Raw genomic sequence first — 56,168 nt, 5'->3', positions numbered from 1 at the left:
GCAGACGTTCAACATCCTGAAGGAACTGCGCGACCGCGGCGTCTCGATCCTGATGATCGAGCAGAACGCACGCTCGGCACTGGAGATTTCCGATTTCGGCATCGTGCTCGAACTCGGCCAGACCCGCTTGATGGACAAGGCCGACCGTGTGCTCAACGATCCGCGCATCGGACAGTTGTTCCTCGGCGGCGCCATGACGGAGACCGCGGCATGACCAAGCGTTCGATCGCCACCGTCTCGCTATCAGGCGCACTGGATGAGAAACTCCGCGCCATCGCTGCTGCCGGCTTCGACGAGGTCGAGATCTTCGAAGCGGATCTTCTGTCCTTCAATGGAAGCCCCAAGGACGTCGGCCAGATGTGCCGCGACCTCGGCCTGACCATCTGCGCTTTCCAGCCCTTCCGCGACTTCGAGGGCATGCCGGAGCCGCAGCGTAGCCGCAACTTCGCGCGCGCGGCGCGCAAGTTCGACCTGATGAAAGAATTGCAGACGGATCTGATGCTGATCTGCAGCAACATCTCGCCGGCCTCGCTTGGCGGTATCGACCGAGCCGCAGCGGATTTTCGCGAGCTTGGGGACCTCGCCGCGCAGCATGGCATGCGTGTCGGCTTCGAGGCACTCGCATGGGGCGCTCATGTCAACGACTATCGCGATGCCTGGGAGATCGTGCGCCGCGCCAATCACCCGTCGATCGGCGTGATCCTCGATAGCTTCCATGCGCTGGCCCCGGCATTTCCCGTCAGCGCCATCGCATCCATACCGGCGGACAAGATCTTTCTGGTGCAGCTCGCCGACGCGCCGAAGCTGGGCCTCGATGTCCTGTCCTGGAGCCGGCATTTCCGCTGCTTCCCCGGCCAGGGCGACCTGCCTGTGGCCAAGTTCATGGAAGCCGTGCAAGCCACCGGCTATAGCGGCGCGTGGTCGCTTGAGATTTTCAACGACCAGTTCCGCGCAGGCTCCGCCGTTCGAACGGCCACTGACGGGTTGCGTTCACTGATCCTGTTGCAGGATCAACTGGCAAAGACACCGGCCGACGCCCTGCAGCCAAAGACATCGACCCGCGGCGTCGGCTTCATCGAATTCGCCGTCAACGAGACCAAGGCGACTGACCTCGCAACGCTGCTCAGCCAACTTGGCTTTCACAAGACTGGCGCCCATCGCAGCAAGGACGTCGAGCGCTGGTCGCAGGGCGCCATCGAACTCGTGATCAATTCTGAGCCGGACGGTTTCGCGCATTCGCATTACGTGACGCATGGCCCCGGCGTGTGCGCCATCGCACTTGACGTCGGCAATACCAAGCAGGCCATGGCGCGCGCGGAAGCGTTGCAGGCGCGGACGTTCTATCAGCCAGTCGGACCGGGCGAGCTGGAAATCCCGGCGATCCACGGCGTCGGCGGCAGTCTTCTCTATTTCCTGGAAGCGGCCGGCAAGAACTGGGACGTAGATTTCGAGCCGCTCAAGAGCGATGCCGATACAGATCATCTTTCCGTCGTCGATCACATCTCGCAATCGATGCCCTATGACGAGATGCTGTCATGGCTTCTGTTTTACACCGGCATTCTCGACCTGCAGCGCCTGCCGCAGATGGAAATTCCGGACCCGGTCGGCCTCGTGCAAAGCCAGGCGCTGATATCAGCCAATCAGTCGCTGCGCATCATCTTGAACGGATCATCCGCAACGCGCACGCTGTCGAACCGCTTCATCTCGGAGTTCTTCGGTTCCGGCGTGCAACATATCGCGTTCTTGTGCGACAATATCTTTGCTGCTGTGGCCGATATGCGCAAACGCGGCGCCAAATTCCTGCGCATTCCCGACAATTATTACGATGACGTGGAAGCCAAATATGGGCTCGATGCCGAGCTGATGGCTGCGCTGCGCGACAACCAGATCCTGTATGATCGCGAAGGCGACGGCGAATTCTTCCAGATCTACACGCCGAGCTTCGATGAGCGTTTCTTCTTCGAGATTGTCGAGCGCCGCAACTATCAAGGATTTGGTGCGCCCAATGCAGGCATCCGGCTCGCCGCGCAAACGCGTGACGCGCGGCCTGTGTCCGTGCCGCGCGCCTGACGAACTCGTTAAGACTTACTTCGGCCGAACGCTTTGATCGCCGCCGGGACTGCCGGGCGGCGGAATCACCGGCGTATTGCTGCTATCCGAATTCGGCGCCGGCGTCCGCATCGCGGAATCGACATTGCTCGGCGGGCAAAGAACACCATCTGATTTCGCAAGTTTATCGCCCAGCGGTTCCGGGCTCTGGCCCGTTGTCGTACCGCTGGGAGCAATCGTCCCCTGTGGGGTTGTTTGTGTCGGCGCACAATTGGCACTTGCACGCTCGGCCGATGGCGGCGCGGTCTGTGCGGGAGGCGTGGCAGGCGTCGGCGGCGCCTGCGCGAAGGCGGCGCTGGAACCGGCGATGACAAGACCTGCGATGACGAACGACTGTTTGATCTGCATCCGGAGCAAACCGCGGGCGCGAACGGAGGTTCCGGTCCCGCGCTGCAACAGTCAGGATTTAATGTAGCGGATCAGCGAAAAATGCCCCATCGGGGGCATCGGCCGGCGCTCGGCCAGCGTGATCCCGCCATGGACCGTTGCCCAGTCCACCAGCCGCTTCCACGGAAATTCCGGTCGCCAGCCGAGCCGGCGGGCCAGCGGCGCAAAGGCCAGTTCGAAAATCTTGCGCGGACCGCTTTCGGCGCCGATGTGATTGACGAGAATGAGCTCGCCACCTGGTTTCAACACGCGGACGAAATCGTCCAGCGTCGCTTCCGGATCGGGTACGGCGGTGATGACGTATTGCGCCACGACGGCATCGAAATGATTGTCGGGGAATGCGAGGTTCTTCGCATCCATGACCGCCAGCGTTTCAACATTGGTGAGGTTGTGGGTGCGGACGCGCTCATGCGCCTTGCGCAGCATTGGCTCGGAAATATCGACGCCGCAAATCTTCGTGGTGCGGGCGTAATCGACCAGCGACAGTCCGGTGCCGACACCAACATCCAAGATGCGGCCGCCGATGCGATCGGCCTCGATGATTGTCGATTGCCGACCGCTATCGAACACCTTGCCAAAAACGAGATCGTAAATCGGCGCCCAGCGCCCGTAAGCCTTCGCGACCCCTGCGCGGTCGATATCGCCAGCCATGCCCCTACCCTGAACTCTTACACACGCATCGCTGCGACGGCGGGGACATTAGCATCGCGGGGGAGGTGCTGACAGGGCTTTTCGCCGCAGCGCTCTTGATGAAGCCGCCGCCGAGCACGCGGGCCTGACCGTCCGGCGCGTCGTAGAACACACAGGCCTGGCCGGGCGACACGCCCTCTTCGCCGCCGACCAGTTCGATCTCGTAGCTGCCATTCACAGCACGCAGCCAGGCCGGCTGCGGTCCACGGGTCGAGCGCACCTTGACGAACAGTTCAAGACCACTGCCCACGGCGCTTTCCAGCCTCCCGCCGCCGATCCAGTTGACGTCGCGCAGCACAATGCGGTGCATCCGCAAGGCCTCGCGCGGGCCGACCACCACGCGCCGGGTGATGGCGTCGAGCTTGATCACATAGAGCGGCGCGCTCGCTGCAATACCGAGGCCGCGGCGCTGGCCGATGGTGAAATGGATAATGCCGTCGTGGCGGCCGATGACATGGCCATCCATATCAACGATCTCGCCCGGCTCGAGCGCATTCGGCTTCAGACGCTCGATCACGTCGGTGTAGCGGCCGGACGGCACGAAGCAGATGTCCTGGCTGTCCTGCTTGTCGGCGACCGACAGATCGAACTGGCGGGCCAGTTCGCGGGTCTGCGGCTTGCTCATGTCACCAAGTGGAAAGCGGAGATAATCGAGTTGTTCTTGCGTGGTGGCGAACAGGAAGTAGCTCTGGTCGCGATCGGCATCGGCGGCGCGGACCATGGCGCGCGAGCCATCAGCAAGGCGGCGTGAGGCCACGTAATGTCCGGTCGCCAATGCCTGCGCGCCGAGATCGCGCGCGGTCGCCAGCAGATCACGGAACTTGACCGAACGATTGCATTCGATGCACGGCACCGGCGTTTCGCCGGAAGCATAGCTCGCGGCGAAATTGTCGATGACGGACTCGCGGAACCGGCTTTCGTAATCCAGTACGTAATGCGGAATCCCGATTCTGCTCGGCCACGTCGCGGGCATCGTGGATGTCACGGCCGGCGCAGCAAGCGCCCTTGCGGTGGGTGGCGGCGCCGTGATCGTAGAGTTGTAGCGTAATACCGACGACGTCGTAGCCCTGCGACTTCAACAGCGCAGCCGTCGCCGAGGAGTCGACGCCGCCGGACATGGCGACCACGACCCTGGTGTCCTGCGGACGGCCTTCGAGATCGAGACTGTTGAGCATGGTTTCGGTCACTGATGCGACCGCGCTGGCTACAAACCGTCGCGATCAGGAAAACGGAGCCAAATCCCGGAACTTAAGGTCGGTCCGACAATGGTTGGGATATGGCACTTTAATATAGGCCGCCTTGCGCTCAATCAATCACGGCGCCTCGCCAGAAACGGCAATTCTTGCCGCCGGGCAGAAAAGATAATGCCGCGACGGCCCCCAAGCAGGCTCCCTCCAAATCGCAACATACTGATTTATATGAATATTTTTCTTGAACGAGACGTGGCCCGGTCCTTGCTGAAAGGAGGATAGAACTCTTCTGGAAAGGCCACCCGTGGTTAGCGTTACGCAGGATATCGCCTCAACCGTCTCGTTTCAGGGCACGCGTTCGACCTCGTCGCGCGACGATCAGCGGTCGGATGCCGACAGCTTCGGCTCGCTGGTCGACAACACTGCCGTAGTGGCCGATCGCGCCGCAGCCGCCCAGCCTGATCTGCCAGCACCGGCACGGCGCGACGACACGCGCTCCTCGAGCAATGACCGAACACGGCAGTCCGATGATCGCGCCGACAACGCGGCCGCGAATCCGCGCGACCGCGACACCCAGGCAGCCGATGCCGCGCAGGACTCCCGCAAGGCGACGAAGAGCGACCCGAGCGACACGAAGGCCGATTCCAAGGCCGACGCGAAAACGGGCGACAAGACCGACACCAAGGACGCCTCGTCCAAGGATACCGACAAGAGCGCAACGACCGACACCGACGCAACGGCCTCAACCGAGAAGCCCGTCGCGATCTCCGCCGTCGCCGTCGCAATTCCGGTGCCTGCGGCCACGACAGATGTTGCAGTAGCTCCGACAGCGCCCGAAACCACCGGCGTTGCACAGCCTCTCGCCATCGCTGCAGCCGTTTTGAAAGCCCAGACGGCAGTGACCGAAGCTGCGACGGCTGACGCCGAAGCGGCACCTGCAACGACGCCCCCGGAAGCCGAAGCGAATTTCGCGGCACTTATCGCATCCGCGACGCCCGCGGGCGGCAAAGCCGGCGCAAAGAAGACCGGCGCAGCCGATGCCACAACGGCATCAACGGCCGAGGCTAAATCAGAAGACAAGACCAAGACCACCGAGACGACGTCCGCGCAGCCAGCCGACGCGGCCGCAGCGTCGACCGTCGGCAAGGATACCAAGCCGGGCGACAAACCCGTAGATGGCTTGGCAACTGACGCGACCGCCGTTGCACCGGAAGCTGCAAAGCCTGCGGCTGGCGCTGGCCATGAGCGTCGCACCGAACACGTCGCTCAGGCTGCAGTAACGGATGTGACCGCGCCGACCACCAATAGCTTGCAGCAGCAGCCATTGCAGACCGCACCGACACCAATTGCAGCTGCGACCCCGCAATTGACCGCCACGGTCGCCACCAACGCGCCGGTGCCTTTGAATGGCGTCGCCGTCGAGATCGCGCAGAACGCCAAATCGGGCAAGAGCAGCTTCGACATCCGGCTCGACCCTGCCGAACTTGGCCGTATCGATGTCCGGCTCGAAGTCGACAAGCATGGCAATGTCACCTCGCACCTCACCGTCGAGAAGCCGGAAACCCTGACCATGCTGCGCCAGGATGCACCGCAACTGCAGCGCGCGCTCGAACAGGCCGGCCTCAAGACCAACGACAGCGGATTACAATTCAGCCTGCGCGATCAATCGCAAGGCCAGCAACAGAACAGTGGCGAGAATTCGGGCCGCAACGCCCAGCGCCTGGTGATCCACGAAGACGAGTCCGTGCCTGCGATCGCTGCGGGCCGCAGTTATGGCCGCATGCTGGGATCCAGCAGCGGCGTCGACATCAGTATTTGAGGAGCGAACCATGGCAGTTGACGCAACGACTCCACCCCCAGTCGTATCCGGTACCACACCGGTATCGAACTCGAGCAGCAGCTCTGGCTCGACGACCACCGGCATTGCCGATAATTTCCAGACGTTCCTGACGCTGCTGACGACGCAGCTGCAGAACCAGAACCCGCTCGATCCGCTCGATACCAACCAGTTCACGCAGCAGCTCGTGCAGTTCGCGGGCGTCGAACAGCAGCTCAAGTCGAACGATCAGTTGAAAGCCCTGGTCGATCTTGGCAAAGCTACGGAAGCGACGCAGGCGCTCATCTATGTCGGCAACAACGTCGCTGTCGATGGCAGCACGGCGCAATTCAAGACGTCGGCGACATGGAATCTGCTCGCCGACAAGGACTCTACAGCCACCGTCAACATTACGAATTCAGCTGGTAACGTTGTCTACACCGGCAAGTATACGTTGCAGTCGGGCAACGGCACTTTCGTATGGGACGGCAAAGGCAATGACGGCGTTCAGTATCCCGAAGGGGCCTATACGCTGACTGCAACGGGCAAGGACGACAACGGCCGTGATGTTGCTATCTCCACGGAAGTCCAGGGCGTTGTCGATTCCGTCGATCTGTCAGCGAGCCCCGCTCTGCTCTCGATCAACGGCAGCAACTATACCGTCGACAAAATCAAGCGCGTGGTGCGTCCGACGACAACGCCGACGACTCCAACCACACCGACAACCTGACGCTGCGCCGCATCATCTCCTCGGGACGATTATTTCGAACCAAATCCAGTTCTATTCGCATTGGAGTTGTAGGCTTAGGCAAATTTTAAGTCGCTGGGCGTAGATTGTTGAAGTGAGTTCAGTGGTTGAGAGTTTGTGAGTACGCCATGACAGAACCCCATCGCCCGAGGGTCAAATACGTCATCGGGCCTGACGGCAGTCCGTTAACAATTGCGGATCTGCCCGCGCCCGGAACTAAACGGTGGGTCATCCGCCGCAAAGCCGAAGTTGTGGCCGCCGTCCGCGGTGGCCTTCTGTCCCTGGAGGAAGCCTGCAGCCGTTATACGCTGACAGTCGACGAATTCCTCTCCTGGCAGTTCTCGATCGACCAGCACGGTCTGGCAGGACTGCGGACCACCCGCATCCAGCAGTATCGTCAGTAAACGGATCGTTAATATCTCCAATTCGATGAAAACCGGCTCCCTCATGGGAAGCCGGTTTTCGTCATTTGGCCATATTTTTGCCACCCGTTAACCGCCGTTAACCATATCGAAACCATACCCCGGCAAAATTTGCCCAGTCGGTCTTTGAGGCCGAATCTCAGGGGCTGGTTCGTGCAGAGTCTTCTAAGTTTCCTTAAAGGTCTCGGCGCGGCGCGCCTGATGGCGATGGTTGCGGTCACGGCCGCGCTCATCGGCTTCTTTGCTTTCGTCATCATGCGGGTCACCACGCCGCAGATGACCACCCTGTTCACGGATCTGAGCGTCGAGGACTCCTCCGCAATCATCAAGGATCTGGAACGTCAGGCTATCCCCTATGAGCTGAAGAACGACGGTGCCGCCATCATGGTGCCGAAGGACAAGGTGACCCGCCTGCGCATGAAGCTGGCCGAAGGCGGCCTGCCCAAGGGCGGCGGCGTCGGCTACGAGATCTTCGACAAGTCGGACGCTCTCGGAACAACAAGCTTTGTCCAAAATATCAACCACTTACGCGCTCTCGAAGGCGAATTGGCGCGAACGATCCGGGCGATCGATCGGGTGCAGTTCGCCCGCGTCCACCTCGTCCTGCCGGAACGCCCCCTATTCTCCCGCGAAGCGCCTGAGCCTTCGGCCTCGATCGTGGTCCGCGTCCGCGGCGCCCTCGACCCGCAGCAAGTCCGGGCGATCCGCCATGTCGTCGCCTCGGCCGTCAACGGCCTGAAGCCGGCCCGGGTTTCGATCGTCGACGAAGCCGGACAGCTGCTCGCCGACGGCGCCGCTGACGCGACCATGGAAGGCGCGACCGGTGACGAACGCCGCGCCGGGTTCGAAAAGCGGATGCGGAGCCAGGTCGAAGCGATCGTTTCCTCGGTGGTGGGCGCAGGCCGGGCCCGGGTCCAGCTCACAGCCGACTTCGACTACAACAAGGTCACGCAAACCTCCGACAAATTCGACCCCGAAGGCCGGGTATTGCGCTCCAGCCAGAGCCGCGAAGAATCCTCCGCGGTCGGCGAGCGGGATGGCCAAGTCACCGTCAACAACGAACTGCCAGGCAATCAGGCGGCCGGCAACACGGGGACGGCGAAGGATCAAAGCAAGAAGTCGGAAGAAACCAACAATTACGAAATCTCCCGCGTCACCAAGACCGAAGTTACCGAAGCGGGCCGTGTCAATCGCATCTCGGTCGCGGTACTGGTCGACGGCAGCTACAGCAAAAACGAGAAGGGCGAGCAGGTCTACGCCCAACGCCCCAAGGAAGAACTCGATCGCATCGCAGCGCTGGTCCGTTCGGCCATTGGCTTCGACCAGAAGCGCGGCGATCAGGTCGAGGTCGTCAACCTGAAATTCGCCGAGGGCCCAACTGTCGTCCCGACGCCGGAGCCGACCGGTCTGCTCGGCATGATGCAATTCACCAAGGATGACGTGATGCACGTCATCGAACTCGCGGTCATGATGCTGCTCGGCCTGGTCGTGATGTTCATGGTCATCCGCCCGCTGGTCCGCCGCGTCCTCGCCTCTGAGCCCGTGCCGGCGCTCCCTGCAGCCAACGCTCTCGTTCTTCCCGACGGTGTCGCCCTCAGCGCAGATGGACAGACCGTCATTCCCGCCGGCGGCCCCAACATGATCGACGTCGCCACCATCCAGGGTCAGGTCCACGCACAATCTGTGCATCGCGTAGGCGAACTGGCCGATCGTAACCCCAACGAAACCGCAGCCATCGTTCGCGCATGGCTGCAGGAACCGGCGTGATCTGAATGGCATCCGTTCCGCAAACCACCGGCGACAACAGCAGCGACATCGCCAGCGTCGTAGCATCGCTCGCGCAGCGCCAGGGTGGCCGTGCGCCAGCGAAGCCGCTGAGCGGCCCGAAGCGCGCAGCCATCCTGATGCTGGCGCTGGGTGAGCAATATGGTGGCAAGGTGTGGGCGCAGCTCGACGACGACGAAGTGCGCGAGCTCTCACTTCACATGTCCTCGCTCGGCACCATCGAGCCGGAGACGGTCGAAGATCTGCTGCTCGAATTCGTATCGCGGATGTCCGCCTCGGGCGCCCTGATGGGCACTTTCGATGCCACTGAGCGTCTGCTGACCCAGTATCTACCGTCCGAGCGCGTCAGCGGTATCATGGAAGAAATCCGCGGCCCTGCCGGCCGCAACATGTGGGAAAAACTCTCCAACGTGCAGGAAGAGGTTCTCGCGAACTACCTGAAGAACGAATATCCGCAGACCGTCGCTGTGGTGCTGTCGAAGCTGAAGCCGGAGCATGCAGCACGCGTGCTCGGCATCCTCCCCGAGGATCTCGCGCTCGACGTCATCAACCGCATGCTCAAGATGGAAGCGGTCCAGAAAGAAGTCATCGAGCGTGTGGAACAGACGCTGCGCGTCGAGTTCATGTCGAACCTCTCGCAGACCCGTCGCCGCGACGCGCACGAAGTCATGGCGGAAATCTTCAATAACTTCGACCGCCAGACCGAAACGCGATTCATCACCTCGCTGGAAGAAGACAATCGCGAGGCGGCCGAGCGCATCAAGGCGCTGATGTTTACCTTCGACGACCTCATCAAGCTCGATGCCGGATCGGCACAGACCCTGATGCGCAGCATCGATAAGGACAAGCTGGGAATCGCACTGAAGAGCGCCAACGAGGAAGTGCGCGCGTTCTTCATGGGCAACATGTCGTCCCGCGCCGCCAAGATGCTGACCGACGATATGGCCGCGCTCGGCCCGGTCCGTCTGCGCGATGTCGACGAGGCACAGGCACTGCTGGTGAATTTGGCCAAGGATCTCGCCGCCAAGGGCGAAATCGTGCTGACCAAGAACCGCGCCGACGACGAGCTGGTGTATTGATGGCCGCCCCCGCAAAATTTCTGTTCGATATGGACTTCGCAGCGCCCGACAAGACGCGCGCGCCCGCGATCACGCCCGCCGAGATCGCGGAGAAGGTTGCCAACGCCGAGGCCCAGGCCTATCGCGCAGGCTTCGATGCGGCCCAGCGGGAGGCGAAGGCCGAAAGCGACCGTCGCGCCGCATTGGCGCTGGAACAGATCGGCGTTGCGATCTCCTCGATCTCGTCGCGCTTCGGGGCCATCGAAGAAAAGATGGAAACCGAAGCTGTCGATGTTGCGGTGTCGGTGGCACGCAAACTCTGCAGTGAATTGATCGCCGTCGAGCCGCTCACGGAAGTCATGGCTCTGGTCCACGACTGTTTCAAGAATCTGGTTTCGACGCCGCATCTCGTGGTGCGCATCAACGACCAGCTCTACGACGAAGCACGCGAGCGCATCGAGAAACAGGCCAAACAAAGCGGCTTCGCCGGTCGCCTCGTCATCCTCGCCGAGCCGGATATCGAGAACGGCGACTGCAAAATCGAATGGGCGGATGGCGGCGTCGTGCTCGAACGCGCAACCATCGACGCCAAGATCAACGAACTCGTCGGACGCTACATGGCGTCGCGCAATCAGGCCTGACAGGGCTGTGAGGACTAGAATATGAGCGATCCCCAGGTTCCGCTTCCCGATCTCAATGCCACCGATCCCGGCGCAATGGGGGACGTCGGCTATGCTGACGAAGAACAGGTCACGCGTATTGCCGCCGATCTCGAAGCGGTCTTCGACGTTCCGGTTCAAGTATCTGCCGTGCTCGGCCGCTCCAAGATGGGTGTGGGCGAATTGCTGAAGCTCGGGCCCGGCACCGTGCTCGAACTTGACCGCCGCGTTGGCGAAGCGATCGACATCTACGTGAACAACCGCCTGGTGGCGCGCGGCGAAGTCGTCCTCGTCGAAGAAAAACTCGGCGTCACCATGACTGAAATCATCAAGGCTGAACGCAGCTAATTCGGGACAAACGGCGCCTCAAGGGCGCGACCAGGATATAACAGGAGATCACCATGCGGCTTCTCATCGTTGGTACCCTCAAGGGCCAACTCACCACCGCCACCAAGATCGCCATGGATAACGGCGCCTCCGTGGTTCATGCCGAAGGCCACGATCAGGCGATGGGCGTGTTGCGCGGCGGCAAGGGCGCGGATCTCCTGCTGGTGGATGTCGCCCTCGACATCCGCGACCTCGTGATGCGGCTGGAAGCCGAACACATCCATGTGCCGATCGTCGCCTGCGGCATCACCACCGATGCCCGCGCCGCGGTAGCCGCGATCCATGCCGGCGCCAAAGAATACATCCCGCTGCCGCCGGATCCGGAACTGATCGCCGCCGTTCTCGCCGCTGTCGCCAATGACAGCCGCGACCTGATCTATCGCGACGAGATGATGGGCAAGGTGGTCAAGCTAGCGCAGCAGATCGCCGGCTCCGATGCGTCAGTGATGATCACGGGCGAATCCGGCACCGGCAAGGAAGTGCTGGCGCGCTACGTCCACACCCGCTCCAACCGCGCCAAGAAGCCGTTCATCAGCATCAACTGCGCTGCAATCCCCGAGCATCTCCTGGAGTCCGAACTGTTCGGCCACGAGAAGGGCGCCTTCACCGGCGCAATCGCACGCCGCATCGGCAAATTCGAGGAAGCCACCGGCGGCACACTCTTGTTGGACGAAATCTCGGAAATGGACGTACGGCTGCAGTCGAAGCTGCTGCGCGCCATTCAGGAGCGCGTCATCGACCGCGTCGGCGGCACCAAGCCGGTGCCGGTGGACATTCGCATCATCGCAACCTCGAACCGCAATCTCTCCGACGCCGTGCGCGAAGGCACGTTCCGCGAAGATCTTCTGTTCCGCCTGAACGTCGTGAACCTGAAGATCCCGCCGCTGCGCGATCGCCCGGCCGACATTCTTGAGCTGGCGCAACATTTCGCCAAGAAGTATGCCGACGCCAATGGCGTGCCGGTGCGTCCGATCTCCGCCGAAGCACGGCGCGTGCTCACCGCCAATCGCTGGCAGGGCAACGTCCGTGAACTCGAAAACACGATCCACCGTTCGGTGCTGATGGCCAACGGCGACGAGATTGGCGCGGATGCCATCCTGACCCCGGATGGTGATCGTCTCGACCTCGCCAAGACCCCGCCGGCCGTCGCGCACGCCACCATGGCGGCAGAAACCGTGACCCGCGCACTGGTCGGCCGTACCGTAGCCGATGTCGAGCGCGATCTGATCCTGGAGACGCTGAAGCACTGCCTCGGCAACCGCACCCATGCGGCCAATATTCTTGGCATCTCGATCCGCACGCTGCGCAACAAGCTCAACGAATATGCCGATGGTGGTCTGCCGATCACACCGGCCGGAGCAGGCGCCGGCGACTATCGTGCGGCCATGGGCGCGATGTAATTACGCAAAGAACGACAACGACGCGCCCTGCGAATAGCTCGGCGCGTCCTGCTTCCGAAAAATCTTGATCGGATCGCCCGGCGTCAGCTCCTGCCGGGTGAACATCGCATAGGCGTAGAGCGCGAGATAACCGATCGAAATCGCGCCGATCACATAGACGATCCCAATGCCGATCCGCTTCATGCGACCGCACCCCGCCGCACGAGATGGCGGAGCCACAGCCAGATCATCGGGACGACCACGAGTTCGCCGATCAGACTGATCAGGAGTCCCACGGTCGGAAAGCCATGACTGAGCAGGGCCAATAGACGCGCGGCAGCGCCGAATACGAGGATGAAGGTCACGATCGAAATCCGCTCAAAGCGCTTTTCGATCTGCGGGATCGCCGACCAGTAGATCAGCCCGACCGCCACCAGCACGCCCTTGATGAAGCGCACATAGCCTTCCATGGTCACGCCGAGCCTGACGCCCGACAGGCTGGTGCCGAACAGCACGCCGGTCAGGCCGAACAGGATGGCCACGAGGCCGACGATCGCCAGTGCGATCTGAAGCAGTCTGCGTTCCAAAATGGGCTCCCTAGGCTCAAGCAGCCTAATAACTGCGTCATGGAACGACAATGAGCAACCGGCCACGTTGGCGCACGCGACTTGGGGTCTCCGGCTTGCGTCAGACGCCTGAATGGTTAGCTTTCCCCGCTGAGTCGCGGCAAAATGGCCGTGCACCGCTTTCCAGAGACGCAATGTCGACCTTTACCCCGCATCAGGATGCCGCGCTGAAAGCCGTCGACGACTGGCTGAAGGCAAAGCCAGGCCGCAACGGCACACCGCAGGTGTTCCGGCTGTTCGGCTTTGCCGGTACCGGCAAGACGACATTGGCGCGGCACGTCGCCGACAATGTCGATGGCGAGGTGAAATTCGCGGCCTTTACCGGCAAGGCCGCGCTGGTGATGCGCAACAAGGGCTGCGACGGCGCATCCACGATTCACTCGCTGATCTATCGCGCCCGCGAGAGCGGCGAGGAGCAGCCGAATTTCGAACTGTGGGACGACGCGCCGGCGTCGAAGGCCAAGCTGATCGTTATTGACGAATGCTCCATGGTGGACGCCGAACTCGGCCGCGATCTCCTGTCCTTCGACTGCCCTTTGCTGGTGCTGGGCGACCCCGCGCAGTTGCCGCCGATCCAGGGCGGTGGCTTCTTCACCGAGACCGAGCCCGACGTGATGCTGACCGAAGTGCATCGTCAGGCCGAACACGATCCGATCGTGCGCATGTCGATGGACGTGCGCGAGGGACGCTCGCTGCAGCCCGGGCAATACGGCCTGAGCGAAATCGTGTCGCGCAAGGCACTCGATCCGGACCGCGTGATGGCCGCCGATCAGGTACTGGTCGGCCGCAACAATACGCGGCGCGCCTACAATATGCGTGTGCGGCAGAAACTTGGCATTGAGGACCTGTTGCCGGTGGCCAATGACAAGCTGGTCTGCCTGCGCAACAACCGCAAAAAGGTGCTGTTCAACGGCGGTCTGTGGCGGGTGAAGGCGCGCGCCGCCTCGAAATCGCAGATCATCACCATGCGAATTTCCCCGGATGAGGATTTTGGCGGCAAGGTCACCAAGGTCTCGGTACGCGCAGACTGTTTCTCCGGCGGTGTTGAGACGCTGCCATGGGAACAGCGCAAGCCTTACGACGAATTCGACTACGGCTACGTGCTGACCGTGCACAAGAGCCAGGGCTCGCAGTGGGATGATGTCGTCCTGTTCGACGAGAGCTTTGCATTTCAGGAGAGCCGCGCCCGCTGGCTCTACACGGGCATCACCCGCGCCGCAAAGCGCTTGAGCATCGTGGTTTAACGCGCGTATTTTGCAATCAATCGCATGCGCTGATCTGACGCGTCTCGGCTCACCAGGCCTCGTGGAACACGATGCCCGCCCGAACGTTTCGGCCTCTTACGCATAATAAGGAGCTCGATATGCATCCCGCAAAAATCCTGACGATGGCCACGATGATCGGTGCGAGTGCGCTGGCGTTTTCGGCGCCGGCAACATCAGCGCCACTGGTTAGTCAGCCCAGCCTCGCCAGTGCCGTACCGTCGGCCACCGAGAACGTGCAGTATTATCGCCGCTACGGTTATGGCCCACGCTACGGCTACGGTCCTGGCTACTATCGCCGCGGACCCAGCGCTGGCGCCGTCGTCGGCGGCCTCGCAGCGGGCGCCATCATCGGCGGCGCGATTGCTGCCAGCCAGGCCAACGCGGCGGCCCAGCAGAACGCAGCCTATTGCTCGCAGCGCTATCGCTCCTACGATCCCGCGTCAGGCACTTATCTGAACAACGATGGCAACCGTTATCCTTGCCCATAGGCGGACAGCGCCGTCCCCAAACAAAAGCCGCGAGACTCACGTCCCGCGGCTTTTTCGTGCCTTTGTCAGATCCTCACGAATTCGTGTGCGGCATCGCGTAACAACCGGCACCCTCTTCCGTATCTCGGATGTGCCCACCGGAAATGCCGATTGCGAACCGCGGGCTCCGGTCTAGACTGCCGATATCCGGCCATCGATCATCCAAGAGGACCTGCTATGCGCCGCTCCCTGTTCAGCCGCCTCTCGCTCTGCGCCTTTGCCGGCGCATTGGCGATTTCGACCGCCCTCGTGGCTCCTACTTTTGCCGCGGAAGAGGCTGTCATCATTCCCGCACCCGCAGCGGATACGCCGGCCGCGACCGGCATTCAGACTGCGGTGATTGCGGGTGGGTGCTTCTGGGGCGTCCAGGGCGTATTCCAGCACACTGCGGGCGTCGTTAACGCTGTATCCGGCTATGCTGGCGGCTCCAAGAGCTCGGCCAACTACACCGCGGTGAGCACCGGCTCGACCGGACACGCCGAAGCGGTCGAGATCAAATACGACCCGGCGAAAATCAGCTACGGCAAGATCCTGCAGATCTATTTCTCGGTGGCGCATGACCCGACCCAGCTGAATCGCCAGGGCCCGGATTCGGGCACGCAATATCGGTCGGAAATTTTCGCGACGACGCCGGAGCAGAAGAAAGTGGCGGAAGCCTATATCGCTCAGCTCAATGCCGCGAAGGTCTACAAGAAGCCGATCGTCACCAAGCTCGGCATGCTCGAAGCCTTCTATCCGGCGGAGGCTTATCATCAGGACTACCTGACGCTGCACCCGAACCAGCCCTATATTGCCTATAACGATATTCCGAAGGTCGAGAACCTGAAGAAGATCTTTGCCCAGAACTATATCGAAAAGCCGACGCTGGTGAGCGCGTCGAAGGTCACAAATTGACCTGAGCGCTCGCAGCCACGGCCGATCGGGAAGGAGAAAGAATGACCGATACCAACACGACACCCGGCAAGGTCGAAAAGAGCGAAGCCGAATGGCGCCGCGAACTGACCCCGATGCAGTATGCGGTACTGCGCGAAAAGGCGACGGAGCGTCCGTTCACCGGCGAGTACGAACATGACCATACGCCGGGCACCTTCGTCTGCGCCGGCTGCGGCCAGACGCTGTTCGAGTCCGACGCCAAGTTCGATTCCGGCTGCGGCTGGCCGAGCTTCACGCAGCCCTCACGAGAAAGTCATATCGACGAAGAACGCGATGTGACCCACGGCATGATCCGCACGGAAGTACTGTGCTCCAAGTGCAATGGTCATCTCGGACATGTGTTCGACGACGGCCCCGGACCCACGGGATTGCGATACTGCATCAACTCTGCGGCCTTGAAACTTCAGCCTAAATAAATACGTATCCCGTATCGAACTGTTTCCATGCCCCGTGCGACTCATCGAAGTCTCGCGGGGCATTTCTGTCCAATACTTGTCCGTAGGCGGCTTCGCCCATTGCCTGTTACTTGAACATGCCTCAGCGGCATGCACGTTCGCGAAGAAGAATAAGAAAGTACCAAGATGTCTACCCGTTCAAATCGTTTGTTGCTCGGCATTGCCCTTGCGGGTCTCATTCTCGAAAGCTTGGTGTCCCACCCCGCACTAGCAACCGACAAGGTGTCGCTGTTCAAGGTGATCACGGCCAAGGACGAGATCATCATCGGCATTAACGATGATCAGCTCTCCACTTTCGAAGCCAAGAACGCCGGCGGCGTCGCCAAGCATCTGGTCCAAAAGGGTACGCTGACGGCCTGGCAATACGCCGTGCGCAAGGCTGAGGCGGGGGCGCTGGAGCAGGCGCCTTTGCGGCAGGTGGGCCTTATGTCGACTGAGGCGCTGCGGGTCGAGCCCTATACGACCCCCCTGAAAATCGTGCCGCTGCCGGATGTGACCGGACAATAGGCAAATATTGCGCTGCGCGCGCCGCTGCCCATGCCTTGGGCGCGCGCTAAGCTCTTTAAATCACAAAGCTATTACGGCAATACCGTCCGCGCACTGCGATTCATCATGCTGTATCGCAGGTGTCGCAATCGGCCAAAACGTGCTTATATTGGGGTCTGTCCTGAAATGATGTTCCGCGCGCCGCCGGATCGGCTGCATTGCGAATGAAGCGTCGTTTCGTTGCGTATTCAGATGAGGTCCCCGACCATGGCAGCTTTCAGCTACAACACCGCAGCCGAACTCTTCCCCGCCGCGATCCGCAAGAAAAAACGTGCCGGTTTCGCCTATCGTCGTTTCGATACGGCCGCCGCCGCTGTCCAGTTCGCGATCGAGGAGCTGCCGGCTGACTCGCTGAACGGCGCCTATCTGCAGGTCGAGGAAGCCCGTTTCGACCAGAGCGGCATTCGCTCGCTCTATGAGAGCCAGGACTTCCCGCTCGAGCGCCGCGTGCGCGCTGAAGAGCCTGCGACCGACGACGCCGACGCAGCTTGAGCTTTACGAATTGAGACGATTGCAGCCCGGACTCTGAACTAGAGTCTGGGCTGTTTTTCGAGCCACTTGCGCAGCATTCTGACGTTGCGGACATTGGCCCGGAACATCACGTCGAACGCATCGCCGATAAACGGCACGATGCCGACAGCACCGTCCACCGCAACATTGCCCAGCATGCGCGCCGTCAGATGCCATGGCGCACCGAGCGCCCGTGCCTCGCGCACCACCCATAGCGAGATCGCCGTGGTGATGATGTCGCCCACGATCGGAATCAAACCGATCAGACCATCGATGCCATAGCGGATCTTGGTGCCGGGTACGATGAAGGCGACGTCGAGCAGTTTCGCCAGCGCATCCAGCCGCGCCAGCCGTTGCTCGCGCGTGAGATTGGCAAACGGATTGGCGCCCGCTCCGAAGTCGAACCGAAAGCCCTGCACATCCGGCCGAACTTGCTCGGGCCGAACCTCAAAACCATCCTGATCGATGATCGGACCATGCGTGGACGCCGCTTTGCGCGGGCCCCTCGCGTCGTAAGTGGTTGATTGACCTGTGCTCATCATGGTCGTGACATGGGGGCCGCACACACAATCTGCAAGCGGCATCGCGTCGCGCCCTGCCCGGTGCGATCGCTGAGGTTCCTGGACGATCAGGCCAGCTTGCGGGCGCGGTCGATGGCTTCGTCCATGTTGAGATCCGGCACCATCGAAGGCGCTTCGAGATCGCATAGGGCGAAGCGGTTCTTGCCGTCGTTCTTGGCGGCATAGAGCGCCTGGTCCGCAGCCGCGATCAGCCGCTCCGGATACTGCCCGACCTGCGGATGCCACTGCGCAACGCCGATGGACGCCGCAATCGGAATCTCGCCGGGCGCACAGGCCGCGGCGTCGATGCGGCACACATCGAGAATACGGCGCGCGATGCCTGCCGCTTCATGCAGCGTCGTCGCCGGCAGGATAATGCTGAACTCATCGCCGCCGGAACGCGCGAGCAGATCGCCGGGGCGGAGTTTGCTCTGGGTCATCAGCGTGAAGTGACGCAGGCAATCGTCGCCGGCCGCGTGGCCGTGGCCGTCATTGATCTCCTTGAAGCCATCGAGATCGATCGCCAGCAGCGCGAACGGCTTTTGCGTGCGGCGCGCCAGCGCGCATTCCTCGGTGATGCGCTGCACCAGATGGCGGCGATTGGCGACACCGGTGAGATCGTCGACCAGCGCGAGTTCGGCGACTTCGCCGCGCAGGCGGTCGATGGCCATCAGCAGGAATCCGAAATTCCATGACATCGCGAGGAACACCAGCACCAGCACCATCATGGCCTGGACATTGTTGAAATTGGCGAAGGTCATGCCGCCGCCGATATTCGCCAGAGCGGCCGCCGAGCGAACCGCATGCACCACGACGAGCGCGATGGCGAGCCAGCCGGCGAGACGCGCGCCGGCATTGCCGCCGCCATCCTTGCGCGACAACAGCAGCGGCACGGTCATGGCAACGGTGATCGACTGGCCACCGGAATAGATCAGCACGCGCACGGCCATATTGTCGTGCCACAGCGTGAACAGCAGCAGTCCGGCCATGCTGGCGCCGACGATCGCCACTTGCGGGCGCCATCCTGCCGGGCGGCCATAGAACTGGTGCATGCCGATGGTGGCGAGACTGGTGGCAAATAGCAAAAGACCACCGCCCAGCACGATGGGGATCAGCGGATCGACATCGGTGCCGCGCAGCACCGAGACGGCGGTGCCAAATGCTGCGGTGAGCGCGGCTGCGGTCCAGTAACGCGCCGCGTGCAAATTGGGATAGCTGGTGGCCACATAGGCCCAGACCACGCCGAGGGCCAGAAAATTGACGGTGAACACCGTGAACAGCGTGCCGACATTCAACATCGGCGGCACCCGCCACGTTGTGCGCTGCGCCCCTGCGCGCTGCTGTCGATCCCCGTCATCGCTCTCACCACTCGTTCCCAGCAGGTGGTAAAATGCGTCGGCGACGCTTAACGGAATCTGACTCGCGGCGGATAATCCCCAGTGTGGTTTTGAAAGAGTGAAAGGGAATGAGTTAATCCGACTTTCACCATCGGGGTTCTCCAAGTTCGCCCAGCGGGCGCACGGCCTGACGAAAGCTTAATGCCGCGCGCGCCTCACTCAGCTCCTTCGGCTATCGCTCCCTGACCTATCGGCCGGCCGCGAGGCGATCGGCGAAATAGCCGATGGTCTTGCGATAGATCGTGGCCCTGTTCCACTCGCGCATCGCCTCGAAATTCGCCGTGCCCTCGCCGTAAGGCTGGCCGCCCCTGAAGCCCGCGGTCTTCAGGAGGTTCGCGGTCGAGGCCAGCACGTCCGGCACCGAATGCCTGAGATCCACATGGCCGTTGCCGTCGAAATCGACGCCGTATTTGATGTAGCTCGACGGCAGAAATTGCGTCTGGCCGAGCTCGCCGGCATAGGCGCCGATCAGGTCGCGCTGCGGCAGGTCGCCGCGCTGCAGGATCTTCAGCGCTGCGATCAGCTCGCCCTGAAACAGCTCGGTGCGGCGGCAGTCATGCGCCATGGTGGAGAGCGTGCGGATCACCGGCATCTTGCCGATGTCACCCTTGCCGAAATCCGACTCAAGGCCCCAGATCGCCACCACGATTTCAGGCGGCACGCCGAAGCGCTGCTCGATGCGCGACAGCAGCGAGGCGTGGCGCTGCATCATCTGCAGGCCCATGGAGATGCGGCCCTGGCCGACGCGGGTCGAGACATATTGCTCGAAACTCTTGTTGAAGGTGCCACGCTGGCGGCGATCGAACGACAGCACCGCGGGGTCCTGCGTCACGCCCGCAAAGGCCTGCGCAATCACGCCCTGCGACACGCCGGCGGCGGCTGCCTCCTGCGACATCTGCGCAATGAAGCTCTGGAAATCGCCGCCGCATTTGGCGGCCTGCGAGGACGTGGCCGTCAGCGCAACCGAGGCAAAGGACACAGCGGCAATGGCAATGGCGGAGATACGATTGATCATGAAAAACCTGCTGGGTTGGCGATACCGGAGTGTGGCATGACCGGTGTGTCCGAACAACGGCGCCTCTCTTCTCCCTCCCTCAAGCGGCGAAGCCGCGCAGTGGGGAGGGTGGCTGGCCGAAGGCCAGACGGGTGGGGTGATGCAATAAGCTCGGAGTGTGCGGAGGCACCCCACCCCGGCCTCCACTTCGAACGAAGCTTCGCTTCGTCCTCGTTCGGCCGACCCTCCCCACTGCGCAGCTTCGCTGCTTGAGGGAGGGATATCGCGCCCGCCTGCGCGCCATTGCTGAGGTGAATGTCAAACAGCCACCGCTCTTCAGACATGCGTCATCGCCCCCATTGTTTGCGGCGCGGGGGCGCCGTCGTGTTTCGCATTCCCACCCTCCTGAAAGAGGGCGTGCGGAACGCCGGGTGCCCGTTGCACCCTTGGGCCTGATGCCATGCGGTCTTCCGCAAGTAAGAGTGCATCAGGACTTTCGGACGCGCTGGGCGAAGTGCCCGGCGTTCCGCCTGCGGTGTTTTTTCAGCCTGCTTGCGCGTTGCCATGGCGAACGATCCGATCACCAAAATTACAGTCCCAAGGCGAATGGGACAGGGTGCCTCAAGCGAGTAAGCCGGACGCGTTTTGACTTGGTCGTCCGTCACACTGTCCAGGGGTCTTTCCATCCCAAGGCCGGCCGTCTCCTTGCCAGTGGCAGTGCTGGCGCAGATCCGTCCTGCCCGAAGACAGACGTCACCCATGAACCGCGTGACGCCGCATCTCCGGCGTCCACCGCATCCTGCCCCGCGAACGTGACGATCGCGATCGCCCCTCTCGGTGGGGCAGGACGGATCGGATAATAATCCTTATTTCTGAAACGTCAAGAACAAATCGTGAACTTTTGGACGCGAGCTGGGCGGCGCGTTCCGCCGGTAACCCCTGCCCGCTTTTGCCCACAGATGCATGCACGCTTTGCGCGATGAGGCTTTGACTTCGGCCGCGCCATCGCCCACTTAACCGCCATGGCCAAGAAACCCGGTACCAATCCCAAAGGCGAATTCGCCTTCTTCAACGTCTTCTATGAAGACGGCTCGCAGCGCTCCAACCGCCGCGTGCCCTCCGAATTGCTGGGCGGCCTCGACGGCGATGAGCCGGCCAAAGCCGCCATCGCCGAGCAGGACCGCGAGATCGCCGAGAAGTCCGGCCGTCCGGCGCTGGAGATCAAGAGCGTCGAGCGCGTGGGCGCGAAGAAGAAGTAGCGACTACCGCAGTACGACAACCTTCACTCCGCTTCGATTTGAGTTATAGGTCGTGGCAATCGGGCGGAGAGTTGCTGTCCCAAATAATTGCAAGCGAAAGCCACTTCGTTGAATTCAGCTAAGTTGAAGCTCAACCTCTCGCCCAAAGGTATGGAGCGTGACCGTGTTTGCAGCTTTGCGAACACGTCGACCTCGCTTCGATCATCTTGAGAGTCGATCGCTTCGCCGATCACTATTTCGACCTCCGTTGAACCGCGAAGATAAAACACTTTCATTCGCGGGGTTTGGAGCTCAAACGACGACGCTCCTTTTGTTTCAACATTAGTGATCACACCGGCTCGATGTTCCAAGCAATTGCGCGCGGCTTGTAGTGATTTGTATGAGTCCGCAAAATCAAGTTTTGGGACCAAACATTCATTTACATCTTCCATCAACTTCCAAAAGGGCAATCCGGCCGCTTTCCGCTGAAACGGCTTCAGAAAAACCGATAGTGTCTCGCTGGACCTAACCGTATGAGCTTTGGTTAGAAGAGCGACCAGCAAGTGCGCTTCTTCAAGTGCGTGGCGTACAGCACGCAGCAATTCCTGAAAAGCTTTGGCGAGAATCCAGCTTTCGTGAATCTGTCGCCTCTGATCAGCATTTAAGTTTGGCGTATTGAAGCGATAAAATGTTGCATCGGAGGGTGGGGGTTGGCTTAAATCGAATGTCTTAAGTGCCTCGAAGTGCAGACCAACAACTTCTGTACTCTGAACCACAGCGGCCCCAATAATCTGAGCCATTCTGTTTTGATTTATTTCGAGATTAATCTTTGGCTTTTGATCCGACATCACGCGTCCATCATCAACAAGACCATTCACACGAAACGATTCGTCGGCGGGATAGAGGCAGCAAGCGTAGAGCGGTTAGCAGCGGGCTGCGCTTCGCTAACCACCCTACAGCCCTATAGAACTCCTCAGAGATGGTATCAAAAAATCTAGTCAACGCTTCCTGTTGAGTTTCAGAACTCTAAACGGTCGCGCAAGAATGTTTGCTATTCGACTGATGTTCCAAGCGCCAACCCTAGCGAGCTTACTCAACCCACCCTCCAATGCTTCCCCGACAACCACGTAGTACGTCGGCCCAGATTGTTGCGCAAATAGCCTTATGGACGCGACCAAATAGTCCTTCCTATTAGCTCGCTGGTATCCTATCCGCAGTTCGTGAAGAGCAGTAGATGGCAACGCAATATCCGGTTCGCCTCCAATGTGATTGAAGACGCTCGCATCGCCTGAAACTATCATTTCCTGTAGCAGGGGTTTGAAGCTTCTCAATCCAACCTCGGCAACAGCGAAAGAATGCCCTATTTTCCCAAGCATCCTAAAAAGCATGTGAGTGTCCCAAACAGGCGAAGAAAAAGATGAGATTCCATACTTTCCCTTCAATGCAGCCTGATCGTAATTGAGCACGACCACCGAAAATCCACTCGTCATCTGATTTCCTCCCTGGCCTCCGGCAAATATGCCGGGAGGCCCGTAGACAGGCATATTGAAGATGACAGGATAGTCTTCGACAGGCATCTGAATGATATGGTCAGTGCCATTCTTCTGAACAGTGAGCGGCAAAGTGCTAGGTCGAGAACTTTTTCGTTTACCGCGAATCTGCAAGTGTAACCGTAGCGACTTCAACGTACGAAGCAGGACATCCCCTTCCACGAGACGTCCCGTAATATCTTCACAAGACTGGCAACTCGCTTCCGGCAGCTCAAGCTTTCCGCCCAATCCTTCTGCAATAACATGTTCCGCACCTAGCGGTCGCGAGCGCAACTCTGGTTTGTTAGAATAGATAGCAGTCCCACAATATATGCATTCACCAACCGAATCATATTTGGGAAGACCAGCTTCGGGCACAATTGAGACTTCTTGAAATACTCTTAGAGACCGCCCCGATACCCATTGCAAAAATGACGAGCCAAACGAGCGGAGCAGACTACCAAGCCGACGAAAGCACATTGTCGCCAAGCCTTGGAAATCTGCAGCAGCGTCTTTCAGAGCATCGACTAGCAGCTTACGCAGGCTATTCTTAGGGCCAGATCGATAGAATGCTTCGATAAACGCTCGTGCAAGACTTCTGAATTTGGATTGATCTATTGCAAATGCAAGCGAGGCGTCTCCCGCATTCACGACAAGAGCTAAGCGCCCTCTGACCTTCGTAGTCCCGACACCAAAATTGGTAGCATTTACTGGGTAGGGAGCGACGTTTCGGGCAGCCTCAGGAGATTTTGCAGCCAACTGAAAGGCGCCAGCCGCTGCCCCCAAGAGCCCACCTACAATTTCTGTTACTTGTGCAGGCGACAAAGTGCCGGAGCCAACTTCCAAATCGCCGTTCAAGAACTTGAATGAGATGTTTCCATCCTCAAGAGGCTCGACACTAAAGCCATCGACATGTCGGGATATATTCATCAGTAGCCGCCAATATCAGTTCTCAATTGCCGTCCAAATATCACCTATCCGCACTTCACAGTCGGAGAGATAATTCTAATGGTGACTTCCTGATCTCATCCGTTGCGCACGCAGCAAGCGTAGGGCGGATTAGTGCAGCGTAATCCACCACCTGACATGCGGCGGGTTATGCCTTCGGCTACCCCACCCTACGCCGCCCTCACCCCGCCCCGCCCGCCATCTGCCTGTTCGTCATCACCTGCGCCGCGATGATAATCCACGGGAGCACCAGCTCCGGCACGAGATAGGTGATCCACAATGCATGCGGTTCGGGCAGGCCGACCTTCGCAATCGACAGCACGCGGCCGAGGCCGCCGACGAACACCGTCGCCGCCATCAGGAAGACCAGCGTGTTGTGTTCGCGAATGGTCGATGCCGCCCACAGGCCCATGACGCCCGACATCAGATAGATGCCGCCCATGAAGCGATGCACATTGTCGAGCCGCGGCGCGGTCTCGGGCTGGCCCAGATACATCTGCAGCGAGCCGCCGAAGATGGCGATGGCGCCCACCAGAAACAGGCAGACCTGGACAACGCGCTGACTGAGCAGCATCGGTTCGGCGGGCATGGCAATGTCCCCTTTTGAAAATGTGCAACGGCAATGCCCGACGCTAGCGCGCGGCCAGGAACAATCATAGGGTGTGCCGGAGCGATCCTGTGGAGCGGCGGCGTTTGCCGCTGGCGAAGGCCGAGGACGTATCAAAGCTGCCGGTGATCGCCGGCTGCCTGAGCTGAGTGAATGCATGGACGCGCCAAAGCTTCCGGGACAGCGGATCTTCGACCTCTATCTCCTCGCCGACAAATGGACCGCCACCTTCAATGAGGACGGCCGCGGCGTCAGCCTGACGGACGATTCCGTTGCCTGGATATCGGGGCACAGAGCGGAAATGGCTGCTCTCACAGGCGTCGTCAGCGTTCGCCTGCAATTCGTAGCAGACAATGAAGATTTCGGATCGTTCCGGAAATGCAGGATCGAGTTCGGCGACGGCCGACGGCTCACCGTCACGGATTGGACGCGCACCAGACGCGGCGAAGCGGCACCGGGCTATCGCGCATTTGTACACGATCTACACAACCGGCTCGTCGCTCATGGCTCTCCGTCGGTCCGTTACCTGACCGGAAAGGCACCGCGGGAGGCCCGGATCGAGCGCGTGGTGATCGGCGCGTTGCTGCTGTTCGGTGCGCTCATTACGCTGCTCTCCGATCCCACCCCGAAAAACGCATTCGGCCTTCTGCTCATCGTGCTAGCTGCAGTCGCCTTTCTGTCGGCCATGCGCATAGACATGTCCAAGGCGGACGAATACGACCCGACGGAGCTGCCCGAAGCGCTGATCGTACCGGATGAAGGGCGGCTTGCGAGAACGCGCTAGCGGGGTATGGGCGCGACAATGAGGCGGCGGCGTTTGTGGCGCGCCCTCTCCGCGCTCCCGCGCACAGCGAGCGCGATTCGAAGGGTGGTGATCGAGGCTGCGTTAGAGACGGCCCCTCACCCGACCGGCTTCGCCGGTCGACCTCTCCCCGCATGGCGGGGAGAGGTTAGGAGCGCGCACAATGAAAAAGGCGAACCTTACGGTCCGCCTTTTTATTCGGTCACGCCGCTCGTCGTGGAGAAGTATGTCAGGCCCCTCGTCACGCCAGCCTGAGCGTGAGCTGCTGCTCGCGGCCGGCGTGGCGCTGGACGAAGTCGTCGAGCGACGAGGTGACGTCCTCGTAATTGCGGTCGGCGCGGCGGCGGATCTCGCGGGCGACGTCTTCCGACACGTCGTCGGCCCAGCGCTCGGCGGTGTTGAAGGCGATCACGCGCTGCGGATCGTTGTACTGGCCGGACATCAGATCGGCGATGACGGTTTCGAGATCGGTCGCCGCGACATCGGCCTCGCGCCAGGCGCAGCCGGCGCGGTCGAAACAATCCAGCACGAGATAGACGGTCTGCTCGCCGGCATCCGGCACCAGCGACGGGGTCCAGGCGCGCGTCATCCCGCCCTCCTGCCCTTGGTCACCCCTTTGGCCACCGGCCGCGCCGCCTTCTTCGCCGGTGCGGGCTCCTTCTTGCCGGTGATCGGCAGCAGCATTTCCTTTTGGCCGGTGGCGCGCTTCGGCGGCTTCTTCGCCTTCGGCTTCGGCGCGGCGCCGCCGCCCTTGAGGCTCTGCTGCAAAGCGGTCATCAGGTCGACCACATTGGTGCCGGGCCGCGCCTTGCCATGCGGCTTGATGGCGACGCCGCTGCGCTTCTGGTTGACGAGATCGACCAGCGCGGACTCGTAGCGATCCTCGAATTTGCCGGGCTCGAATTCGGCGGCCTTCTGCTCCACGATGTGCCGCGCCAGATCGAGCATGTCCTTGGTGACCTTGACGTCCTGGATGTCGTCGAAATACTCGGCCTCGTCGCGCACCTCATAGGGATAGCGCAGCAGCGTGCCCATCAGCCCGTTCTTCAGCGGCTCCAGCGCGATGATGTGCTCGCGATTGGTGAGCACGAGCCGGCCGATGGCCACCTTGCCCATGTCGCGGATGGTCTCGCGGATCACCGCATAGGCGTCATGGCCGATCTTGCCGTCGGGCACGAGATAATAGGGACGGATGGCGTAGCGCGGGTCGATATCGGCCTTCGGCACGAATTCGTCGATCTCGATGGTCCGGGTGGAGTCCAGCGCGATGTTGTCGAGTTCGTCTTTCGACACCTCGACATAGGTATCGGTATCGACCTTGAAGCCCTTCATGATGTCGTCCGCCGCCACCTCCTCGCCGGTATCCGCATCGACCTTGAGATATTTGATGCGATGGCCGGTGTTGCGGTTGATCTGGTTGAAGCTGATCTTCTCGGAATCCGACGTGGCGGGAAACAGCGCGACCGGACAGCTCACGAGGGACAGGCGCAAAAAGCCCTTCCAATTGGCACGCGGGGCCATGGCAATACTCCAACTCACACGACGCGACACAATCCCGACTCAAGCGGGACCCGCCCGATTTGTTCCCGGCGCCGGAACCATGCGGGCGAAGGACACGCGTGACACAAAGCCTCTTGACGAAAAGAACAAATCATGAACATGTTTGCTGCCACATACCTTGGCAACGAGCGCGTGAATACACGGCACGCACACACGAAAATGCCCGGCGCGAGGCCGGGCATCATCAGAAGGAGCGATCGACAGCGACCGTTAGTTATCCAGGAACGAGCGCAGCTTGCGCGACCGCGACGGGTGCTTCAGCTTGCGCAGCGCCTTGGCTTCGATCTGACGAATACGTTCGCGGGTCACCGAGAACTGCTGGCCGACTTCTTCCAGCGTGTGGTCGGTGTTCATGCCGATGCCGAAGCGCATGCGCAGCACGCGCTCTTCGCGCGGGGTGAGCGAGGCCAGCACGCGCGTGGTGGTTTCGCGCAGGTTGGACTGGATCGCCGCGTCGATGGGCAGGATCGCGTTCTTGTCCTCGATGAAATCGCCGAGATGCGAGTCTTCCTCGTCACCCACCGGGGTTTCGAGCGAGAGCGGCTCCTTGGCAATCTTGAGAACTTTTCGAACTTTCTCCAGCGGCATACCCAGCTTCTCAGCCAGTTCCTCAGGAGTAGGTTCGCGGCCGATCTCGTTGAGCATCTGGCGCGAGGTGCGCACGATCTTGTTGATCGTCTCGATCATGTGCACGGGAATGCGGATGGTACGGGCCTGATCGGCGATCGAACGCGTGATCGCCTGCCGGATCCACCAGGTCGCATAGGTCGAGAACTTGTAGCCGCGGCGATATTCGAACTTATCGACGGCCTTCATCAGACCGATATTGCCTTCCTGGATCAGATCCAGGAACTGCAGGCCGCGGTTCGTATACTTCTTGGCGATCGAGATCACGAGACGGAGGTTGGCTTCCACCATCTCCTTCTTGGCCTGGCGGGCTTCGCGCTCGCCCTTCTGCACGCCGTGCACGATCTTGCGGAATTCGCCGATCTCAAGGCCGGTGAGGGCCGCGAGCTGCTGGATTTCGCCGCGCAGTTCCTTGATGCGGTCCTTCTCGATGGCGACGAAGTTCTTCCAGCCCTTGGCCGAGAGTTTCGAGACGCGGTTGAGCCAGCGCGGATCGAGCTCCGAGCCCTGATAGTTGCGCAGGAAGTCCTCGCGCGCGACGCCGTGGCTGTCGCCTAGACGCAGCAGGCGGCCCTCGAACGAGACGAGGCGCTTGTTGATGTCGTAGAGCTGCTCGACGAGTGAATCGATACGCGCCTGGTTGAGGCGCAGCGACTTCACCTCGACGATGATCTCGTCCTTGAGCTTCTTGTACTTGCGCTCCTGCGACGGCGACAGCGAGGGGCCCTGCGAGGCGCTCTCGAGCTGGTTCGCTATGTCCTGTTCCTGCAGCTTGCGCAGCTTCTTGTAGCTGTCGGCGATCTTGTCGAAGGTCTCGACCACCTTCGGCTTCAGCTCGGCCTCGATGGCGGCGAGCGACATCTGGTTCTCGAACTCGTCGTCGTCCATGTCGCCGTCGGCAGCGCCTTCCGACGTGCTTTCGCCGGCGGGAGCCGCAGCAGGCGCCGAACGCGGCGGAGCCGGACGGAACGGGGTGGCGGACGGCGGCGCTGCAGGCGGCGCAGCCACGGCTTCGGCGCCTTCGGCCACAGCTTCGCCATCGCCGGTGGGCGGTGCGATCAGCGCCGGGTTCATGTTGTTCTTGGCGTCGGGGCCAGCGTAAGTCGCTTCGAGATCGATGATGTCGCGAAGGAAGATCTTTCCTTCGTTGAGTTCATCGCGCCAAATGATGATGGCCTGGAAGGTCAGCGGGCTTTCGCAGAGGCCTGCGATCATCGCCTCGCGGCCGGCCTCGATGCGCTTCGCGATCGCGATTTCGCCTTCACGCGACAGCAGTTCGACGGTGCCCATCTCGCGCAGATACATGCGGACGGGATCGTCGGTGCGCTCGCCGGGCTCCGACTTCTTGACTTCGGTGACGGCCTTCTGCGTGACTTCGACGAGTTCGTTATCGGTATCGTCGTCCTCGTCCTTGCTCTCTTCCTCGCCGTCGCTGTCTTCGTTTTCGGAAACGTTGATGCCCATGTCGGAGAGCATCGACATGATGTCTTCGATCTGTTCAGGAGAGGTGGTATCAGAGGGCAAGACGTCGTTGAGCTGATCGAAGGTCACGAAGCCGCGCTTCTTGGCCTGCTTGATCATCTTCTTGACGGCAGCGTCGGACAGGTCGAGCAAAGGTGACGGCGCGTCTGCGGAGTCCTTCTCCGGCGTGTCAGCTGCCTTGTCGTCTTTTTCCTTGTCCTTGGTCTGCAGCGTCTTTGCCTTGGTGGCCATTCAATGCTCCTGAAACGCGCTCACGCCGGGGGCGTCACCGCCCCGCTATCAATCCAGGGGCGCAAGCGCCCCGATCCAATCATCGTCACCACTTGACGCACAAAGGGCGGCGCATATCCATCGCCACCCCCGACGTCGTCTTCGCGGTTTTCACTACTTAAGCCCCAGACCCTTAACGTGGAGAGCCTTAAGCCCGGATTAACCCTGTTTTTGCAGCCAAACCATGGGTTTGGCGAGTCTTTTCGCGGTTTGCCCGGGCACCATCCGCAGCAAAGTTGCCTTACGAACTGCGCTGGAACCGCCCCGAGGATTCTCCGAATCCCTCGATCAGCGCCTCGATCCCGTCGACCTCAGCCAACCGGGCCTTCACATCGCGCAACCAGCCGTAGTTCGTTTCGCTCGCTTCTGCGCCCAGAGCAAGCTCCGCGTCTTTAAGCTCCCTAAGTAATGAGTGCCACTGGCGATGCAAGGCAACGAGCTGCGTCCAGGTGGAAAGAACATCCTCGCGGGCCGCGCCAGGCCGCGCCGCCCACACCGCCTGAGTGGTAACTGCCTGCTCAACGTGTTGTAATTGCTCGGAATATCCGGCTTTAACCAGATCTGAACGCATTTGTTCACTTTGCTCGGCCTCATCGCCGTGATGATGCTCATGGGCAAAGGCCGCGATGATCGCGGCACGCAGCCGGTGCATCTCGGGATGGGCGAGTTCCAGCGCGGCCACCTCTTCCAGCCGGTCATGCAGCAGCCAGGGGTGGTTGATCAGCGACTGCACGATCAGCGCCTCGCGCCGGGAGATGGCGCTGCGCTGGCCGCGCATGATCGACGAGGTCGCAAGCTGTGGACTGACCACCTGATAGGGCCCGCGCTGGATGGTCTGGGGTCCGGCATTGGCCCCAAACCGCCCGCCGCTACTGATTCGCCCCGCCGGACCGGGGGTGAACGGGCGCGGAGAACGGGCAAAACCGCCGCCTCCGCCGCCCTGCTGGAAGCCGCTGCGGCCGCCGTTGTTACCGCCGTAGTTACCGCCGTAGTTTTTTGGGCCGGTGCCGAAGGCGCGCTGCAGCCGCTCGGTCATGTCCTGGCGGTAGTATTTCTTCACGACATCGTCGCGGATGCCGTTCGACAATTCGTTGATGCGCGCCTCCAGCGCGGCACGGCGCTCCGGCGTCGCGAAGGTGCCGCCGGCGATCTCGCGCGCCCAGATCAGATCCGACAGCGTGCCCGCCGCCGCCATCACGTCCTCGATGGCCGCGCGGCCGCCGGAGCGCGCGAGGTCATCGGGGTCCTGCCCCTCGGGCAGCAGCGCAAAGCGCAAACTCTTGCCGGGCTTGAGATGCGGCAGCGCCAGCTCCGCCGCGCGCCATGCCGCCTTCTGGCCGGCCTTGTCGCCGTCGAAACATAGGATCGGCTCGTCAGCCATCTTCCACAGCAGTTGAAGCTGGTTCTCGGTGAGTGCCGTGCCGAGCGGCGCCACCGCGCCGGGGAAGCCGACGCCGACCATGGCGATGACATCGACATAGCCTTCGACCACCACCAAGGCTGCGCCGTCATGCGCGGCCTTCCGCGCCATCGGCAGGTTGTAGAGATTGTCGCCCTTGTGAAACAACGGCGTTTCCGGCGAGTTCAGATATTTCGCCGGCGCATCCTTCTTCAGCGCACGGCCGCCAAAGGCGATGATGCGCCCGCGCACGTCGGAAATCGGAAACATCACGCGGTCGCGGAAGCGATCATAGGGCACGGGGATGTCTTCGCCGCCGATCAGCAATCCCGCCTCGACCATGTCGGGTACGGGCACGCCGGCGGCGCCGAGATATTCCTTCAGCGCGAAGCGGTCTTCGGATGCAAAGCCCATGTGGAACTGGAGCTGCACCGCAGGCGTGATGCCGCGATCGGCGAGATAGCCGCGCGCACGGGCGCCTTCGCGCCCCACCAGCGTCTCCGCAAAAAACTTTGCGGCGAGATCCATGACGTCATAGAGCGTCTTGCGGCGCTGCTCATGGCGCGCAGCGTCCGGCGTCGCCGCCGGCAGCGCCACACCCGCCATCTGCGCCAGCCGCTCGACCGCTTCGACGAAACTGGCGCCGTCGGTCTCCATCACGAAATTGATGATGTCGCCGTGCTTGCCTGACGAGAAGTCGTGGTAAAACCCCTTCTCGTCATTGACGAAAAACGACGGCGACTTTTCCTGCTGGAACGGCGACAGCCCCTTCCACTCCCGCCCCGCCTTCTTCAACTTGACGCGCTTGCTCACGACTTCCGAAACCGGAAGCCGGGCGCGCAGATCGTCGAGGAATTGGGTCGTGAAGCGCATGGGGCCGTTATCGTGCGATCAGGTTAGGTAAGTGTTGCGGGCTCGGATGTGAGCCTTTTGGGCCTTGGCCCATGAGCCTTGGCCCAGCCGACCATGGATATAGGTTTTCCGGGAGCAGATTTGAACTGGCCGTTATTGATACCGCTATTCACAGGGCCGGACCGGATTGGGTGCCCACACTCCGACCTCATCCTGAGGAGCGCGCTCTTGCGCGCGTCTCGAAGGATGGCGGGCCATTCGCTGGAGACGCACCCCACATTCATGGTTCGAGACGGCACAAGAGCGCCTCCTCACCATGAGGACGGAGTTTTTGATGAGATACCCCGCCATTCCAATTGGAATGGCTGAGGTTCGCTCGCGGCTGTCGCCGCGCACGCCCCGGAATGACGTAGGTGTGGCAAGCTTGTTTCAATTTGCTTGAACTCGCCCCGGTTCCACGATCACATATCCCATGTTCACGACATTCCGCGGCGGAAATACCGGTGCATGGCAGGTGATCTCGATCTCGCCCGTCACAGGCGAGACGCTCAAACCCGTTGCGGCGCTGTCCATCACCCATGCCGACGCCATCTCGCTGCCGCTGCTGCCTTCGCAGACATCCTGGCGCCTCGCCGGCGTCGCCAGTCATGTCCGCTATGTCGAGCGGACCGAGAAGATCGCGCTGGTCGCCGTGCAGGCCGGGCTCGGCCGAGCTGAGGCAACCCATGGCGCACTGATCCCGATCAGGAAGAACGCCGCCTGGTGGGACATGACCCAGAACGAGCGCCGCCGCATCTTCGAGGACAAATCCCGCCACATCGCCGACAGCCTGAAATACCTGCCCGCCATCGCGCGGCAGCTCTACCATTCGCGCGATCTCGGCGAGCCCTTCGACTTCCTCACCTGGTTCGAATATGCGCCGGAACACGCGCAGGAATTCGAGGATCTCGTCGGCGGCCTGCGCGAGACGGAAGAGTGGAGCTATGTGGAACGCGAGGTGGATGTGCGGGTTGTGAAGGTGGCTTGACCAACCGCATATACAATCGTATATACGACGATAATCTAACTCTTACGTAGCAAACTCCCCATTCAGCACCCTATAGATGCTGATCTAAGTCGGGACTTTGCGATGATAGAGAACCTCGCGCATGTGTTCGTCGGCATTTCCGAGTTCGGCTGGAATCCGGCCAAGCGCGAAAGCAATCTGATCGATCACAAGATCGACTTTGCTGACGTTCGACAGATCTTTGATGGCTACATTTTCGTCCGGAGATCGGATCGTCATGGCGAAATCAGGTACCAAATCTTCGGCTATCTCGAAGGGCGAGAAGTCGCCGTCGCGTGCACGATCCGCGGCACATTCTGCCACATCATCTCGGCGCGCCGCGCGCGAAAAGACGAGCGAAGAAAATAATACGATCGTCTCTAGATACGAACCTATTCGAGGCAGGACCGATTGGGCCGCACTCGACGCACTGACCGACGAACAGATCGAAGAAGCGGTTCGCAATGATCCCGACGCCGTGCCTCTCGATATCGACTGGTCGGATGGCGTCGTCGTCATGCCCGCCAGGAAGAAGGCCATCTCCATCCGCATCGACGAGGACGTGCTGGATTTCTTCAAGAGCGAGGGCGATGGATATCAGGGCCGGATGAATGCGGTGCTGCGGTCTTACATGCTGCAGAAGGCCAAGCCGAAGACCAAGAAACGGACATAGTTCTCCCGTCGTTCCCCGCCGCTCCATAGGAGCGGCTGAGGGCGGGACCGGCGCCGAACATCCAACCTGCATGGCTCCCATTCAAGACGCCGCACTTCTGGCATGGCATCACATGCGCCATATCTCTCCCACCGCCCCGCCCGCCTGAAAGCCTGCATGTCCCATCCTGCCGAACATCCCGCCCGCGACTCCGGTCCCGGCGGCTGGCTGATTTTTTCCTTTGCCGTCGCCTGCGGCGTCACCGTCGCCAATATCTATTACGCGCAGCCGCTGGTGGGACCGATCAGCGAGAGCTTCGGGCTCGACCTGTCGTCGGCCGGCATCATGCTCACCATGGTGATGTTCGGCTATGTGCTGGGGCTGCTGTTCCTGGTGCCGCTCGGCGATCTTGTCGAGAACAAACGGCTGATCCTGATCACGCTGGGCAGCCTGATCGTGAGCTTGCTGATCGCCGCAGCCGCCCCCACTGCAGCGATCTTCATCGCCTCGACCTTGCTGCTCGGCGTCGCCGCCGTCGGCACGCAGATGATCCTGCCGGTGGTGGCGCATCTGGCGCCGGAGCAACGGCGCGGGCAGATCGTCGGCACCGTGATGAGCGGGCTCTTGTTCGGCATCCTGCTGTCGCGGCCACTGGCCACCATGGTGGCCGGCTCATTCGGCTGGCGCGCCGTGTTCGTGATGTCCGCGGTGCTGATGTGCGGCGTATTCGTGTTGATGGTGATCGCGCTGCCGCGCCGGCAACCGAAGCATGAGTTGACCTATGCGACGCTGATCCACTCGCTGTGGGACCTGATGTTGACCACGCGCGTGCTACAGCAACGCTCGGCCTATCAATGCCTGCTTTACGGCTCGTTCAGCCTGTTCTGGACGGCGATGCCGCTGGTGCTGGACCAGCCGCCGTTCTCGTTCGGCCATATCGCAATGTCCGCGTTCCTGCTGTCCGGCGCCGGCGGCGCATTGGTGGCGCCGCTTGCGGGACGCCTCGCCGATCGCGGCCGCGGCGATCTCGTGACCGTCACGGCCATGTTGCTCGTGCTGGTGAGCTTCGTGCTGACCTGGATCGGCGGCCACACCGGCGGCGCGACGGCCGTGACGCTGTTCGTGATCGCGGGCATCCTGATCGATGCCGGCACACAGGGCAATGTCGTGGCCGGACAGCGCGCCATCTACGCCCTCGCCGGGCATATCCGCAGCCGGCTCAACGCGCTGTTTCTCGCTTGCGCCTTCTTCGGCGGCGCGATCGGTTCGGGCTTCAGCGGATTTGCGGTGGCATCAGGCGGCACGTCGATGATCGCACTGATCGGCATCGGGGCATCGCTGATTGCGCTGGCGCTGTTCGGGCTGGAAGTCGCCAGCCGACGCAAGGCTGGTTAAGGCGCCAGGAAACGACCGGACATGATGCGCTTCGTCTCATCGACCGGCTTGTTGTAGATATAGGTCCAGGCTTCGCTCACGCTGCCATCAGCGAGCGTCACCTGTATCCGCTCGCGCAGATACAGTGTCGGCTGCGGATGGCCGGGGCCAACGCTCTCATAGTCATCGAACGCGGCCATCAGCTCGTCAACATTCCGTAGCCGAAACAGCTCGCCGAAAACGACGTCATTGGCATCGTCGGAATGCAGCAGGCCGGGATAATGCGCAATCATATAAAGCCTGCCACGGCAGGATGCCTCGCCGAGGAAATCCGCACCGGACGACAGCAGTTTCGACATCGGATGATCGAAACCACGCATCAGCGTGCCGTAGACGAAAACGCGATCGGGCATGACTTGAGTCAGACTTTCTCGGCCAGCGCCGCGGCGACATCGTCGCCGGCGGAGACAACATTAATGCTCACATCCATGCCGAGAAACGCATCGGCCGAGCCCATATAAGTGCCGTGCAGTGGCACCGCCTGGCGCGGATCGCGCGCGACCGCGACGCGAATGAGATCCTTGCTGCCGATGATGCCATTGGTCGGATCGAATTCGATCCAGCCCGCGGCCGGCAGATAGACCTGCACCCAGGCATGGGTGGAGCCGCCGCCCACATAATTGTGCTCGCGGTCGCCATGGATGAACAGATAGCCCGACACGAAACGCGCGGCGATGCCGAGCCGGCGCAGCGCCTCGATCATGAACAGCGCGAAATCGCGGCAGGTGCCGGATTTGGTCTGCAGCGTATCGAGCGGATGCTGGGTGCCGTGTTCATAGCGCTTGCGATAGGCGAACTGCTTGCGGATGCCGAGCGTCATGCCGGTCAGAATATTGACGGTCGGCGTGCGACCCTGCGGGTCGAGAAATCCGCGCGCCCATGCCGCCAGTTCACCATCGGGATCGCCATATTGCGGCCGGATGAATTCCTGCAGATCGGGCAGTTCCTCGGCGTCATACAGGAACGGATAGAAATAGGCCTTGTCGTCCGCCGTGAGCGCGAACTCATCCGACGGCAGATGTTCGATGGTCGCGGTGGATATGAAAGTGAGTTTGCGCGCGTGCTCGTCGAAGGTAGCGATCGCCACCGAATTGCCGAACACGTCATGGATCCAGCGCAGCGACAGCGGCTCCGGCGTGATCTCGAGCTTGCCGTTGAGCATGCGCAGATCATGGCCGTCGCGCGGCCGCAGCATGATCCGGTGTTCGCCGAACGCGACGGGATGCGCGTAGCGATATTCGGTCTTGTGATGAATCGTGAGCAAGGGCATCAATGGTTCGTTCATGCGTGATTTGTCCCGTGTAATTTATACGGAAGAAGTTTTTACGGAAGGCCCGGAAATCACGGGTCGGGATGCCGCATCGTTAGGCAATATCGGGGAAAAGCGTTGGACAGAGCCTTGGATAGCGATCAAGACACACTCCTACGTCTCGGCCCCGGAGAGGTTCCTCCGGTTCTGGAGATCAATACCGCCGGTACATCCCCTTTTCTGTTCACCTGCGATCACTACGGCCGGCTGATTCCCGAGATGCTGGGCGATCTTGGCCTCCCCGAGAGCGAGCTCGTCCGCCACATCGCCTGGGATGTCGGCATCGCTGGCGTCGCCGAGCAGATGGCTCGGGCGCTGGGTGCGCATCTCGTGGCGCAGCGCTATTCGCGGCTCGTCATCGACTGCAACCGCCCGCCGGACGCCGTGAGCGCGATTCCGCTGATCAGCGAAGCGACCACCGTGCCCGGCAATGACGGTCTCACGCAGGACGCCAAGGCGCGCCGGCGCGAGCTGATCTTCGATCCGTATCACCACCGCATCGACGAGGTGATCGATGCACGGCAGGCGAGCGGCCAGCCGACAGTGCTGGTGTCGCTGCACAGTTTCACGCCTGTCTATGCCGGCATTCCCCGCCCCTGGCATATCGGCACGCTCTATCAGCACGACAGCAAACTGCCGCCATTGCTGCTGCATCATCTGCGCGCCGAGGCCGATCTGGTGGTGGGTGACAACGAACCCTATGCTGTGTCGGATGCGACCGACTACACGATCCCCGTGCATGGCGAGAAACGCGGGTTGATGAATACCGGCATCGAGATCCGGCAGGACCTGATCACCGACCCCAGCGGCCAGACCGAATGGGCGGAGCGGCTGACGCGCATCTTCAGCGAGATCGATGCGACGCTGATCACGCCGCGCGCGTCGCATCTCTAGGCCCTGATGCCGGCGTAGCTGCCCAATGCATATGCGCGGCATGCGGTGCCTAGCCGTGCGTCCCGATGAAATAGGCCACCACCACAAATCCCGACGCGACCGCCCACAGAAAATAGGCCGCGCGACCACCGGGGCTCAGCGTCGAGTCAGACGGGTTGTCCGGATTGACGAAGACCTTCACGGCGTCACCGTTCTTGTAGTCCATCCCGAACAGCCGCAACTGCCATTGCGGTGGGTTCGGGTTGCTCGTGCTCAAGCTCCCAGCGGACCCGATGTATGCGACGTGCTTGAAACGGTAATTGTATTGCACGTTCCGGGTCTGCATCACCGGCCCGCTGCGACCGGTGTCGCTGTCCCGACTCACATAGGTTTCGGGCGCGCCCAGCTTGACGATGCCGGGCACCACGGGCCACTTCTTGGCCAGGGACCCCTGCCGGTGTAGCGCCAACCCAAACAAGGCAACGAGGAAGCCGAACCCGCAAAGCGCCGTCACAATCGGCGATCGTTTCGGATCGACAAGATGGTCGGCGATGAATTCGTTGATGCGGGCGCCGCCAAAGATGCCGCCGACCACAATCACCAGCACGATGACGGCGGCGATGCCAAGGCAACCGCCGATGCCCTTCGGCATCTCGCGATCGAGTACAGCATCGCGCGGATGCCGCGGGTTGTAGTAGACCATCACCGCGGTGCCGACCGGATAGCGCGCGATAGTTTCCGCGACTTCGAAATTGCCGCGGTCCTCGCCGATGCTGACGCGGTTGTTGGTGAGCTTCTGTCCGCTCACGGTGTATTCGTAGACGATATTCGCAAAATTGCGCTTTTCGGTGCGTTTGCGATCTTCCCGCGTATCGTCGAGCACCTTGACGTCTCGCACTTCGGAGGTCGAGACGATCACCTTGCCGAAGGTCGATGGCCAGTCACTGGCAGCGCGGACCTGTAGATATTTATAGCCGGCGGCAACCAGAATCAGGCCGAACGGCGCGAGTAGCATGGCATAGACGAACCAGGGAATGTCGGGCACGGCGAAACCTCATGGCACGGCGCGGCGCGCCCCGAGGTTTGACGTGACGATGCGGGATAAGGTTCAGCGCGACAAAAGATTCAGCGGGCGCGTGTCAGTGCCAGCCAGACTCCGCCGCCGATCATGAAGCCGCCGGAGATGCGCGACAGCAGCCGCGTCCGCCGCGCCGAGAAGAACTGTCGCGCACGGCCCGCGGCCACCGCATAGACAATATCGGTGAGCGCGGCCGTCACCATGAAGGTTGCACCGAGGATTCCGACCTGCAGGATGTGGTTCTTCTCCATGTCGACGAATTGCGGAATGAAGGCGCCGAAGAACACCAGCACTTTCGGGTTGCTCAGCAGCACCATCATGCCCTGCAGGAAGAAGCCGCCACGCGGCGGTGCCGGCGGCGTATCCGCATCGATGCCCTCCACCGGCGCGCGGACCATCTTGATGCCGAGCCACACCAGATAGGCAGCGCCGGCAAAGCGCACCCAGTCGAACCAATAGCCCATGGTGGCCATCAGCGTTGCAAGCCCAAGCGCAACGATGCCGATCACCACGGCAAGCCCTGCCTGCGTGCCCGCAATGCTGATCATCGCCGCGCGCGTGCCGTAACGCAGCCCGTTGGCGATCACCAGCGTGACGTTCGGGCCGGGCAGCAGCGCAAGCGCGATGCAGGCAGCGACAAAGGCGAGATAGACTTGCAGCGACATAGGCACGCTCCTATTCCGATTTTATCTACGTCATGGCCGGGCTTGTCCCGGCCATCCACGCCTTCACTGTAGGCTAAGACGTGGATGCCCGGCACAAGGCCGGGCATGACGACGGTGTGTTGTCTTAACACTAGCACTCGTATTGCTCGCAGCAAAACACACTTGCCCGGCAGGGCGCCATCTGGTTGCCTGTCACTGCACGCATGGAGCAACGGCCATGATCGATATCAACAGGTTCCAGCCCGCGATCGTCTACACGATCTATATCGCCGCCACGCCCGAAAAAGTGTGGCAGGCGCTGACCTCGGCGGAGTTCAGCCGGCAGTATTTCTCCGGCTTCGCGGTGCAGCTCGAGGGAAACGTCGGCGGCGCGTTCAAGGTGCTCGCGCCGGATGGATCGCTGCATGTTTCGGGCGAGGTGATCGAACACGATCCGCCGCGCAAGCTCACCATCACATGGGATGTGAACTGGCCCGGACTTGTCGAAGCGCTCGGCTCGACACTCGTCACCTATGATCTCGTGCCGTCGGCCGAGACGGTGAAGCTGACGATGACGCAGGCGCATGACCGCACGTTGAGTGACGACATTCTCTCGGGCGGACGCGCAGGCTGGCCGGCGATCCTGTCCAGCCTGAAGAGTTTGCTGGAAACCGGCAAGGTCCCCGCGATCCAGATGGAGCCGCCGCTGAAGCTGCTGGCGGCGCTGAAGGAGATGGGAATCAAGGTGCCGGGGATGTGAGGCGAGGTGCCGGCCGTGCGCTCACTCTCCCCGCATTTGCGGGGAGAGGGGTGGGGTGAGGGGCAAGGGCACGTCGATGCAGCAGTTTTCTTCCATCGGGTCGGAGCGATCCGGTAGTTTCTCGATTGTTGTGAATGCGTGCCCTGCCCCTCACCCGCCGCGAAGACGCGGCGACCTCTCCCCGCAAAGGGCGGGGAGAGGTGAAGAACTACCCCAGCGCACGCAATTCCCGCCTGAGCACCTTGCCGGTCGCAGTCATCGGCAGGCTCTCCGCAAATTGCACGTGACGCGGATATTCATGCGCCGCGAGTTGCGACTTGACGAAATCCTGCAGCTCGCGTGCCAATGCATCGCTGGGCGCGAATCCTGGACGCAGCACGATCCAGGCCTTGATAGCTTCGGTGCGAATCGGATCGGGAATACCGACCACCGCCGACAGCGCCACCGCCGGATGCTTCAGTAGCGTATGCTCGATCTCCGATGGCCCGATGCGATAGCCGGCTGATGTGATCACGTCGTCTTCGCGTGACACATACCAGAAGTAACCGTCGTCATCCTGAATGCCGAGATCTCCGGTCAGCAGAAACTCACCGGCGAATTTCTTTGCGGTGCCTTCAGGGTTCTGCCAGTAGCCGAGCATGGTGCAGGGATTGGGCTGTCTGATCCCAACAATGCCGCGCTCGCCGCGCGGCAGCTCCTCGCCCTGCTCGTTGACGATACGCACATCGAAACCCGGCGTCGGCTTGCCCATGGAGCCCGGGCGGATCGGAAACAGATCGGCATTGTTGCCGACGACGAGATTGCATTCGGTCTGGCCGTAGATCTCATGCGCGTCGATACCGAACGTATTGCGCACCCAGTCGAGCAATTCCGAACCGAGCGACTCGCCGCCGGTGAGCATGCTGCGCAGCTTCACGCCATCATGTTTGACATTTGCCTGCCGCATCAGCTTCAGCGCCGTCGGCGGCAGGAACACGTTGCGTATCTTGTGGTCGGCCATCAGCTGCATCGCTGCCGCTGGTTCGAATTTCCTGGCGCGATAACCGACGATCGGCACGCCGTGATACCAGGCCGGAAACAGCGCATCGAACAGCCCGCCGATCCACGCCCAGTCGGCCGGCGTCCAGTAGACATCGCCCGGCTTCGGAAAGAAGCCGTGCACCATCTCCACATTGGGCAGATGGCCGAGCAGCACGCGATGGGCATGCAGCGCGCCCTTGGGATTTCCCGTGGTGCCCGAGGTGTAGATGATGATCGCGGGATCGTCGCAAGAGGTATCGACCGTCGTGAAGTCTTCGGACGCGCCCTCGATCGCCGACCAGAACGGTTTGGCACCGGCATGCGGTGCACTGTCCGTGACGTAGATATCCTGTAAATGAGGCAGCCGCTCGCGGATTTTCGACAGCTTGTCCCAGCCACTCGCGTCGGTGACGATGGCCTTGGCCCCGGAATTGGCAAGGCGGAATTCCAACGCGTCCTCGCCGAACAGCGTGAACAGCGGCACCGACACCAGCCCGGACCGGAACGCCGCGAGATGCGCCACCGGCAATTCCACCGATTGCGACAAAAACACCGCAATGCGGTCGCCGCGCTGCAGGCCATCCGCCTTCAGCACATTGGCGAAGCTGCGCGAGAAAGCCTGCATCTCGTCGAAGGAGAAACGATGCGTGCCGCGGTCCTCGTCCACATAGATCAGCGCCAGCCGCCCGCTACCGTCGGCATGACGGTCGCAGGCCACCGTCGCGATGTTGAATCGCTCCGGCACGTCCCAGCGGAAATTGCGGGCGAGCGTCTCATAATCCGTGGTTTCGACCAGCATGGCAGGCGGCTCCCTGCGGCCTTGCTTGCTTCTTCTCGTTATACCAGGGGAGAAGTCTGAACGGCCGCGGCCCCATTCTTAAACGAGGAGTCCCGTCCGCCAAAGTGCCTTGAAATTCCCGGCCCGGCATGGTCTCAAGCACCCTATTCGGAACCCGGCGCTATCAGCGCCTTCGCAAGCTCAATCCGGCAGAAATTCCCCATGGCACGCAGGTTTTCGGCCGCTTACCAGTCGGAGCCAGTATCCAGCCTGGCGCTGTGGGCGCGGCGCCTCGCGGTTTTCGCCGCCATTGCAGCCCTCACCTCGATCATCATCGTCCGCTTCGGGTTCCTCGAAGTAAAACCGGCACTGATGACCTTCTTCGGCGCGTTGGGATTCGCCGGCCTCTCGATCCTGGTAGCGCTCGCCGGCTTTGCCGCGATCTGGCAGAACGGCTCGCGGGGCATGAGTGTGATCATGGTGGCGCTGATGCTCGACGTCGTGATCCTGGCGTATCCCGGCTACCTTGCGTACCAGTATCGCAAGCTGCCGAAGATCCACGACATCACCACCGACCCCGTCGACCCGCCGCGCTTCGAGGCGCTGGCGCGGCTGCGGACCGGCGACGGCACCAATTCAGCCGTCTATTCCGGCCTCTACTCCGCGGAGCAGCAGCGCACGGCCTATCCGGATATCGAGCCGGTGGAGCTGGAGGTGCCCGTGCAACGCGCCTATGACGTGACGCGCGCTTTGGTCGAAAAGCGCAAGTGGATCGTCATCGACGAGCGTCCGCCGCAGCCGCCGCGCCGCATTGGCCGTATCGAGGCGGTGGCGCGCACCCCTATCATGGGTTTTCGCGAGGACGTCTCGATCCGCTTCACACCCGACGGCGAAGGCTCACGCGTCGATATCCGCTCGTCGTCGCGCTATTTCGAAGGCGACCTCGGCAGCAACGCCGCGCGCATCACCAAGCTGATCGATGACATCAACACCGCCGTCGACAGCGCGCCGGCGCCGAAGAAGGCAGCGACGCCGGCGAAGGCTGCGGCAAAGGGTGTGAAGAAGTAGACTTCGATATGCCGGCCTCTCGCTCCCTCTCCCCGCGCAGAGCGGGGAGAGGGTCGGGGTGAGGGGCGGAGCGCGGGCGCTCATCTCGGTTAGCAACAGAGGGTCGGCGCGATCCGATAGCCTGCAACTGCAGCGATCGAAGTGCCGTGCCCCTCACCCGCCGCGAAGACGCGGCGACCTCTCCCCGCGCAGAGCGGGGAGAGGTTAGATTGCAGCGACGCAGTTATCCCCGCGCACGTTTTTCCACGTTCGCGATCCGCTCGGGCACGCCGAACTCCTGCCGGCAGACATCAGCGAGGACCGCGATCCCTTCGCGGATTTCCTGATGGGTCGGGCTGGCGAAGCAGATGCGAATGTGGCTGTGCGCATAGGCCTTGTCGACAGACCATTCCGGGCCGGGATTGATCGACACGCCGGCCTTGAGCGCCGCCTGGTAGAGCTTCATGGCATCGACATTGGCGGGCAGTTTCACCCACAGAAAGATGCCGCCTTTGGGTTCGTCGAATTCCGCCGCCGTGCCGAACTGCTCGTTGAGCGCATCCATCAGCGTCTCCAGCTTGGCGCGCAGTCCGCGCGTCGCCTTTGGCACATGCGTGGCGAAATGCGGCACGCAATATTCGGCGAGGACCATCTGCTCCAGTGCGCCGGACCCGGCATCGGTCTTCAACGCCAGCATGCGTGACATGATCTCCCAGGGCGCGACGATGTAGCCGACGCGGAGGGCAGGCGCGATCGACTTGGAGAACGAGCCGATATGGATCACGCTGCCGGTCTTATCCATCGCGTGAATCGCCGGCGGACGCTCGCCGTTCCAGATCAGGTCGGCATAGCAATCGTCCTCAAAGATGGGGACGCCATATCTGGCCGACAGTGCCAGCAGCTCGCGGCGACGGCTTTCCGGCATGATGGTGGCGGTCGGGTTCTGCACGGTCGGGATCGTATAGATATATTTCGGCCGGATGCCCTTCGCCTTCAGATCTTCCAATGCTGAGGCCAGCGCGTCCATCCGCATGCCGTCGTCATCCAGGGGGATGCCGACGATATTGACGCCGAGACGGGTGAGCCGGTTGATGGAGCCTTGATAGCAGTCGCGCTCGATGATGACGGTGTCGCCCTTGGCCAGCAGGCTGTGATTGACGAGATCGAGCGCCTGCAGCGAGCCGGAGACAACCAAGATGTCATCGGCGCTACAATCGATGCTTGCGTCGCGCTTCAGCTTGGCAGCAATGAAATCCCGCAGCGGCAGATAGCCCTGCGGACCGCTCGCCAGACCGTAGGTTGCCAGCGTGCGGCCCTCGCGCAGCATGACGGCATTGGCGGCAGCGGTCAGGCCCTCCACCGGCACCTGGTCCATGTCATTGTTCCCGCCGACGAAGCTGTATTTGGCGAGACCGGTCCATTTTGCCGCAGCCGCGGGCAGGCCCGGAGGCAGCAATGGCGCGTAGTCGAACCGTGTGGTGGTCATGAACGTCGTCTCCCTGCAGCCTTTTATGATGAAGGCTGCCTCGTTGGACCGCCCTCCGCGTGTATCGCGCGCCGAATGCCGGATATTACCCCTTTGCCCTCACGCGGCGCACCATTAGAGTGCCGCCGAAATGTAAGGCTTTTCCGGCAGGGGCATGCACGACTTAATCCGCGATATCACGCTGTGTATCCTGTTTGCGTGGGGCATCGGGCTTATTGCGCATTTCACCCGTCAGCCGCTGATTCTTGCTTATCTGATTGCCGGCTTCATCATTGGGCCATTCGGCATCGGCTGGGTCAAGTCGGACGAATCCATCAGCACGATCTCCGAACTCGGCCTGATCTTCATGCTGTTCATGATCGGTCTCGAGATCGATCTGAAGAAGATCATCCGCGCCGGCAAGGTCATCCTGTTCGCCGCGGGCGGCCAGTTGATCGCAGGCTGCGTGCTCGGCGCGGCCTTCTTCATGGCGCTCGGGCTCAAGCTCGGCGGCGGTGGGTTCGATGCGCTGTATCTCAGCGTCGCCTGCGCACTGTCCTCGACGGTGGTCATCGTCAAGGTGCTCTACGAGAAGCGCGAGCTCGACACACTGCCCGGCCGCATCACGCTCGGCATCCTGGTGCTGCAGGACATTTTCGCGATCCTGTTTCTGGCGGTGCAGCCGAGCCTCGCCGATCTGCAGGTCAGCGTCATTGCGCTGTCCATCGCCCGCGTCGGCGTGCTGGTCGCCACCGCGCTGATCCTGAGCCGCTACGTGCTGCCGGCGCTGTTCCACCAGATCGCACGGCGCCCGGAACTGGTCCTCTTGGGCGCGCTGGCCTGGTGCTTCCTGATCGGCGAGATCGCCGAACGGCTGCATCTGTCGCGCGAGATGGGATCGCTGGTGGCCGGCGTATCGCTGTCGACCTTCCCCTATGCGCTGGACGTCACCGCCAAGGTGACGACGCTGCGGGACTTCTTCATCACGCTGTTCTTCGTCGCCGTCGGCATGACGATCCCGATCCCGAACGGCGCCACTATCGGCCTCGCACTGATCATCGCCCTGTTCACCGTGATCAGCCGCTTGCTCACGACCTTCACGCCGCTCTATCTGATGAAACAGGGGCTGCGCGCCAGCCTGCTGCCGGCGCTCAATCTGGCGCAGATCAGCGAATTCTCGCTGGTGGTGCTCCAAACGGGAATTGCCGCCGGCCATATCACCACGCAGACCTCCAGCGCGGCGTCCTTCGCCTTCGTGATCCTGGCGGTCCTCTCCACCTTCGCGATGATGCGCAGCGACCAGATCACGCGCCTCTTGATCGGCCCGATGAAGCGCATCGGGCTGCGCGACCTCGACCACGGCCAGAAGACTCATGACGCCGATCACGCCGCCGGCCATGGCGAAGCCCGCCGCATCGTCATTCTCGGCTTCTTCCGCACGGCGTCCGCCCTGCTCGCCGAGATCGAGCGCCAGAACGAGTCGCTGCTCGATCAAATCAGCGTCGTCGACTTCAATCCGAACGTCTTCCGCACTCTGGTCGGGCGCGGCCAGCATGTGATCTATGGCGACATCAGCAATGTCGACACGCTGGTCCATGCCGGCGTCGGCAATGCCGAGATCATCATCCTCAGCGTGCCGGACTCGCTGCTGAAGGGCGCGAACAACGAGAAGCTGGTCCGCCATGTCCGCTCGATCAACCCCAACGCCAAGATCATCTCCACGGCGGACGTGCTCGGCGACGTGAGCGATATTTACGCGGCGGGCGCCGACTACGTCACCGTACCCCGGCTCAGCGACGCCCATGCGCTGTACGAGGTGATCGAGGCCGCCGATCAGGGCCTGCTGGACGCCAAACGCGCCGACATGGACGCGCAGCTGGCGGAGCGGCGGGAAGTGCTGCCTTAACCTCTCCCCGTTCTTTACGGGGAGAGGTCGCCGCGTCTTCGCGGCGGGTGAGGGGCATGGCACGGACTTCACCACATCGACGGAGTTTGCGGATCGCAAGAGCCCCTCACCCCGCCCTCTCCCCGCAAGAGCGGGGCGAGGGAGCGAGAGGCCGGTGCCTAGCCTACCTCCATTCCGCACTGCGAACCCGCATACCGCCCCCCATTTCCGCGGGTTGCACCGCCCCCCGCTCTGCGCCATATGGACTTCACACAGAGCAAGAGTGCATTCATGGCCGACCCGATTTCAGACGTTCTGCAAGCCTTTGCCGCCGGCGAAATGGTCGTGGTGACCGACGATGACGACCGCGAGGGTGAAGGCGACCTCATCGTCGCCGCGTCGTTCTGTACCGCCGAGAAGATGGCCTTCATCATCCGGCATACTTCCGGCATCGTCTGCGCGCCGATCACCACCGAGGATGCACGCCGGTTGCGGCTCGATCCGATGGTGGTCAACAACGATAGCAATCACACCACCGCCTTTACCGTCTCCATCGACTACAAGCCCGATGGCGGTACCGGTATTTCGGCCGATGAGCGCGCCTCGTGCTGCCGCGCACTGGCCAATCCGAATGCCGGCGCCAATGACTTCGCCCGCCCCGGTCATATATTCCCGCTGATCGCTAGAGAGGGCGGCGTGCTGATGCGCTCCGGCCATACCGAGGCCGCCGTCGATCTGTGCAAGCTGGCCAATCTCGCCCCGGTCGGCGTCATCAGCGAATTGATGAACGACGATGGCTCGGTGATGAAGGGCCAACAGGTCGTCGACTTCGCGGCCAAGCACAAGCTCAAGCATGTCACGATCGCTGACATGATCGCCTATCGCCAGGCCCGCGAAAAGCTGATCGAGCGCGTCTCGACCTTCACCACCGACAGCCCGATCGGCCCGCTGCATGGCTATTCGTATCGCTCGCCGTTCGATCCGATCCACCATGTTGCCTTCGTTTACGGCAGCGTCGGCGACGGCAAGAACGTGCTGACGCGCTTCCACAAGCCGAACATCGTGCGCGACGTGTTCTTCGGCCCGGCCAAGATGCAGCCCGTGCTGGAACGCTTCAAGAAGAACGGCAGCGGCGTGCTGGTTTATCTGCGCGATGGCGCCGCGGGCGTGCCCGTCGAGCCGCTCGATGCGCCGAAGTCGGCGGAAGCCGACCGCAACCGGCAGTGGCGTGAAATCGGCGTCGGTGCACAGATCCTGCGCGATCTCGGCGTCACCTCGATCCGCCATCTGACCTCGTCGACCCATGACTACAAGGGCCTGTCGGGTTTCGGCATCGAGATCGCCTGCAACGAACAGCTTGATGGCGATAGTTCAAAGACCTAAAATGCCGTAGCACGCAATGCGCGGGTGCCACCTGAGACGGCACCCTGTTGAGCGAAACAGCGCTTGCGACCAGAACACGCGCAGCCAATGCGCATTACTCAGCCATGATGTGAAAGGGATTTCGATGAGCGTTGCCCCCAAGGCAAAGGACAAGCCGGCCGCTGCAAGTTTCCAGTGGGACGATGCGTTCCTGCTCGATAGCCAGCTCACCGAAGACGAGCGCATGATCCGCGACACCGCGCGCGCTTACGCCCAGGACAAGCTGCTGCCGCGCGTCAACGACGCTTATCTCAATGAGCATACCGACCGCGAAATCTTCAATGAGATGGGCGAGCTCGGCCTGATCGGCATCACGCTGCCGGAAGACTATGGCTGCGCCAATGCCAGCTATGTCGCTTACGGCCTCGTGGCCCGCGAGATCGAGCGCGTCGACTCAGGCTACCGCTCGATGAACTCGGTGCAGTCGTCGTTGGTGATGTATCCGATCTACGCTTACGGCGACGAGAACCAGCGCAAGAAATACCTGCCCAAACTCGCCACCGGCGAGTGGGTCGGCTGCTTCGGCCTGACCGAACCCGATGCCGGCTCCGATCCCGGCGGCATGAAGACCCGCGCCGAGAAGGTGTCCGACGGCTACAAGCTGTCCGGCTCCAAAATGTGGATCTCGAACGCCCCGATCGCCGACGTGTTCGTGGTGTGGGCGAAGTCCGCCGCACATGACAACCAGATCCGCGGCTTCATCCTCGAGAAGGGCATGAAGGGCCTCACGGCACCGAAGATTGGCGGCAAGCTCAGCTTGCGCGCCTCGATCACCGGCGAAATCGTCATGGACGGCGTGATCGTGCCGGAAGAAAACCTGCTGCCCAACGTGTCGGGCCTGAAGGGTCCGTTCGGCTGTCTCAACCGAGCCCGCTACGGCATCTCCTGGGGCGTGCTCGGCGCCGCCGAAGACTGCATGGCCCGCGCCCGCCAGTACACACTGGACCGCAAGCAGTTCAACCGCCCGCTCGCGGCGACCCAGCTGGTGCAGAAGAAGCTCGCCGACATGCTGACCGAAATCTCGCTCGGCTTGCAGGGCAGCTTGCGCGTCGGCCGCCTGATGGATGAAGGCAATTTCCATCCGGACATGATCTCGGTGGTGAAGCGTAACAATTGCGGCAAGTCGCTGGATATCGCCCGCATGGCCCGCGACATGCACGGCGGCAACGGCATCCAAGCCGAATACCATGTGATGCGCCACGCGCAGAACCTGGAAACGGTGAACACCTATGAAGGCACCCATGACGTGCACGCGCTGATCCTCGGCCGCGCGATCACGGGTATCCAGGCGTTCGGTTAAGCCGCTCGCGCTTTAAATCAACCGCCTCGAAATGCCCGGCCTTGCGCCGGGCATTTTTCGTTTGAGGACTTCAAAACCAGGGCGGCTTGACGCGCCCGACATCATGTATCATCATAAGTTACATGAGACGAGACAACCGCCTCTCCGCCACGCTGCATGCGCTGCTGCACATGGCCGAGCAGAACCGCCCAATGACCTCAGCCGAACTGGCCATGTGCATGACCACCAATGCCGTGGTGGTCCGCCGCACCATGGCGGGGCTGCGCGAAGCAGGCCTTGTGCGTTCCGAAAAGGGTCATGGCGGCGGCTGGGAGATCGCGCGCGATCTGTCCACGGTGACGCTGAAGGACATCTATGACGCGCTGGGCAAGCCCAGCCTGATGGCCATGGGCATTCATCTTGAAAGCCCGACCTGCCTCGTCGAGCAGGCCGTCAATCACTCGCTCACATCGGCCTTCGCGGAAGCGGAGGCAGTTCTGATCGGCCGCCTTGCGGATGTCACGCTGGCGCAGCTCGCCGCGGATTTTCACGCGCGGGCGGAGGATCATCGCAGCAAAATTCAGAGCAAGAGTTCAAGGAAGACAAAATGAGTTTCGATGCCATCGTTGTCGGCGGTAGCTATGCCGGCCTCTCTGCAGCGCTGCAATTGGCGCGTGCGCGCCGCAAGGTCCTGGTGATGGATTCCGGCCAGCGCCGTAATCGCTTCGCTGAACACTCCCATGGCTTTCTCGGTCAAGATGGCCGTGCCCCGGGCGCGATTGCCGCGGACGCCCGCGCGCAGGTGATGGCCTATCCCACTGTCGAATGGGTCGATGCGACGGCCGCAGGTGGCTCGGGCGTCGTGAACGACTTCATCGTCAGCGCCGAGAGCGGCGCGCGCTATCAAGCCAGGCGCATCGTCCTCGCCGCCGGCGTGGTCGATACACTGCCGGATGTCCCCGGTCTTGCCGAGCGCTGGGGCAAGCATGTGTTTCACTGCCCGTATTGCCATGGCTATGAACTCGACCAGGGCCGCATCGGCGTGCTGGCCTCATCGGAGATGTCGATGCATCACGCCTTGATGCTGCCGGACTGGGGATCGACGACGCTGTTCCTCAACGGCGCGTTCACGCCGGACGCGGACCAGCTCATGCAACTGATGCAGCGCGGCGTCACCATCGAGCGTGAACCGATCAGGCAACTGTCAGGCGCATCCATCGAGGTCGAACTCACGGATGGCCGCGTCATTCCGCTCGATGGCATGTTCACGCTGACGCGCACCAGTCCGGCGTCGCCACTCGGCGCACAGCTGGGCTGTGCCATGGAAGACGGACCAATGGGACCGTTCCTGCAGACCGACATGTTCAAGGAAACCACCGTCTCCGGCGTGTTCGCCTGCGGTGACGTGGCGCGCGCGACGGGCTCCGTGGCGCTTGCGGTGGGCGATGGCGCAATGGCCGGGGTCGGCGCGCATCGGTCGCTGATGTTCGGGACGGGCCACGGGTAACACACAGTCGTCATTCCGGGGCGCGGCCGGCCCTTGCCGGACGTGAACCCGGAATCTCGATGTGTTCTGCGCTGAACATGGCGAGATTCCGGGCTCGGTCCCGTCGCCTACGGCGCCGGCCCCGCCCCGGAATGACGAGTGTGTGGGCGCATGGCTGGCGCGAGTTACCGCTGTTTGATTTCCCCCGCCATGTTGCTAGTCAGTTGGAGCAACAAAAGGACCATGCTGGGAAGGACCGACCATGAGCGACAAGGATAACGGCGCCAACGACGACGTCCCGTTCGATCGCGAATATCCGCTGAAGCCCGGCGTCGTCGATCAGGTCCGCCCAAACGTGCGCCGGGTTCTCTGCAACAACCCCTCGCCTTTCACCTTCACCGGCACCAACAGCTATATCGTCGGCACCGGCAAGGTCGCGATCATCGATCCCGGCCCGGCCAATGATGCGCATCTGCAGGCGCTGCTCGATGCGGTGAAGGGCGAGACCGTGACGCATATTTTCGTCACCCACACCCATAGCGACCATTCGCCGAACACTGCCGCGCTCAAGGCCGCCACCGGCGCTACCGTCTATGCTGAAGGCCCGCACCGCGCCTCGCGGCCGCGCTTCGAAAGCGAGAAACATTCGCCGGAGTCCGGCGCCGACCGCGACTTCAGGCCGGACGTGCTGGTCGCCGATGGTGACGTGATCGAGGGCGACGGCTGGGCGCTGGAAGGCGTGGCGACGCCGGGCCATACCGCCAACCACATGGCCTTCGCCTGGCGCGAGAAAAAATATCTCTTTGTCGCCGATCATGTGATGGGCTGGTCGACCTCCATCGTGGCGCCGCCCGATGGATCGATGATCGACTACATGGCCTCGCTCGACAAACTCGCCGCGCGCGACGAGGATCTGTATTTCTCCGGCCACGGCCCTGACATTCCCGACGCACAGCGCTATGTGCGCTTTCTCATTCGCCACCGCCGCGCCCGCGAGGCCTCGATCCTTCATCGTCTCGGCAAGGGCGAAGCGGATATCCCGACCATCGTGCGCGCGATCTATATCGGGCTCGATCCGCGCCTGACGGGGGCCGCCGGCTATTCGGTGCTGGCGCATCTGGAAGACCTCGTCGCTCGCGGCATGGTGCTGACGGACGGCGATCCGGTCATTGGTGGCAGCTACCGGATGGCCACTTAACCTCTCCCCGCTCTGCGCGGGGAGAGGTCGGCGCGTAGCGCCGGGTGAGGGGCCGATCGCGACAGCAACTACAATCTTGAGCTATCGGGTCGTGCGATCTCCGACTCACCGATAGCAACAGAAACGTGAGGCCGTGCCTCGCCCCTCACCCCAGCCCTCTCCCCGCGCAGTGCGGGGCGAGGGAGCGAGAAGCCGGCGCGTCGATGCCTGTAAGAGGCATCTTCCGTTACGGAAGATTCACGATCTCGACCCAGTTCGGATTCTTGCCCACGGCCGTTTCGTTCAGCTTGGTCAGCGCGCCTGTCGCCTTGTCGATGGAATAGGCCGTCATGCTGTTCGATAGCTGCCCGACCGCCAGCAGATAGCGGCCGGACGGATCGATGCTGAATCCGCGCGGCTGCTTTTCCGTGGCCGTGGAGCCAAGCGATGTCAGCGCGCCGGTTTTGGGATCGACACGAAACGCCGCGATCGTGTTGCTGGTGCGTTCCGACGCATAGAGAAACTTGCCGTCCGGCGTCAGATGGATATCCGCCGCCCAGGGCTTGCCCTCGAAGCCCTTGGGCAGCGCGGAGGCGACCTGCGTCTCTTTCTTCAGCGTGCCAGTCGCGGCGTCCCACGGAAATACATAGATCGCCGCGTCGAGTTCGTTGAGCAGATAGACGAACTTCTTGTCAGGCGAAAACACCAGATGGCGCGGGCCACCTTTCGCCTTCACGCTCACGGTCGGCGGATCGTTCGGCGTCAGCTTTCCGGCCTTGGCATCGAATTTCTGCTGATAGATGACATCGCCGCCGAGGCTCGTATGCAGCACATAGCGATTGGTGGGATCGACGATGATGCAATGCGCATTCGGTTCGGTGGCGACGACCTGCTGTGCCGGCGCGATCACGCCATTCGGCCCGATGGCGTTCACCGTCACCTTGTTGCCGCCATAGGACGCGCTGAGCAGGAAGCGCCCGGTGCGATCGACGGCGATATAGGCCATGGAATCGGCCAGCGGCCCGGGGCCGACAAGTTTCAGTTTTCCAGTTTTGGCATCGATATCGAAGGTCACCGCCGTGTAGGGCTCGTTGCGCAAACCGGCATAGAGCCGGTGCTTCTCAGGACTGATGGCCAGCGGCAGCGAGCCGCCGGGCTTTGCCGGCCCCGGCACCGCCACGGTATCGATCGCAGCGAGATTTCCATTCGCCTTCAGTTCGAGAATGCTGATGTTCTGGCTGTCGGCATTGCCGACATAGACATAGGTGGCGGCACTGGCCGATGACATGATGAGCCCTGTTGCTAACGGGAGCGAGACGATCGCCAGCAGCGCCTTCAAACCGGCGCTGGCACGCGTGAATGGCCAACGGCGCGAAACGGAACGAACCCGTGCGAGCATCAACACCTCCCTGCCTCTTTTCATTGGGAGGGATGATGCTACCGCCTTCCGGAATAGGCAAGCTGCGCTGCGGCAAAGTCAGAACCGCGAGATCAGAACCGGCCGGCCACCGTCAGCCGCAGTGCCAGCGGCTCGACCGGATGCAGCACGCGGTCCATGATGCCGGTCTGGCACACGGCAGCAGGCGCCGTCGGCGCCCCGCCACCCGCCGGGAAACACGCGGCGAACAGCGAGTCCGTTTTCAGCAGCGAGCCATAGGCATAGGTGATCTGGTCGGACTTGCTGTCGAGGATGTTGAAGGCATCGAGCTGGATGCGCCAGCCATTGTCGAAGCGGTAACCAACCTGCCCGTTGAGCAGGCCCGTGGCTGGCGAGATGAAGGCCGCGTCTTCAGTCAGCGGACGCGGGCCGAAATAACGATAGCGCAAGGCGCCGAACCAACCGGTCGCTTCGCCCAGCCTTATGCCAGCCGAGGCGATCATGTTGGGGGCGCCGGGAATGAAATTGCCGGGCGCGTTGCCGATCTGCGAGGCCGGATAGCCGTCGAACTCCGCATAGGCCGCCGCCTGGTCGGCATTGCTGCCGCGGAAGCGCGCGCGCGTCATTGCGAGGTCGGCTTCAAGACTCAGCCATGACGTGGGCTTGTAGTCGTTGGTCCATTCGAAGCCGACGCGGCGGCTGGGACGACTGGCTTCAGTGTCACCAGCATCGCCGACGAACAGGATTTCGGAGGCGGAATCCAGCATGAAGAGCGCGATCGAACTGGTCAGCCCTGGAATGAGTTTGGTACGCAGCCCGACTTCGGCGCCCTTTGTCTTGACCAGGAAGGGCGAGCTATCGACCGGCGAACCATCAGACGGCGATTCCTTGATGGTCACACCGCGCGCATCGTTGCTGTGAAAGCCCTCGCCGGCATTCAGGAACAGCTCGGTCTTCGCAAAGGGACCAATCACCAGACCGGCCTTGGGGCTCCCGATGGTCGCCGTGGCACTGCCGGAATTGGCGGGATTGAAGAACGAATTGACCGTGGTGTCGTAATAGTCGCCGCGCCAGCCGATATTGGTGCGCAACCAGTCGGTCCAGAACGTCGTGTTCTGGACGAACACGCCGACGCTGCCTTCCTTCACGCCGTCGTTGCGCGTGGTCGAGAGATATTGCCGCTTGATGGTGTTGCCGAGGCTGACATTGATATCGTCGTAGCGGCTCTGGATGCCGACTTCGGTTTCGTTGCGGAAGCCCGCGATATTGTACTTGAATGTATGCGAGGCATTGATGCCGCCGAGCACGCGGTCGTCATATTGGTGAAACTGATCGCCATTGACGGGATCGCTGAGGAAGAACGTGAAGTTGTTCCAAAGATTGAGCTTGCTCTTGGTGACGTAGAAATCGAGTTTGGTTGCGCTGTCGAGATCGGTTTGCCGGAGGCGGCCGGACAGCGAAAAACGCTCCGAATTGCCACCATCGCTCGGATCGAGCGCGCCGTAGCGGCCGATCTCGCCAGAAGTGATCGCCCGCAGCGGCACCTGATCGGTCGAATTCCACTTGTTGCCATAGGCCATGCCGGTGAGCGAGAAGCCGTTGTCAGCGGTGCCCTGGCTGTAACGGATCACGCCGTTGAGCTTCTGAAGCTTGTCGGGATTGTCCCACGGGCCGTTATAGAGATTGGCCTCGGCGGCCACCAGCAGCGTGCCTTCGCCGACCTCGCCCGACGTGACGCCGAAGGCGCGGTTGTAGCCGAAGCTGCCTGATGTGATCGACGCCATGGTGCGCGCGACACTGTCGATCAGGCTGACATGGATCGCACCCACGGACGAGAAGTCGCCTTCGTCGGCGAAATACGGTCCCTTGCGGACATTCACCGAACTGATCAGTTCGGGGATGAGGAAGTTGGTATCGGCATAGCCCTGGCCGTGACCATGGGTGCGCATGTTCACCGGCATGCCGTCGATGGAGATGGCGAGATCGGTGCCGTGATCGAGATTTACGCCGCGCAGGAAGTACTGGTTGGCTTTGCCGTCTCCGGAATGCTGGGTGACGATCAGGCCGGGCGCCACTTCGAGCGCCTCGGCCGGGCGCGACAGAGGACGTGCATTGACCTCGGTGCCGCTGATCGTCCTTTCACTGGCAGAGGCGGGCAGCGCCTGTGCCGCACCGGGGGTGACACTCATGCCGCCGGCCCCCAACGTCGGTGCGGCAACATGGCGTGCCGCCGGGCGGCCTGCCTCATTCCCGCTGCGCGGTACGCGCGGCTTCGCCGCATGCCGCGGCGGCGCCTCGACTTCAACCGGCGACAGCACGGTTGCCGGTTGCGCAGGAGACGGCGTGACGGCTGTAAGCAATGAGACCAGCGACAGTCCGGCCGATGGAAAGAGAGAGCGATGCATCGGTCAGGCGGCCGGGCTATGCTGGGTTCAACGGGAACACACTGACATGCCGAGTATGACAAAGTCAAAGATTCGTCATACTATTTGAGAGGACCGATGCAGCGCATTACGATCACGCTCGATGACGACCTGATGGAAGAGCTGGATGCGATGATCGCCGAACACGGCTATCAGAACCGCTCCGAAGCGATCCGCGATTTCGCCCGTGCCGGCATGCAGCAGGCCGCACAGGAAAAGGGCAAGGCCGGCGAATGCGTGGCCGCCCTGGTCTATGTCTATGACCACGCCCAGCGCGATCTGTCACGCCGTCTGGTCGACACCTATCACCATCACCACGACCTCTCGCTGGCGACGCTGCATGTGCATCTCGACGGCGACAACTGCATGGAAGTGACCGCGCTGCGCGGCTCCGGCAGCGAAGTACAACACTTTGCCGATCACATCATTGCGGAGCGCGGCGTGAAATATGGCCGCGTGGTGATGATGCCGACGGGGAAGAAGGTGGAGGGGAAGAAGAAGGAGCACAGCCACGGTTAGTTCAAGCGCTGCGGCCGATGGCCTCCCTCCCCCAAGCGAAGCGCAGCGGGGAGGGTCGGCCGATAGGCCGGGGTGGGGGTAGCCCCACACTCGGGCCGGAGTTTGTGGCACCCCCACCCGACCGCGCTACGCGCGGCCACCCTCCCCGCAAGGGGGAGGGAGAAGCAAGATCAATCCCAATCCGGCGCGAAACCCGGATTCACCAGTCGCTGCGTCTTCGGCAATGCCGCGATCGCCTTGCGGTCGTCGTCGTCCAGCGTCACCTTCAGCGCGTCGAGATTGGCCTGCTGGCTCTCCTTGCGGGATGCCTTTGGGATCGCGGCGACGCCGTCCTGATCGAGCAACCATTTCAATGCGACCTGCGCCGCCGACACGCCGTGTTTGGCGGCGATGGTCTTCATCGCGTCATTGTCGGCCAGCCGGCCCTGACCGAGCGGGCAATAGGCCACCAGCGGGATCGACTTGGACCGCAGATAGGTCAACAGCTTCGTCTGGTCGAGCAGCGCATGATATTCGACCTGGTTGCAGGCAACCGGCGCGCCGATCTCTTCCACCGCCTGCTTCATCAGCTTGACCGGAAAATTCGCGACGCCGATGGCGCGGACGCGGCCCTCGTCCTTCAGCTTCAGCAGCGTCTCGAAGATCGCCGGCAGATCCATGCCCTTCGAGGGCCAATGCACCAGATAGAGATCGATGACATCGAGACCGAGCTTCTTCAGGCTGGTGTCGAAGGCGCG

General features: G+C 62.0%; 56 protein-coding genes and 1 pseudogene (2 of these 57 cut by a window edge). 32 read left to right on the top strand and 25 right to left on the bottom strand.

Annotated features, from left to right (window positions below; genetic code table 11):
• Together RSO67_RS22985 and RSO67_RS22980 are read left to right on the top strand one after the other, a co-directional pair.
• A protein-coding gene (locus tag RSO67_RS22985; RefSeq protein WP_315840716.1) for an ABC transporter ATP-binding protein crosses the window boundary here: on the top strand, positions 1–214 show its end. 527 nt of this gene lie to the left of the window's left edge; only the last 214 of its 741 coding nucleotides appear in the window; its start codon lies off the left edge, out of view; it ends in the stop codon at positions 212–214.
• Positions 211–2,070, top strand: a complete 1,860-nt coding sequence (locus RSO67_RS22980; protein WP_315840715.1) for a bifunctional sugar phosphate isomerase/epimerase/4-hydroxyphenylpyruvate dioxygenase family protein — start codon at positions 211–213, stop codon at positions 2,068–2,070. Before RSO67_RS22985 ends, RSO67_RS22980 begins: the two co-directional genes overlap by 4 nt.
• A gap of 15 nt (positions 2,071–2,085) precedes the next feature.
• Here the strand turns inward: RSO67_RS22980 and RSO67_RS22975 are convergent, their stop codons facing one another.
• The 3 genes and pseudogenes from RSO67_RS22975 to mnmA all read right to left on the bottom strand — a co-directional run bounded on the left by RSO67_RS22975 (position 2,086) and on the right by mnmA (position 4,361).
• Positions 2,086–2,457 carry a hypothetical protein gene (locus tag RSO67_RS22975; protein WP_315840714.1) on the bottom strand — a complete coding sequence of 124 codons (372 nt, stop codon included), beginning with the start codon at positions 2,455–2,457 and terminating at the stop codon, positions 2,086–2,088.
• Between the two features lie 51 nt (positions 2,458–2,508).
• Complete coding sequence (locus RSO67_RS22970) at positions 2,509–3,147, bottom strand: class I SAM-dependent methyltransferase (protein ID WP_315840713.1); 639 nt, start codon at positions 3,145–3,147, stop codon at positions 2,509–2,511.
• A gap of 4 nt (positions 3,148–3,151) precedes the next feature.
• Positions 3,152–4,361 (bottom strand): annotated as a pseudogene (gene mnmA / locus RSO67_RS22965) (tRNA 2-thiouridine(34) synthase MnmA).
• A gap of 319 nt (positions 4,362–4,680) precedes the next feature.
• Here mnmA and RSO67_RS22960 point away from each other — a divergent pair.
• The 8 genes from RSO67_RS22960 to RSO67_RS22925 all read left to right on the top strand — a co-directional run bounded on the left by RSO67_RS22960 (position 4,681) and on the right by RSO67_RS22925 (position 12,651).
• Entirely contained in the window at positions 4,681–6,195 is a 1,515-nt protein-coding gene (locus RSO67_RS22960) for a flagellar hook-length control protein FliK (RefSeq protein ID WP_315840712.1), read from the top strand.
• Between the two features lie 10 nt (positions 6,196–6,205).
• Positions 6,206–6,922 (top strand): flagellar hook assembly protein FlgD, encoded by a 717-nt coding sequence (locus RSO67_RS22955; protein ID WP_315840711.1) that lies wholly within the window; start codon positions 6,206–6,208, stop codon positions 6,920–6,922.
• Positions 6,923–7,068: 146 nt separating this feature from the next.
• A complete protein-coding gene (locus RSO67_RS22950) occupies positions 7,069–7,344 on the top strand; it encodes a DUF1153 domain-containing protein (RefSeq protein WP_002714638.1) in 276 nt (91 codons plus the stop codon).
• A 171-nt stretch (positions 7,345–7,515) separates the two neighbouring features.
• On the top strand, positions 7,516–9,129 hold the full coding sequence (fliF, locus tag RSO67_RS22945; RefSeq protein WP_315840710.1) for a flagellar basal-body MS-ring/collar protein FliF: 1,614 nt from the start codon (positions 7,516–7,518) through the stop codon (positions 9,127–9,129).
• Positions 9,130–9,134: 5 nt separating this feature from the next.
• Complete coding sequence (fliG, locus tag RSO67_RS22940) at positions 9,135–10,226, top strand: flagellar motor switch protein FliG (protein WP_089262059.1); 1,092 nt, start codon at positions 9,135–9,137, stop codon at positions 10,224–10,226.
• Positions 10,226–10,846, top strand: a complete 621-nt coding sequence (locus RSO67_RS22935; RefSeq protein ID WP_093759440.1) for a FliH/SctL family protein — start codon at positions 10,226–10,228, stop codon at positions 10,844–10,846. Before fliG ends, RSO67_RS22935 begins: the two co-directional genes overlap by 1 nt.
• A 21-nt stretch (positions 10,847–10,867) precedes the next feature.
• Positions 10,868–11,212 carry a flagellar motor switch protein FliN gene (fliN, locus tag RSO67_RS22930; RefSeq protein WP_089262063.1) on the top strand — a complete coding sequence of 115 codons (345 nt, stop codon included), beginning with the start codon at positions 10,868–10,870 and terminating at the stop codon, positions 11,210–11,212.
• 53 nt (positions 11,213–11,265) lie between these two features.
• Positions 11,266–12,651, top strand: a complete 1,386-nt coding sequence (locus tag RSO67_RS22925) for a sigma-54 interaction domain-containing protein (RefSeq protein WP_068733445.1) — start codon at positions 11,266–11,268, stop codon at positions 12,649–12,651.
• Here RSO67_RS22925 and RSO67_RS22920 read toward each other — a convergent pair whose 3' ends face one another.
• Complete coding sequence (locus RSO67_RS22920) at positions 12,652–12,834, bottom strand: hypothetical protein (protein WP_093759441.1); 183 nt, start codon at positions 12,832–12,834, stop codon at positions 12,652–12,654. It lies immediately after the preceding gene.
• Positions 12,831–13,217, bottom strand: coding sequence for a DUF4345 domain-containing protein (locus tag RSO67_RS22915; RefSeq protein WP_315840709.1), 387 nt, complete (start codon positions 13,215–13,217; stop codon positions 12,831–12,833). Before RSO67_RS22915 ends, RSO67_RS22920 begins: the two co-directional genes overlap by 4 nt.
• A gap of 173 nt (positions 13,218–13,390) precedes the next feature.
• On the opposite strand from RSO67_RS22915, the gene RSO67_RS22910 reads away from it, so the two are divergent.
• The 6 genes from RSO67_RS22910 to RSO67_RS22885 all read left to right on the top strand — a co-directional run bounded on the left by RSO67_RS22910 (position 13,391) and on the right by RSO67_RS22885 (position 17,474).
• Entirely contained in the window at positions 13,391–14,500 is a 1,110-nt protein-coding gene (locus RSO67_RS22910) for an ATP-dependent RecD-like DNA helicase (protein WP_315840708.1), read from the top strand.
• Between the two features lie 119 nt (positions 14,501–14,619).
• Positions 14,620–15,009 (top strand): BA14K family protein, encoded by a 390-nt coding sequence (locus RSO67_RS22905; RefSeq protein WP_315840707.1) that lies wholly within the window; start codon positions 14,620–14,622, stop codon positions 15,007–15,009.
• Positions 15,010–15,225: 216 nt separating this feature from the next.
• A complete protein-coding gene (gene msrA / locus RSO67_RS22900) occupies positions 15,226–15,942 on the top strand; it encodes a peptide-methionine (S)-S-oxide reductase MsrA (protein ID WP_315840706.1) in 717 nt (238 codons plus the stop codon).
• A 41-nt stretch (positions 15,943–15,983) separates the two neighbouring features.
• Complete coding sequence (gene msrB / locus RSO67_RS22895; protein WP_315840705.1) at positions 15,984–16,397, top strand: peptide-methionine (R)-S-oxide reductase MsrB; 414 nt, start codon at positions 15,984–15,986, stop codon at positions 16,395–16,397.
• Positions 16,398–16,562: 165 nt separating this feature from the next.
• Positions 16,563–16,943, top strand: coding sequence for a hypothetical protein (locus tag RSO67_RS22890; RefSeq protein WP_139285870.1), 381 nt, complete (start codon positions 16,563–16,565; stop codon positions 16,941–16,943).
• 246 nt (positions 16,944–17,189) lie between these two features.
• The gene (locus RSO67_RS22885; protein ID WP_068733430.1) at positions 17,190–17,474 is read left to right on the top strand and encodes a hypothetical protein; all 285 of its coding nucleotides are present in this window, start codon (positions 17,190–17,192) and stop codon (positions 17,472–17,474) included.
• Positions 17,475–17,512: 38 nt separating this feature from the next.
• Here RSO67_RS22885 and RSO67_RS22880 read toward each other — a convergent pair whose 3' ends face one another.
• The 3 genes from RSO67_RS22880 to RSO67_RS22870 all read right to left on the bottom strand — a co-directional run bounded on the left by RSO67_RS22880 (position 17,513) and on the right by RSO67_RS22870 (position 20,464).
• Positions 17,513–18,031 carry a DUF4112 domain-containing protein gene (locus RSO67_RS22880; protein WP_410001911.1) on the bottom strand — a complete coding sequence of 173 codons (519 nt, stop codon included), beginning with the start codon at positions 18,029–18,031 and terminating at the stop codon, positions 17,513–17,515.
• An 89-nt stretch (positions 18,032–18,120) separates the two neighbouring features.
• On the bottom strand, positions 18,121–19,350 hold the full coding sequence (locus tag RSO67_RS22875; RefSeq protein WP_315840703.1) for a GGDEF domain-containing protein: 1,230 nt from the start codon (positions 19,348–19,350) through the stop codon (positions 18,121–18,123).
• A 286-nt stretch (positions 19,351–19,636) separates the two neighbouring features.
• A complete protein-coding gene (locus RSO67_RS22870; RefSeq protein WP_315840702.1) occupies positions 19,637–20,464 on the bottom strand; it encodes a lytic murein transglycosylase in 828 nt (275 codons plus the stop codon).
• Between the two features lie 1,001 nt (positions 20,465–21,465).
• Here RSO67_RS22870 and RSO67_RS22865 point away from each other — a divergent pair.
• On the top strand, positions 21,466–21,702 hold the full coding sequence (locus tag RSO67_RS22865; protein WP_068733419.1) for a hypothetical protein: 237 nt from the start codon (positions 21,466–21,468) through the stop codon (positions 21,700–21,702).
• A 23-nt stretch (positions 21,703–21,725) separates the two neighbouring features.
• Here the strand turns inward: RSO67_RS22865 and RSO67_RS22860 are convergent, their stop codons facing one another.
• The 3 genes from RSO67_RS22860 to RSO67_RS22850 form a co-directional block, all read right to left on the bottom strand.
• Positions 21,726–22,559, bottom strand: coding sequence for a hypothetical protein (locus tag RSO67_RS22860; protein ID WP_315840701.1), 834 nt, complete (start codon positions 22,557–22,559; stop codon positions 21,726–21,728).
• Between the two features lie 120 nt (positions 22,560–22,679).
• Positions 22,680–24,140 carry a hypothetical protein gene (locus RSO67_RS22855; protein WP_315840700.1) on the bottom strand — a complete coding sequence of 487 codons (1,461 nt, stop codon included), beginning with the start codon at positions 24,138–24,140 and terminating at the stop codon, positions 22,680–22,682.
• 199 nt (positions 24,141–24,339) lie between these two features.
• Positions 24,340–24,747 carry a DUF4345 domain-containing protein gene (locus tag RSO67_RS22850; protein ID WP_315840699.1) on the bottom strand — a complete coding sequence of 136 codons (408 nt, stop codon included), beginning with the start codon at positions 24,745–24,747 and terminating at the stop codon, positions 24,340–24,342.
• Between the two features lie 175 nt (positions 24,748–24,922).
• Here RSO67_RS22850 and RSO67_RS22845 point away from each other — a divergent pair, with 175 nt between their 5' ends.
• Entirely contained in the window at positions 24,923–25,549 is a 627-nt protein-coding gene (locus RSO67_RS22845; RefSeq protein WP_315840698.1) for a hypothetical protein, read from the top strand.
• 259 nt (positions 25,550–25,808) lie between these two features.
• On the opposite strand, the gene RSO67_RS22840 is transcribed toward RSO67_RS22845, so the two are convergent.
• From RSO67_RS22840 to dnaG, 4 genes are all read right to left on the bottom strand, one after another.
• Positions 25,809–26,156 carry a hypothetical protein gene (locus RSO67_RS22840; RefSeq protein WP_089262085.1) on the bottom strand — a complete coding sequence of 116 codons (348 nt, stop codon included), beginning with the start codon at positions 26,154–26,156 and terminating at the stop codon, positions 25,809–25,811.
• Positions 26,153–27,088 carry a Ku protein gene (locus RSO67_RS22835; RefSeq protein WP_315840697.1) on the bottom strand — a complete coding sequence of 312 codons (936 nt, stop codon included), beginning with the start codon at positions 27,086–27,088 and terminating at the stop codon, positions 26,153–26,155. Before RSO67_RS22835 ends, RSO67_RS22840 begins: the two co-directional genes overlap by 4 nt.
• A gap of 249 nt (positions 27,089–27,337) precedes the next feature.
• Positions 27,338–29,467, bottom strand: a complete 2,130-nt coding sequence (rpoD, locus tag RSO67_RS22830; RefSeq protein WP_089262093.1) for an RNA polymerase sigma factor RpoD — start codon at positions 29,465–29,467, stop codon at positions 27,338–27,340.
• Positions 29,468–29,747: 280 nt separating this feature from the next.
• Positions 29,748–31,778 (bottom strand): DNA primase, encoded by a 2,031-nt coding sequence (gene dnaG, locus RSO67_RS22825; protein ID WP_315840696.1) that lies wholly within the window; start codon positions 31,776–31,778, stop codon positions 29,748–29,750.
• A 451-nt stretch (positions 31,779–32,229) separates the two neighbouring features.
• Here dnaG and RSO67_RS22820 point away from each other — a divergent pair, with 451 nt between their 5' ends.
• The gene (locus RSO67_RS22820; RefSeq protein WP_315840695.1) at positions 32,230–32,784 is read left to right on the top strand and encodes a chlorite dismutase family protein; all 555 of its coding nucleotides are present in this window, start codon (positions 32,230–32,232) and stop codon (positions 32,782–32,784) included.
• Between the two features lie 84 nt (positions 32,785–32,868).
• Here the strand turns inward: RSO67_RS22820 and RSO67_RS22815 are convergent, their stop codons facing one another.
• Positions 32,869–33,042: a hypothetical protein gene (locus tag RSO67_RS22815; RefSeq protein ID WP_315840694.1), complete on the bottom strand. Its 174-nt coding sequence runs from the start codon at positions 33,040–33,042 to the stop codon at positions 32,869–32,871.
• Here RSO67_RS22815 and RSO67_RS30535 point away from each other — a divergent pair.
• The 3 genes from RSO67_RS30535 to RSO67_RS22805 all read left to right on the top strand — a co-directional run bounded on the left by RSO67_RS30535 (position 32,962) and on the right by RSO67_RS22805 (position 34,849).
• Entirely contained in the window at positions 32,962–33,171 is a 210-nt protein-coding gene (locus RSO67_RS30535; protein ID WP_410001910.1) for a BrnT family toxin, read from the top strand. The two genes, RSO67_RS22815 and RSO67_RS30535, sit on opposite strands and share 81 nt — an antisense overlap.
• Positions 33,071–33,475: a BrnA antitoxin family protein gene (locus RSO67_RS22810; RefSeq protein WP_410001909.1), complete on the top strand. Its 405-nt coding sequence runs from the start codon at positions 33,071–33,073 to the stop codon at positions 33,473–33,475. The genes RSO67_RS30535 and RSO67_RS22810 overlap by 101 nt, the downstream gene beginning before the upstream one ends.
• A gap of 156 nt (positions 33,476–33,631) precedes the next feature.
• Positions 33,632–34,849 (top strand): MFS transporter, encoded by a 1,218-nt coding sequence (locus RSO67_RS22805; protein ID WP_315840692.1) that lies wholly within the window; start codon positions 33,632–33,634, stop codon positions 34,847–34,849.
• Here RSO67_RS22805 and RSO67_RS22800 read toward each other — a convergent pair.
• Both RSO67_RS22800 and RSO67_RS22795 read right to left on the bottom strand, forming a co-directional pair.
• Entirely contained in the window at positions 34,846–35,241 is a 396-nt protein-coding gene (locus RSO67_RS22800; RefSeq protein ID WP_315840691.1) for a gamma-glutamylcyclotransferase family protein, read from the bottom strand. The genes RSO67_RS22805 and RSO67_RS22800 overlap by 4 nt on opposite strands.
• Positions 35,242–35,249: 8 nt before the next feature.
• The gene (locus RSO67_RS22795; protein WP_315844337.1) at positions 35,250–36,158 is read right to left on the bottom strand and encodes a transglutaminase family protein; all 909 of its coding nucleotides are present in this window, start codon (positions 36,156–36,158) and stop codon (positions 35,250–35,252) included.
• Positions 36,159–36,287: 129 nt separating this feature from the next.
• Here RSO67_RS22795 and RSO67_RS22790 point away from each other — a divergent pair, with 129 nt between their 5' ends.
• Positions 36,288–37,091, top strand: coding sequence for an N-formylglutamate amidohydrolase (locus tag RSO67_RS22790; protein ID WP_315840690.1), 804 nt, complete (start codon positions 36,288–36,290; stop codon positions 37,089–37,091).
• A gap of 49 nt (positions 37,092–37,140) precedes the next feature.
• Here the strand turns inward: RSO67_RS22790 and RSO67_RS22785 are convergent, their stop codons facing one another.
• Both RSO67_RS22785 and RSO67_RS22780 read right to left on the bottom strand, forming a co-directional pair.
• Positions 37,141–38,115: a DUF3592 domain-containing protein gene (locus RSO67_RS22785; protein ID WP_315840689.1), complete on the bottom strand. Its 975-nt coding sequence runs from the start codon at positions 38,113–38,115 to the stop codon at positions 37,141–37,143.
• 80 nt (positions 38,116–38,195) lie between these two features.
• The gene (locus tag RSO67_RS22780) at positions 38,196–38,813 is read right to left on the bottom strand and encodes a LysE family translocator (protein ID WP_120288488.1); all 618 of its coding nucleotides are present in this window, start codon (positions 38,811–38,813) and stop codon (positions 38,196–38,198) included.
• A 217-nt stretch (positions 38,814–39,030) separates the two neighbouring features.
• On the opposite strand from RSO67_RS22780, the gene RSO67_RS22775 reads away from it, so the two are divergent.
• The gene (locus RSO67_RS22775) at positions 39,031–39,552 is read left to right on the top strand and encodes an SRPBCC family protein (protein ID WP_410001769.1); all 522 of its coding nucleotides are present in this window, start codon (positions 39,031–39,033) and stop codon (positions 39,550–39,552) included.
• Positions 39,553–39,760: 208 nt separating this feature from the next.
• Here RSO67_RS22775 and RSO67_RS22770 read toward each other — a convergent pair whose 3' ends face one another.
• Positions 39,761–41,371 carry an acyl-CoA synthetase gene (locus RSO67_RS22770; protein WP_315840688.1) on the bottom strand — a complete coding sequence of 537 codons (1,611 nt, stop codon included), beginning with the start codon at positions 41,369–41,371 and terminating at the stop codon, positions 39,761–39,763.
• A 201-nt stretch (positions 41,372–41,572) separates the two neighbouring features.
• Between RSO67_RS22770 and RSO67_RS22765 the strand changes: the two genes are divergently transcribed.
• Positions 41,573–42,418 (top strand): DUF1499 domain-containing protein, encoded by an 846-nt coding sequence (locus tag RSO67_RS22765; RefSeq protein ID WP_315840687.1) that lies wholly within the window; start codon positions 41,573–41,575, stop codon positions 42,416–42,418.
• 223 nt (positions 42,419–42,641) lie between these two features.
• Here RSO67_RS22765 and RSO67_RS22760 read toward each other — a convergent pair whose 3' ends face one another.
• Positions 42,642–43,883 carry a PLP-dependent aminotransferase family protein gene (locus RSO67_RS22760; RefSeq protein ID WP_315840686.1) on the bottom strand — a complete coding sequence of 414 codons (1,242 nt, stop codon included), beginning with the start codon at positions 43,881–43,883 and terminating at the stop codon, positions 42,642–42,644.
• 154 nt (positions 43,884–44,037) lie between these two features.
• On the opposite strand from RSO67_RS22760, the gene RSO67_RS22755 reads away from it, so the two are divergent.
• From RSO67_RS22755 to RSO67_RS22730, 6 genes are all read left to right on the top strand, one after another.
• Positions 44,038–45,768: a cation:proton antiporter gene (locus RSO67_RS22755; protein WP_315840685.1), complete on the top strand. Its 1,731-nt coding sequence runs from the start codon at positions 44,038–44,040 to the stop codon at positions 45,766–45,768.
• A gap of 270 nt (positions 45,769–46,038) precedes the next feature.
• Positions 46,039–47,130 carry a 3,4-dihydroxy-2-butanone-4-phosphate synthase gene (gene ribB, locus RSO67_RS22750; RefSeq protein WP_089263618.1) on the top strand — a complete coding sequence of 364 codons (1,092 nt, stop codon included), beginning with the start codon at positions 46,039–46,041 and terminating at the stop codon, positions 47,128–47,130.
• Between the two features lie 124 nt (positions 47,131–47,254).
• A complete protein-coding gene (locus RSO67_RS22745; RefSeq protein WP_120288483.1) occupies positions 47,255–48,469 on the top strand; it encodes an acyl-CoA dehydrogenase in 1,215 nt (404 codons plus the stop codon).
• Between the two features lie 122 nt (positions 48,470–48,591).
• Positions 48,592–49,059, top strand: a complete 468-nt coding sequence (locus tag RSO67_RS22740) for an Rrf2 family transcriptional regulator (protein WP_315840684.1) — start codon at positions 48,592–48,594, stop codon at positions 49,057–49,059.
• Complete coding sequence (locus RSO67_RS22735) at positions 49,056–49,955, top strand: NAD(P)/FAD-dependent oxidoreductase (protein ID WP_315840683.1); 900 nt, start codon at positions 49,056–49,058, stop codon at positions 49,953–49,955. Before RSO67_RS22740 ends, RSO67_RS22735 begins: the two co-directional genes overlap by 4 nt.
• Positions 49,956–50,196: 241 nt before the next feature.
• Positions 50,197–51,132, top strand: a complete 936-nt coding sequence (locus tag RSO67_RS22730) for an MBL fold metallo-hydrolase (protein ID WP_315840682.1) — start codon at positions 50,197–50,199, stop codon at positions 51,130–51,132.
• A gap of 226 nt (positions 51,133–51,358) precedes the next feature.
• On the opposite strand, the gene RSO67_RS22725 is transcribed toward RSO67_RS22730, so the two are convergent.
• Together RSO67_RS22725 and RSO67_RS22720 are read right to left on the bottom strand one after the other, a co-directional pair.
• The gene (locus RSO67_RS22725; protein WP_315840681.1) at positions 51,359–52,510 is read right to left on the bottom strand and encodes a lactonase family protein; all 1,152 of its coding nucleotides are present in this window, start codon (positions 52,508–52,510) and stop codon (positions 51,359–51,361) included.
• A gap of 92 nt (positions 52,511–52,602) precedes the next feature.
• Positions 52,603–54,894 carry a TonB-dependent receptor gene (locus RSO67_RS22720; RefSeq protein WP_315840680.1) on the bottom strand — a complete coding sequence of 764 codons (2,292 nt, stop codon included), beginning with the start codon at positions 54,892–54,894 and terminating at the stop codon, positions 52,603–52,605.
• 96 nt (positions 54,895–54,990) lie between these two features.
• Between RSO67_RS22720 and nikR the strand changes: the two genes are divergently transcribed.
• Positions 54,991–55,431 carry a nickel-responsive transcriptional regulator NikR gene (nikR, locus tag RSO67_RS22715; RefSeq protein ID WP_315840679.1) on the top strand — a complete coding sequence of 147 codons (441 nt, stop codon included), beginning with the start codon at positions 54,991–54,993 and terminating at the stop codon, positions 55,429–55,431.
• Between the two features lie 170 nt (positions 55,432–55,601).
• Here the strand turns inward: nikR and RSO67_RS22710 are convergent, their stop codons facing one another.
• Positions 55,602–56,168 carry the 3' portion of an aldo/keto reductase gene (locus RSO67_RS22710; protein WP_315840678.1) on the bottom strand. It continues 252 nt past the right edge of the window, so the window shows 567 of its 819 coding nt (coding positions 253–819); its start codon lies beyond the right edge, outside the window; it ends in the stop codon at positions 55,602–55,604.

Origin of the sequence: Tardiphaga sp. 709, from assembly GCF_032401055.1 — a bacterium.
Taxonomy (GTDB): Bacteria; Pseudomonadota; Alphaproteobacteria; order Rhizobiales; family Xanthobacteraceae; genus Tardiphaga.
This window is presented reverse-complemented; position numbering and strand designations above follow the sequence as displayed.

Excerpts from the sequence above, each read along its gene's own strand:
- RSO67_RS22735 (WP_315840683.1), top strand. The coding sequence starts at position 49,056 with ATGAGTTTCGATGCCATCGTTGTCGGCGGTAGCTATGCCGGCCTCTCT.
- dnaG (WP_315840696.1), bottom strand. The coding sequence starts at position 31,778 with ATGCGCTTCACGACCCAATTCCTCGACGATCTGCGCGCCCGGCTTCCG.
- RSO67_RS22850 (WP_315840699.1), bottom strand. The coding sequence starts at position 24,747 with ATGCCCGCCGAACCGATGCTGCTCAGTCAGCGCGTTGTCCAGGTCTGC.
- msrA (WP_315840706.1), top strand. The coding sequence starts at position 15,226 with ATGCGCCGCTCCCTGTTCAGCCGCCTCTCGCTCTGCGCCTTTGCCGGC.
- RSO67_RS22795 (WP_315844337.1), bottom strand. The coding sequence starts at position 36,158 with ATGCCCTTGCTCACGATTCATCACAAGACCGAATATCGCTACGCGCAT.
- ribB (WP_089263618.1), top strand. The coding sequence starts at position 46,039 with ATGGCCGACCCGATTTCAGACGTTCTGCAAGCCTTTGCCGCCGGCGAA.
- RSO67_RS22780 (WP_120288488.1), bottom strand. The coding sequence starts at position 38,813 with ATGTCGCTGCAAGTCTATCTCGCCTTTGTCGCTGCCTGCATCGCGCTT.
- RSO67_RS22925 (WP_068733445.1), top strand. The coding sequence starts at position 11,266 with ATGCGGCTTCTCATCGTTGGTACCCTCAAGGGCCAACTCACCACCGCC.
- RSO67_RS22980 (WP_315840715.1), top strand. The coding sequence starts at position 211 with ATGACCAAGCGTTCGATCGCCACCGTCTCGCTATCAGGCGCACTGGAT.
- RSO67_RS22775 (WP_410001769.1), top strand. The coding sequence starts at position 39,031 with ATGATCGATATCAACAGGTTCCAGCCCGCGATCGTCTACACGATCTAT.
- RSO67_RS22835 (WP_315840697.1), bottom strand. The coding sequence starts at position 27,088 with ATGGCCCCGCGTGCCAATTGGAAGGGCTTTTTGCGCCTGTCCCTCGTG.
- RSO67_RS22875 (WP_315840703.1), bottom strand. The coding sequence starts at position 19,350 with ATGTTGAATGTCGGCACGCTGTTCACGGTGTTCACCGTCAATTTTCTG.
- RSO67_RS22920 (WP_093759441.1), bottom strand. The coding sequence starts at position 12,834 with ATGAAGCGGATCGGCATTGGGATCGTCTATGTGATCGGCGCGATTTCG.
- RSO67_RS22815 (WP_315840694.1), bottom strand. The coding sequence starts at position 33,042 with ATGACGATCCGATCTCCGGACGAAAATGTAGCCATCAAAGATCTGTCG.
- RSO67_RS22910 (WP_315840708.1), top strand. The coding sequence starts at position 13,391 with ATGTCGACCTTTACCCCGCATCAGGATGCCGCGCTGAAAGCCGTCGAC.
- RSO67_RS22870 (WP_315840702.1), bottom strand. The coding sequence starts at position 20,464 with ATGATCAATCGTATCTCCGCCATTGCCATTGCCGCTGTGTCCTTTGCC.
- fliN (WP_089262063.1), top strand. The coding sequence starts at position 10,868 with ATGAGCGATCCCCAGGTTCCGCTTCCCGATCTCAATGCCACCGATCCC.
- RSO67_RS22770 (WP_315840688.1), bottom strand. The coding sequence starts at position 41,371 with ATGCTGGTCGAAACCACGGATTATGAGACGCTCGCCCGCAATTTCCGC.
- RSO67_RS22800 (WP_315840691.1), bottom strand. The coding sequence starts at position 35,241 with ATGCCCGATCGCGTTTTCGTCTACGGCACGCTGATGCGTGGTTTCGAT.
- RSO67_RS22855 (WP_315840700.1), bottom strand. The coding sequence starts at position 24,140 with ATGAATATATCCCGACATGTCGATGGCTTTAGTGTCGAGCCTCTTGAG.
- RSO67_RS22725 (WP_315840681.1), bottom strand. The coding sequence starts at position 52,510 with ATGCTCGCACGGGTTCGTTCCGTTTCGCGCCGTTGGCCATTCACGCGT.
- RSO67_RS22950 (WP_002714638.1), top strand. The coding sequence starts at position 7,069 with ATGACAGAACCCCATCGCCCGAGGGTCAAATACGTCATCGGGCCTGAC.
- RSO67_RS22955 (WP_315840711.1), top strand. The coding sequence starts at position 6,206 with ATGGCAGTTGACGCAACGACTCCACCCCCAGTCGTATCCGGTACCACA.
- rpoD (WP_089262093.1), bottom strand. The coding sequence starts at position 29,467 with ATGGCCACCAAGGCAAAGACGCTGCAGACCAAGGACAAGGAAAAAGAC.
- RSO67_RS22885 (WP_068733430.1), top strand. The coding sequence starts at position 17,190 with ATGGCAGCTTTCAGCTACAACACCGCAGCCGAACTCTTCCCCGCCGCG.
- RSO67_RS22740 (WP_315840684.1), top strand. The coding sequence starts at position 48,592 with ATGAGACGAGACAACCGCCTCTCCGCCACGCTGCATGCGCTGCTGCAC.
- RSO67_RS22890 (WP_139285870.1), top strand. The coding sequence starts at position 16,563 with ATGTCTACCCGTTCAAATCGTTTGTTGCTCGGCATTGCCCTTGCGGGT.
- RSO67_RS22760 (WP_315840686.1), bottom strand. The coding sequence starts at position 43,883 with ATGACCACCACACGGTTCGACTACGCGCCATTGCTGCCTCCGGGCCTG.
- RSO67_RS22730 (WP_315840682.1), top strand. The coding sequence starts at position 50,197 with ATGAGCGACAAGGATAACGGCGCCAACGACGACGTCCCGTTCGATCGC.
- RSO67_RS22865 (WP_068733419.1), top strand. The coding sequence starts at position 21,466 with ATGGCCAAGAAACCCGGTACCAATCCCAAAGGCGAATTCGCCTTCTTC.
- nikR (WP_315840679.1), top strand. The coding sequence starts at position 54,991 with ATGCAGCGCATTACGATCACGCTCGATGACGACCTGATGGAAGAGCTG.
- RSO67_RS22840 (WP_089262085.1), bottom strand. The coding sequence starts at position 26,156 with ATGACGCGCGCCTGGACCCCGTCGCTGGTGCCGGATGCCGGCGAGCAG.
- RSO67_RS22745 (WP_120288483.1), top strand. The coding sequence starts at position 47,255 with ATGAGCGTTGCCCCCAAGGCAAAGGACAAGCCGGCCGCTGCAAGTTTC.
- RSO67_RS22970 (WP_315840713.1), bottom strand. The coding sequence starts at position 3,147 with ATGGCTGGCGATATCGACCGCGCAGGGGTCGCGAAGGCTTACGGGCGC.
- RSO67_RS22820 (WP_315840695.1), top strand. The coding sequence starts at position 32,230 with ATGTTCACGACATTCCGCGGCGGAAATACCGGTGCATGGCAGGTGATC.
- RSO67_RS22845 (WP_315840698.1), top strand. The coding sequence starts at position 24,923 with ATGGACGCGCCAAAGCTTCCGGGACAGCGGATCTTCGACCTCTATCTC.
- RSO67_RS22880 (WP_410001911.1), bottom strand. The coding sequence starts at position 18,031 with ATGAGCACAGGTCAATCAACCACTTACGACGCGAGGGGCCCGCGCAAA.
- fliG (WP_089262059.1), top strand. The coding sequence starts at position 9,135 with ATGGCATCCGTTCCGCAAACCACCGGCGACAACAGCAGCGACATCGCC.
- RSO67_RS22765 (WP_315840687.1), top strand. The coding sequence starts at position 41,573 with ATGGCACGCAGGTTTTCGGCCGCTTACCAGTCGGAGCCAGTATCCAGC.
- RSO67_RS22805 (WP_315840692.1), top strand. The coding sequence starts at position 33,632 with ATGTCCCATCCTGCCGAACATCCCGCCCGCGACTCCGGTCCCGGCGGC.
- RSO67_RS22975 (WP_315840714.1), bottom strand. The coding sequence starts at position 2,457 with ATGCAGATCAAACAGTCGTTCGTCATCGCAGGTCTTGTCATCGCCGGT.
- RSO67_RS22720 (WP_315840680.1), bottom strand. The coding sequence starts at position 54,894 with ATGCATCGCTCTCTCTTTCCATCGGCCGGACTGTCGCTGGTCTCATTG.
- msrB (WP_315840705.1), top strand. The coding sequence starts at position 15,984 with ATGACCGATACCAACACGACACCCGGCAAGGTCGAAAAGAGCGAAGCC.
- RSO67_RS22755 (WP_315840685.1), top strand. The coding sequence starts at position 44,038 with ATGCACGACTTAATCCGCGATATCACGCTGTGTATCCTGTTTGCGTGG.
- RSO67_RS22935 (WP_093759440.1), top strand. The coding sequence starts at position 10,226 with ATGGCCGCCCCCGCAAAATTTCTGTTCGATATGGACTTCGCAGCGCCC.
- RSO67_RS22905 (WP_315840707.1), top strand. The coding sequence starts at position 14,620 with ATGCATCCCGCAAAAATCCTGACGATGGCCACGATGATCGGTGCGAGT.